Raw genomic sequence first — 57,671 nt, 5'->3', positions numbered from 1 at the left:
GTTAAGATCGGCGGGCGATTGTGAGATATCGAAGCGGTCAATCGCCTGATACCCCCGTCCGTCGCCATTGCCGGTTGCACCGAAGCATTCGTAACTCATGGTTTCAGAACCCAGGTAAAAGCCTGTTCCCATAGCCGAAGAGGTTTGGCGCCATCCGTCATAACAACCAATCAAAGCACGCCACACATCACTCTCGTTCTTATAAGAAGTACCTGTAGTAGACTCTGTTTTGGAACTTACATCCAGAAAGCTGTCCGTGCAGGAAGTTATACCCAGCGTCAAGCAAAGGGCACCTGCTACTAATATATTGTATTTTATCTTATTCATTTTTATATTGTTTTACTAAGTAAAAATCGGCTGCGACATCTTGTCGCTTAAAACTTAAGATTCACACCAAAAAGGACAGTACGTGGACGGGGGTAGTAACCCACATCAATACCCGAAGCCCAACCTTGTCCATTGTCACCCTCCGGACCGTAGCCGATTTCGGGGTCCATGCCATCATACTTGGTAAACGTAAATGCATTTTGCACCTGAGCATACACACGAGCCTGACTGAATATTTTGGTTTTAATTAATCTGGAGAAATCGTAACCAATAGTGATATTACTGATACGCAGATAGTCGGCATCCTGCACATAAAGATCCGAGAATTGCCAGTTGATATTCTGGTCTGTTACACGAGGCATCTTGTTGCTTGTTCCTTCGCCTGTCCAACGATCAAGAATGGCAGTGGTATAATTAGCATACTTATTGGTATGTCCGCGATAGGATTGTACAATCTGTTGACCTGCCGCACCATTTGCCAGAACAGAGAAATCGAAACCTTTGTAGTTGAAACCAATGTTGAACCCGAAAGTAAAGTCGGGCATACCATTGCCCAAGTTCACCTTGTCGTTATCGTCGATTACACCATCTTGATTTACGTCAACGAATTTCACATCACCGGGCTGTACATCGCTTTGGAGTACGCCGTTACCGGCAGAAATCCAATTGGTTATTTCCTTTGTATTCTGGAAGATGCCCGCTGTTTTGTATCCCCAGAAGTATCCGATAGGCTTGCCATTCTCTGCCCGATAAAACTCAGGTGTATTATCATATAGCTGGTTGGTTGATCCATGAATAATACCATCTTCCGTTGGGATGTTTCCTACCTTATTCTTATTATAAGCACCATTCAGTCCGATATTATAGCTAAAATCCTTACCAATCCAATCGTTCCAGGTCAGTGCCAGTTCAACACCGGTATTCTTCACGCTACCACCATTTATATAAGGTGCTCCCGCACCAACTGTAGCCAGGATAGGTGCTTGTACTAGCCAGTCTTTGGTTTCTTTGATGTAGAAATCGAAATTCGCACCCAAACGACCGTTGAGGAAGCGGGCATCTATACCGATGTTGGTTTGTTCGGAGGTTTCCCACGTTACATTTTCGTTGGCTAGGCGGCTTGGATATGCCCCCCAATTGCTTGCCAGCTGACTGGCTGCATCGGCATCTCCATAGCCACTACCAAACAGATAGTGTGTATTTGTACTTTTCATCGGAGCCAGATATTGATAAGGATCAATACTTTGATTACCCACCTGTCCCCAACTGATACGAAGTTTCAGGAAGTCGAGCCACGCTTGTGTCTTTTCCATAAACTTTTCGTTGGTAATCGTCCAACCGGCTGAAATGGATGGGAAGTAACCGAAACGATTGCCACTGGCAAAACGGGAAGAACCATCGGCACGCAATGTTGCATTCACCATATACGTTTCTTTCCAGTTCCAACCTAAACGGCCGAAGTAAGAAACACTCCGGCTTTCATCGTGCGGATTGCCGTTTGCACTTAAACCTTCGGTGCTGGAAGAGGCTGTACCATTATTAATGTATGCATATTCCCAGCTGTCAAAGCCTTCTTTCAATCCACCATTGCCGGCTCCCAGGTAAGTACCTTCGTAGCGGTAAGCCTCCATACCCAACAAGGCATTGAAAGCATGGTCTTTCATGGTCCAGTCGTAAGATGCTGTGTTGGTCCAGGTCATGCCCAGCCCGTGGTTCATATTCTGAGATACACTTGTACGTGTATCGTTATAGGTGTAAACACTGAAACGATAAAGCGGAGTGAAACTACGGTATTCGCTTGAGTTATAAACCGCGCCAAATACGGTGCGTAGTTTAAGGTTTTTAACCGGTTCAATCTCAGCATACAGGTTGCCTGTGAATGTAGCCGCTTTGTTTTCGTTGTTGGTGTTGGTCATCATCTGGCCGTAAGGGTTGCCGTCACCATTATACCAATCGCTGTTGGTTGTATCGTTGTATGGGGAATCGTAAACATTATTGTCGCTATAGATAGGAGCAATAGGCGATGTCCCGAAAGCGCTTCTCAACGTATTGTTATATTGATTACCCACACTGATACCGTTGTTCTTCTTATAAACGAAGCTCACTTGTTCGCCTACTTTCAGAAAGTTGTTGAATAGTTTATGTTCGGAATTGACACGGAAGTTATAGCGTTCATAGTTAGAGACATCAGAGCCACCTACGATACCTTCCTGATTTATATAGCCTAACGAGATGGCATAAGTAGAAGTAGCCGACCCACCGGTAATACCCAGCGTATAGCTCTCTGTCGTAGCGTTATCTTCGAACATGGCATCCACCCAGTCGGTGTTGTAAACATCACCGTTGGCATCATAAATAGATTTGTAACTGCCCCAGTTGTAAGCTGCATTACCACTATTCAACGCTTGTTCGTCCATGATCGTCATGTACTGTTGTGCATTGAGCATTTTTGCTTTACGGGCTACATTCTGCACTCCATAATAAGCATCGAAGCTGACTTGTGCTTTACCTTCTTTACCGCTTTTTGTGGTAATAAGCACTACCCCATTGGCAGCCTGCGCACCATAGATCGCAGCCGAAGCCGCATCTTTCAATACGTCGATACTCTCAATATCGGCAGGGTTCAATGTAGAGATATCACCACCCACACCATCAATGAGATAGAGCGGACTGGCATTTCCTACCGTTCCCAAACCACGAATGCTCACTTTCATTCCACTACCGGGCTGACCGGAAGTAGAGGCAATGCTTACCCCGGGAGTCTGTCCCTGCATAGCCTGCAAAGGGTTTGTTGTATTCAGTTTGGCTATGTTATCACCTTTCACCTGAACTGTAGCACCGGTTACCAGCTTCTTTTTCTGTACACCGTAGCCCACTACCACCACTTCATCAAGAACTTCGCTATCTTCTGCCAGGCGTACATTTAATGTAGTCTGGTTTGTAATAGCAATTTCTTGTGGTTTATATCCGATGTACGAAAAGACGATGGTCTGTCCGTTAGATGCATTTATCGAATAATTGCCATCAAAGTCGGTGATTGTTCCGATGGTGGTTCCTTTTACCAGGACACTAACACCAATCAACGGTTCACCATCCGCTGCCGAAGTTACAATACCCGATATGGATTTGTCTTGAGAGGGGTTTGCCCTTAATGCAATAGCCGGTAACAGCAAAAGCACGAGCAATGACATACTGCATAAACGATAGCTTATGCATTTTCTAGAAAGTGTCTTTCCCATTGTACGTAATTTAAAGGTTTATATATTAGTTTGTTTTGGCCTTAATAACCATAAGCAAAAGTAGAGATAATCTATAAGTCGGTTATCTAAAAATGTTATACGGAGTAGATGTATCGGTTATCATTTGCCGGGAAATGTTATCAATAGGGGTGTTAAATGTTAAGGGCGTTGATAATCCCGTTTTTTTTTACGAATATTGTACTCGTTAATCACCAATATCTATACTCATGAAACATTTCATACTGATGCTGATATGCATCTGTAAGCTTACATATTTATTCGCTACCGACAATATTAGCTTTAAACATCTGGGTATTAAAGAGGGATTATCGCACAGTCAGGTAAACCACATATTCAAAGACTCGCGTGGCTTTATATGGATCTCAACCGCTTCGGGCCTCAACAGATATGATGGCTACAACTTTAAAGTCTTTAAGCGAGATAACCAATCGTCCAGCTCATTGATAGACAATTTTGTTGATAACGTACAGGAAGATGCCGGCGGTGGACTCTGGATACATGCCAGAGCGTTAACCTACACGTACTACGACCCGCAGAAAGAAACATTTCAACCCGCAGAAGAACGACTTTCTTCTATTTACGGCATAAAACACGGACCCCATCTTATTTATATAGATAAAAAGAAAAACATCTGGTGTCATACCAATGCTGTAGGTACGTATCAATACAACGTAGCCACCCGGAAACTACTATTTTACCCGGTAGACGAAGCCAATGGACTTTCCAATCAAAACGTGCGTTGCATTACGGAAGATAGAAACGGCATTATTTATCTGTATGAAAGTGGGCTGATCGAATACCTTGACCCCAACTCCAACCAGGTATCGCATCGCAACCGGGATCTATTGAAGAATCCCGGAAAGCTGTTTCCCGAATATTCGATGTTCGTCGATGCCCAGGGCGACTATTGGGTGTATGCCAAGGATCAGGCCGGGCTATGGATATACTATACCCAAGAAAACAGATGGGAACATTGCAGTACACAATATGATTCGCATTATGTGTTATCTCATGATATTGTTTGCGACGTTAAGCAAGACAATAAGGGGCAAATATGGATAGCTACCGACCACGGAGGAGTCAATATCATTAATAAAGAGTTGCACACCATCAGTCACATTGTCAATGACCCGCTTGATTGCAGAAGCCTTCAACACAACAGCATTATTTGTTTATATTGCGATGAGAATGGCGATACGTGGGTGGGCACATATAAAAGAGGCATATCTTTTTATAGCGAGAGTATCTTTAAATTCAAATCCGACCTGCTACCGGACTTCGGACACATTAAGAACTTTACCGCCGATGTGAATGTCATTGTACAAGACAAACTGGGCAATCTGTGGTTCGGAACCAACAGCAGCGGCATTTTATGTCTGAACCGGGAAACCGGAAAACAGAAAATCTATCAACATAGTTCCAATAAGAACTCATTATCCTACAACACCATCGTATCTATGCTGGCTACCAAAGATGGAAAGATATGGGCAGGGACATTTAAAGGTGGACTGAATGTGATTGATGGAGATAACATCATCAATTACCAACACAATCCCAATAACCCGAATTCACTCTCCAACAACCACGTTTGGGCGCTGGCCGAAGGAGATAATGGGCATATATGGATAGGTACATTAGGAAAGGGACTGCAAAAGTTAGATCCACAAACCGGCGTGTTTACATCTTATGCAGAGCCGGATACCGAATTTGCAACGGACAATATCTCATCCATCTGCATCGGCAAGGACAAAAAGCTATATATGAGTACCGCTACGGGGCTTACTGTTTTTACTCCAACCACCGGAAAGTTCGAGAAATGGCAAGGGAATAAAAAGGGAACCACGTCATTTTCTAACCTGAATATAAACCAGATATACGAAGACAGCCGGGGGTTATTATGGCTGGCAACACAGGAGGGGATCAACGTTTACGACAGGAAAAAAGATGAAATCGTTACCTTCCATAATGAATCTGGCCTCAGCAACAAAGTGACCTATGCTATTGTGGAGGACAACAATAAAAACATATGGATTACTACTCCGAAAGAGATCGTCAATATTGTTGTCAATGTAGATCCTAAAAACGGTATATATACGTATACGCCTTATCATTATGACGAGCTTGACGGCTTACAGGAGCAGGAGTTTAACCTGCGCTCGATTATCAAAACCTTCCGTGGCGAAATCATAGCCGGGGGGCTTCATGGGCTTAGTTCTTTCAACCCGGAAAGCCTGAAGTACAACGACAATGTGCCCAGAGTTACATTTACCGGTCTTCAATTATTCAATGAAGATGTAAAGATCGATTCGGTATATAATGGCAACCGCATCCTGACGAAAGCCATAAATCAAACCGATAAGATTGCACTTGAATACAAGCAGAATGTATTTTCCATTTCTTTCTCTTCTATGAATTATATATTGCCTGAGAAGACAACGTATCAATATATGCTGGAGGGATTCAATACGAACTGGCTTACGGCTGATGCCAACAAGGTGACCTATACCAACCTCACTCCAGGCAAATATACACTCAAAGTAAAAGCTACAAATAGCGATGGATTCAGCAACGACGAGGCTTCCGAGCTACAGATCGTCATTCGCCCGCCATTCTGGTCTTCTCCGTGGGCGTATGTCATCTATTTCCTCATCATTATAGGTATATTGTTCATTGCCCGGTGGCAGCTTTTGCGCAGTGAGCGGAGTAAGTTCCAGTTGGTACAGATTGAACAGGAGGCCCAGCAGAAGCATGAAATTGATGATATGAAGTTGCGGTTCTTCACCAACATCAGCCATGAGTTGCGCACTCCGCTTACATTAATAATCTCTCCGCTAGAGAATGTTATAAAGTCTATCGGCGACAAAGAGCAGAAGCATAAACTGGAAATGGTGCATCGTAATGCCATCCGGCTACTGAATATGGTAAACCAACTGCTCGACTTCCGTAAGAGTGATGTCAAAGGGCATCAGCTAAACCCATCGCAAGGAGATATAGTAGAGTTTGTACATAACATCAGCAACTCGTTTATCGAGTTCTCGGAGAAAAAGAATGTGCATTTAACTTTCTTCTCCGGAATCAAAGAGTTATCTATCGTATTCGACGAAGATAAGATGGGGAAAATCATTATGAATCTGCTTTCCAATGCCTTTAAGTTTACGAATGCAGGCGGACGGGTGGATGTGTATATGAGTTTGCATCCCGCTACGGATGACCAACCGGAACAACTGGAAATTAAGATTTCCGATACGGGAATCGGCATTAAAGACGAAGATAAGGAACGGATCTTCGAACGGTTCTATCAGGTGCAGCACAGTGACAGTGGCAAGTCGGGCGGAAGCGGCGTAGGGCTTCATTTGGTCAAGGAATTTGTTACGTTACACGATGGTACAGTAAAAGTGGTCGATAATATTGGCCACGGTAGTGTTTTCATCGTTACGCTGCCGATCAGGAGCCTCACCCCGGCCCTATCCAGAGGAGAGGGCTGGGGTGAGGCTTCGGGTGAGGCTCCTCTTATCTTGATTGTAGACGACAGCGATGACTTCCGCCTTTTCATGAAAGACAGTCTGAAAGCCGATTATCAGATAAAAGAGGCCACGGATGGCGCAAAGGCCTGGGAGCTTATTCCTACGTTGCAACCGGATATTATCGTCAGCGATGTAATGATGCCCGAAATTGATGGTATTGAGCTTTGCAAGTTGGTAAAAACAGATATCCGGACCTCACACATTCCGCTTATCCTACTCACCGCCCGCTCTGCCGAAGAACAGAAGCTGGAAGGGTTGGAAAGCGGTGCCGACGATTATATCACCAAACCGTTCAACTTTGAGATCCTTTCCTTACGCATCAAGAAGCTATTGCAACTCCGGCAGAAACGGCAGGAGAACTTTAGCGGAAAGATGGAGGTAAACCCCAGCGAAATAACCATCACTTCGTTGGACGAGAAGCTGATACAAAAAGCGATTCAGTATGTAGAAGATAACATTGCCCGTTGCGAACTTTCGGTCGAGGAACTAAGCCGTGAGTTGGGAATGAGCCGCGTACATTTATATAAGAAACTGCTTTCCATCACCGGAAAGTCGCCCATTGAGTTTATACGTGTTATCCGGCTGAAAAGGGCTGCACAGCTTTTACGCCAGAGCCAGCAGAATGTTTCTGAGATTGCTTATCAGGTAGGTTTCAACAGTCCGAAATACTTTAGTAAATACTTCAAGGAGGAATTTGGGGTGCTTCCGTCGGCATATCAGGATAAAGAAAAGATATGATTTAAAAAGGCGTCTTTCCTTTTATTTAACACCAGTATTTTTGCAGGCAGACTGACAATGTATACTAAACGCTCAAAAAACGGCCTCCTGGGTATCTGTGAGGCCGCTTTTGCGTTTGCTGCAAACATCACTTTGCGTTTGCGGCAAACGCAATGTTGTCTTTGCAGCAAACGCAAGTCGGTGTTTGCAGCAAACGCAAAGTGACGTTTCGTAGGGGGATAAATGAACGGTAGGAAATCTATACACTATAAGGGGATGGAAAGGATGTAAACGGATTGGAAAGGAGTTAATTCTATACTGCGCCAAATCCACCCCCTGCCCCCGCCAGCAGGGGATACCTTGCGGAGACACTGTGTAGCGCAGCCTATCCCCCGCTGGCGGGGGCAGGGGGTGGATAGTTGAAATAACGTAAAACCCTACAGAAAGCAATAAATCCAAAGCGTATACCCGGCAAAACAAGACCATATAACAAATCACCCCCTAAAAGGAAACATTCCAGCCGAGCAACACCCAATTGTTACCCCTAACTAACAACATAAGTTCACCTCGGTCTTCCTACTTCTTCCTAATTTTGTAACAATGAAAATTAACTCTTAAATAAATAAAAGGATGAAACGCACAAGTGTATGGTTGCTGGCATTCCTACCCTTATTTTCATGCACCAATCAGGGCTATGAAAAAACACAAGACGGAATCGTAGTCAGTCTACAACAAGAACAGCCAACAGACGTAAAAAAGGTCAGGCTACAAGTCATCAACGACAAAATAGTCCATGTATCTGCCACTCCCGAGAATAACTTCTCCAAAGAACAGAGTCTCATCATTATACCAAAAACAGGCGAACAAACCCCGTTCACTGTTGAGGAAAAAGACAGTGTCTATATCTTAAAAACATCCGCCCTGCAAGTCAGCGTTCAAAGACGTACCGGAGAAGTAATCTTTGCCGATGCCAACGGCAACTCCATCCTGCGCGAAAATGAAGGCGGCGGCAAGACGTTCACCCCGATCACCGTAGAGGAAACCAAAGGCTACACCACCCGGCAAGTATTCGAGTCGCCCGACGACGAAGCCTTCTACGGATTGGGACAGCACCAGGCCGATGAATTCAATTACAAAGGAAAGAACGAAGCCCTCTTCCAATATAACACCAAAGTGTCCATACCGTTTATCGTTTCAACCAAGAACTACGGCATCCTTTGGGACAACTACTCCCTGAACCGTTTCGGCGACGACCGCGATTATGCACAACTGGGCGAGAACTTCAAGCTATTCGATGCCAACGGAAAAGAAGGCGGACTTACCGCAGTCTACACCCCGGCACCGGGAAGCGCGGAGCCTGTGACCCGTACCGAAAGCAGCATCTATTATGAAGATATCAAATCGGCAAAGAACCTGCCCGGGAAACTACCTCTTATGGGTGCCAACGTAACCTATACCGGTGAGATAGCAGCCAACGAAAGCGGTTTGTATCGCTTCCACCTGTACTATGCCGGATACGTAAAAATATACCTCGGAGGCGAGCTAATCGTTCCCGAACGCTGGCGTACAGCATGGAACCCGAACAGTTATAAATTCGCCGTCGATCTGGAAGCCGGCAAACGCATGCCCTTGCGCATTGAATGGCAACCGGACGGTGGAGAGTCTTACCTCGGCCTGCGTGCGTTAAACCCGGTAGCCGATGAAGAACAAAACAAACTCGCCATCTACAATGAAATGGGCAACGAAATCGACTACTACTTCATATATGGCGACAGTATGGACGATGTCATCAGCGGTTACCGCACACTTACCGGTAAATCTCAGATCATGCCGAAATGGGCCATGGGATTCTGGCAAAGCCGTGAGCGTTACAAAACCCAGGATGAAATACTTGACGCACTGGCAACATTCCGCCAACGCCAGATTCCTATCGACAACATTGTACTCGATTGGAGCTACTGGCCCGAAGATGCCTGGGGAAGTCATGAGTTCGATAAAGCCCGTTTCCCCGATCCGAAAGCCATGGTCGACTCCATCCATGCCATGAATGCCCAGATGATGATTTCCGTTTGGCCCAAGTTCTACGTTACCACCGAACACTACAAAGAGTTCGACGAGAGAGGCTGGATGTACCAGCAAGCCGTGAAAGACAGCATCCGCGACTGGATCGGACATGGTTACCTCAGCTCATTCTATGATGCTTACGCCGAAGGTGCACGCAAACTATTCTGGCAACAGATGAAAGACCACCTCTATCCCTTGGGCATCGATGCCTGGTGGATGGATGCCAGCGAACCCAACATCCGCGACTGTACCGACATGGAATACCGTAAAGCACTTTGCGGCCCGACCGCTCTCGGTCCTTCAACCAAATTCTTCAACGCCTATGCCTTGATGAATGCACAAGCCATATACGAAGGACTTCGCGAAGCCGACCCGGACCGCCGTATCTTCCAACTTACCCGATCAGGGTTTGCCGGACTGCAACGTTATGCTACTGCCACCTGGAGCGGCGACATCGCTACCCGTTGGGAAGATATGAAAGCGCAAATCTCTGCCGGATTGAACTTCGCCATGAGTGGCATCCCCTACTGGACCATGGACATCGGTGGTTTCTGTGTAGAAAGAAGATACGAAAAGGCACAACGTGAATTCAACCAAACCGGCAAAGAGAACGCCGACCTGAAGGAATGGCGCGAGCTGAACACCCGCTGGTATCAGTTCGGTGCATTTACTCCGCTCTTCCGTTCGCACGGGCAATATCCTTTCCGCGAGGTGTATAACATTGCTCCCGAAAATCACCCGGCATACCAGTCTATTGTATATTATACTAAGTTGCGCTACAATATGATGCCGTATATCTATTCGTTGGCAGGCCAGACATACTTCAATGATTATACCATCATGCGTCCACTGGTTATGGACTTTACGCCAGACACCGAGGTGCATAATATAGGCGATCAATATATGTTCGGCCCCTCTCTGATGGTTTGTCCAGTATACGAATACAATGCCCGTAGCCGCAATGTTTACTTCCCGGAAACCACCGGATGGTATGACTTCTATACCGGAAAATACATCCGTGGCGGACATCAGGAGGTGGTAAATGCCCCATACGACCGCATGCCGCTTTACTTCCGCGAAGGTACCATTATGCCTTACGGTCCTGATATGCAATACACGGACGAGAAACCAACGGATAACATTACCTTGTATGTATATGCCGGACAGAATGGTGCATTCACTTTATATGAAGATGAGGGCATAAACTATAATTACGAGAAAGGACAATACGCCACTATTCCATTGAATTATGACGAAGCCTCACGTACGCTGGTTATTGGCGATCGCCAGGGCGAATATCCCGGTATGCTGCAAAACCGTAAGTTTAATGTGGTGGTGGTAGATAAGAACAATCCGAAACCTTTCGATATGAATGCGAAAGGGATGGAGGTTGCTTATGATGGGAAGAAACAAGTGATTAAGTTATAGTTTGAAAGTATAAAAGACACTCCCTTTAAAAATGCTATAAATGCTCATACATAAAACATACAGTTTTCTAATAGGTATCAGTCTATTGTTTTCTCTTGCGGGGTGCTCAGATTCCGGGCATCCCCGCATAAAGGAGAACTTCAATAGCGATTGGGAATTCCATCTGGGTGAAAATCTAACTGATGTTGCTCGCCCTCCGCATGGAAACCTGGCCGGGGCGCCTCGCCCCCCCCACGACTGGTCCATCGAAGGCGAGTTCAGCAAAGCCAACCCCGCTGGCGCGGGTGGTGGCGCATTGCCTGGTGGCATCGGTTGGTATCGTAAAACCTTCACACTAAATAAGGAAGATGCAAAGAAGCGCATCTTCATTGATTTCGACGGGGTGTACATGAATTCGGAAGTCTTTATCAACGGACATTCGCTCGGTGTACGCCCTTTCGGATACATCGGTTTCCGTTACGACCTGACCCCATACATCAAAATGGATGGTACAAATACAATCGAAGTCAAGGTAGATAACTCCAAACAACCCAACTCACGTTGGTACACCGGAAGCGGTATATACCGTAATGTTTGGCTAACGAAAGTCAACCCCGTACACGTAGATCTCTGGGGAACGTATATCACCACCCCCACCGTGACCGATACACATGCTACTTTAGCCATTCAAACCACAGTGGCCAATGCCGGAGAAACAGAAGTCAATGCCGAACTTACTTCGATTCTTTTAGATGCCAAAGGGAATGAAAAAGAAAGCATCACCTCTTCATTCACCCTTCCGGCAAATTCAACCCAGGAATCAGCACAGGAGATCCAAATCCCCAACCCCATACGTTGGACACTGGAGAACCCATACCTATACACCGTTCGCACCGAAATCCGTGTAAATGATGAGTTGACAGACGTTTACGAAACCCCAACCGGTATCCGCACCTTCCGGTTTGATGCCGAAAAGGGTTTCTTCCTGAACGAAGAACACGTAAAGATCAAAGGAGTATGTATGCACCACGACCTGGGATGCCTGGGAGCAGCAGTTAATGTACGCGCAATGGAACGACAACTCGAAATCCTTCAGGAGATGGGTTGCAACGGTATCCGTTGCTCGCATAATCCACCCGCGCCCGAATTGCTCGACCTTTGCGACCGTATGGGATTCATCGTTATGGACGAATCATTCGACGTATGGCGCAAAAAGAAAACGGCCTACGACTACTCCCTTTACTTCAACGAATGGCACGAACGCGACCTTACCGATTTAATTCTGCGCGACCGTAACCACCCCTCCATCATGATGTGGACCATCGGGAACGAAGTACTGGAACAATGGACAGATGCCAATGCCGATACCCTCAGCCTACAGGAAGCCAACCTGATACTCAATGCCAACCGCGATGAGTCGGCACTCTTCTATGACGGTAACTCTCTAAGTCTGAATTCATTGCTCACTCAAAAGCTGGCACAAATCGTCCGCGATCTTGACCCCACCCGGCCTATTACTGCGGGCAATAACGAAGCCAATCCGAATAATCATTTATTCCGTTCCAATGCGCTCGATATCATCGGGTACAATTACCAGGATAAATGGTTCCTGGATGTTCCGAAGAATTTCTCGGGTAAGCCATTCATCATCACCGAATCAACCTCGGCATTGATGACCCGTGGTTATTACCGCATGCCAAGCGACTCCATGTTTATCTGGCCCGAACGTTGGGATAAACCATTCTACGATCCGAGTTTATCTTGTTCGTCATATGATAACTGCCATGTGCCTTGGGGAACCACCCATGAAGAAAGCTGGCGACTGGCCAAAGAGAATGATTTCATCAGCGGCATATATGTATGGACAGGCTTCGATTATTTGGGCGAACCCACCCCGTACGACTTCCCGGCACGGAGTTCACACTTCGGCATCGTCGATCTGGCAGGATTCCCTAAAGATGTGTATTATATGTATCAATCCGAATGGACAGACAAGCCTGTACTCCACCTGTTCCCACACTGGAACTGGACACCGGGACAGACCATTGATATGTGGGCTTACTACAACCAAGCCGACGAAGTGGAACTGTTTATCAACGGTGTTTCACAGGGAGTTAAACAGAAAACCAACGATGTATTCCATGTATTCTGGCGGGTAACTTATGAACCCGGCACCGTCAAAATCATTGCCCGCAAGGATGGCAAAGAGGTGATGCAGAAAGAGATACATACGGCAGGAGAACCGGCACAAATCAGGCTTACACCCGATCGTTCGACTATTCTGGCCGATGGAACAGACCTCAGCTTCGTTACTGTTGAGGTGTTGGATGCAGAGGGCAATCTTTGTCCGCTGGCCGATAACCTGGTTAACTTCTCGGTGAATGGCAGCGCATTCATAGCCGGAGTAGATAATGGCAGTCAGACTTCGATGGAAAGCTTTAAAGCACCATACCGCAAAGCCTTTTACGGCAAATGCCTGGTGGTGCTGCAAAACAATGGCAAAGAAGGAAAGATACAATTAACAGCTAGTTCCGATGGTTTGTCATCTTCAAGTGTTATCTTAGCTACTAATAATTAACCCATTATTCATGAAAACAAGAATTATTACCCTATTAGCACTCGTCACCTTTCTATCCGCTCCCATAAAAGCGCAAACCCCGATATACCTTGACGATAGCCAGCCTATCGAAGCAAGAGTAAAAGATGCGCTCAACCGCATGACCCTCGAAGAAAAAGTAGCATTGTGCCATGCCCAGAGCAAATTCAGTAGCGCAGGTGTTCCCCGCCTGGGCATCCCCGAGCTTTGGATGAGCGACGGTCCGCACGGTGTACGCCAGGAAATACAATGGAACTCCTGGGGCAGCGCCGGATGGGCAAACGACTCCTGTACCGCTTTCCCGGCATTAACCTGTCTGGCAGCAACCTGGGACCCTGAGATGTCTGCCATCTACGGAAAAGCGATTGGCGAAGAAGCCCGTTACCGCAAAAAAGATGTGATACTAGGCCCCGGCGTAAACATTTACCGCACACCGCTCAATGGCCGCAATTTCGAATACATGGGCGAAGACCCTTACCTGGCTTCCATTATGGTGGTTCCTTATATTCAGGAAGTACAGAAAAACGGCGTCGCAGCTTGCGTAAAACATTATGCACTGAACAATCAGGAACTATGGCGCGGACACATCAACGTGGAACTGAGCGACCGTGCACTGCATGAGATCTACCTTCCCGCCTTCAAAGCATCTGTTCTGAAAGGAGGCACATGGAGCATCATGGGAGCGTACAACAAATACAAAGATGTACATTGCTGCCACAACGACCTCCTGCTAAATAAAATCCTAAAAGAAGACTGGGCATTCGATGGTTGCGTTATCACCGACTGGGGTGGCGCACATAACACCCGCGAAGCCGCCCTCAACGGACTGGATATTGAAATGGGTTCCTACACCAATGGCCTGACCAGCGAATCGGAGTTTACATATAACGATTATTACCTGGCTCATCCTTACCTGAAAGGTTTAAAAGACGGCACATTCCCCATGAGCACGATTGACGATAAAGCCAGTCGCATCCTGCGTATGATCTTCCGCACAGTCATGGATCGTAACAGACCTTGGGGAGCATTCACTTCCGAAGCCCACTACGATGCCGCCCGTACTATTGCCGAAGAAGGTATCGTATTGCTTAAGAACGCACCGGTAACTAAAAAGGCGCCTGCACTTCTTCCTATCGACGCATCGCAATACAATAAAATCCTGGTGGTAGGCGAAAACGCGACCCGCAGCCTGACCAAAGGCGGCGGTTCTTCCGAGCTTAAAGTGAAGAAAGAAGTTTCTCCACTGGAAGCCTTGCAAGCCATGTACGGCGATAAGATTATCCACGCACAAGGGTATGAATCCGGACGCCCGATGTATTCCAATACCGATAAGATTCCGGCAGAAGTAGTTGAATCATTACGCAACGAAGCCATTGAAAAAGCCAAAGAAGCCGACCTGATCATTTATATTGGCGGACTAAACAAAAATCATCTGCAAGACTGTGAAGCTGCCGACCGCATCACCTACGGACTGCCTTTTGGACAAGACGAATTAATTAAAGATATCCTGAGCGTAAACCCTAACATGGTGATGGTACTTATGAGTGGCAACGCCGTTGAAATGCCTTGGGTGAAACAAGTCCCTGCCATTATACAAGGTTGGTATCCGGGCAGCGAAGCCGGAAATGCCATCGCCAATGTACTAAGCGGCAAAGTCAACCCCAGCGGCAAGTTACCCTTCTCTTTCCCTGTTAAACTGACGGATAATGGTGCACACGCTTTTGATGCATTAAGTTACCCGGGCGACAGCATCAAACAGGTGTATAAAGAAGATATCCTGGTTGGCTACCGTTGGCACGATACGAAAAAGATTCCTGCCCTTTATCCCTTCGGACACGGATTGAGTTATACTACCTTTGCGTATGGCAAAGCAACCCTTTCTGCCAAAACAATGGATAGTAATGGCAAAGTTGAAGTTGTTATCCCAGTTACAAATACCGGAACTCGTGAAGGTAAAGAGGTTATCCAATTGTATATTGGCGACGAGAAATGCAGTGTAATCCGCCCGGCAAAAGAATTGAAGCACTTTAGCAAAATATCTCTTAAACCTGGTGAAACAAAGGAGGTGAAGTTCACGATTAGTGTAGATGATTTGAAATTCTACGATGACAGCCGCGGGGAATGGACAGCCGAACCGGGTAAGTTTAATGTATATATCGGAGCATCATCAACGGATATACGCTCAATATTGAGTTTTGTATTGCAATAAAAGGTGTATTGTAATCTTGCATTTTTATTTGTTTCATAGTTGTAGGGCTATGGTGTATTTCCGAATAATTTTGATTGTTTTTGATTAGTTATGAGTGTAAATGATTAGCTGTAGGGGCGGTTCGCGAACCGCCCGAAAATGGTTTTCTGTATATTCTGTGCATTGGGCGGTTCGCGAACCGCCCCTACAGTAATCCATTCATTTCTGCACCGTTTTACATAAAACCAGCCACACAGTCAGCCTCTACATATATTTTCAAAAACGCGTAAAAAGTAGCACTCCTTTCGATAGAAGCCTTTATTCATCGGGGATTTAAGAATGGGACTTTATCTTTTTCCTACTAGCACTCGTCTAGCACTACTATCACGCTTGTGCCTAATGCAATTGGATACACTTCTCCTTGATGACTTTTCTGGTTTTGATTGCCTATTTCATACCGGTTTCCTCACCTACATGGGGAAGCCTGCCCGACCTAGGTGAGGAAGCGTTGAACACCTAGGTGGGGAAAGCAATGTGAAACCAGCAATTGAAATCTCTGCAAACAGAACTTCGAATTCAATAAAGCAGAACTTCAGATTCAACCAAGCAGAACTTCAAATTCAACTAAACTTCTACCCAATAGTTTGATGCTAGCAGTAACACTAGGGTGCTAGCAGTAACACTAGGGTGCTAGCAGTAACACTAGGGTAGCAGTGCTCAGCGAGTGCTAGTAGGAAAAACACAAAGTCCCATTCTTAAATCCCCGATGAATAAAGGCTTCTATCAAAATGAGTGCTACTTTTTACCCGTTTTTTCATTTCCTATAGTACAGAAGATAAATAAAGATCGAACAAATCAGGGTGTACTAAATACTGTAAGAGGTCACCTCACCTGGAAGCAACCTCTTAACTAAATAACAATCTTTTTACTTACTCTTTCCTATTTATTTCTTCTCTACGGTGAGTTTCACATTACCATTCCCTTGCGATAAATCAAGTGTAAAGACATAGGCAACGCCATCTTCGAGGGTTACTCCATCAAGAAGCCCCAGGTTACCTTCGCCTCTTCCATTGACATTATCGCCGGCGCCAACAAACACCAAGTCGCTGGTGGTGGACAAGACATCATTTTTAAACTCACCTCCCCAGCCTTTCTGGTGGAAGAACTTGAAGTTTATATAATCGGTGTAGACCGTTTGTCCGGCTACGAGGGTAAGCTGGTATTTGTTGTTTCCGACAGGAGCCATACAAAGCCCTTTACCCGTATCCCAACTCACATGGTTTTCCCAAACGGATGGCTTGCCAACACCATCACCAATCACCCAAACAGCACCCGATCCATCGGTTTGCAGCGTTGCCAACGCATCGCCATTCATGGCCTCAACAATAAAATATTTCATCGTTTTATTGGCAGTCACACGGTATTTACCTGCAAGGGGCAGGAAAGTTAGCTGATTGCCTTGCAGGGTGAAGAAGTCCGGGTCAATCCACCAGCTACTTAAGTCGCTGATACCTGCTACGGTGATTGTTTGTCCCTGAGTGAATGTTTTCTCCACTTTATACGTATCGGCACCCACCATCTCCATTACCGTTCCATCGAACGTTGCTTCAAAAGCCGGGGGAGCCTCCTCGCCTATCTTGGTTACGGTAAGAACTGCTTTTGTATTGCCTGCACTTACATCTACGGTGAAGGTATAGATGCCCATCATATCGAATGTTTTTCCGTCTACAAGTCCCAGGTTTCCTTCTCCCCGTCCGTTCACATCGTTGCCGGCACCTATGAATACCAGGTCGCTGGTGGTCGAGATGGCATCATTCTTAAATTCACCGCCCCAACCTTTTTGGTGGAAGAACTTGAAATCAATTTCATCGGCTCTCATTGATTGTCCGGCTACGACGGTTGTTTGGTATTTACCGTTTCCAAGCGGTGCCATACAAAGCGCTTTCTCCGTAACCCAACCCACTTGATTTGCCGAAACCGAAGGCTTGCCAATGCCGTTACCAATAATCCAGATTGCTCCGCTTCCATCGGTTTGCAAGGTAGCAGGTTCACCATCTTTCAACACCTCAGCATAGATGTATTCGTATTTGAAGTTGACAATGATACGGTACGATCCGGCTATAGGCAGGAATGACAGGGCGGTATTATCTTCTTCCTTCTTGAAGAAACTTGGGTCAATCCACCACGCTTCGAAGTTAGGAATACCGCTAAAGAGCAATTCTTGTCCGGCTGATAATGTCAGGTCCAGTTTATAGTTATCGTCGTCTATCATATCCATTTCTTTGCCGTTCAACATGAGTTTCACGAATGGAGATGCGGCATAAGAATAGGTATTGAAGTGGATAGAATAATTGCCGGCATTGGAGTTCGAGAACGTGATTTCGTCCGTCAATGGGCCTTGTGCAATCACACCGTTTTCGAGGCCGAATGTAAGCACATTACCGTTTTCGCCCACTTTAGGAGATTTGATGTATCCTTTTATCTTTTGTGGGAAATCATCGGCCACACTGTATTGGTATAACTCTTCGCGTTCCATCCGGTATTCGCCGTCGGCCGTAACAAAAGTCAGGTAAGGAAAATCCGGACGCGACAGGGGCACCAGATATTCTTTCTCGGTGGTGGTGAAATGAATGTTCTGCAATATCAGCTTCAACGTAGCCCTGCCACTAGGCACATTGGCGTAGTAGGGGACAAATATTTTCCCGCTGTAATCGTCGCTGGTTTTGGTACGGATCACGGTTTCGGATACCATATCCTCGTTATAGTACAACTGTGCTTTCAGCGTAGAGAGCGGTACATCCATATCCGATACATTGATAGTAAAAGGCAAACTGTCGCCATACAATGCTGCTGAAAATTCTGTTTTCGGGGTCATCGCCGGATTGCCGGGAACCACATCATCATCACTGCAAGAGTTGAATGCAAGTACTCCTGCCAGCGTGAATAGGATATATGTTAGTTTTTTCATCATACTGATTTATATTATTTTTTCCAACGATAAGACACTACCGATTTTGCCGGAACATCGAACGAGAAGTGATGCGCGCCATCGCTTACTGTAATCTTACTGCCTTCCGAATTATCGTTCAGCAATACGAATGCGTATGTACCATCTGTGTTCTCAAAAGCCGAGTACATCAATCCGTTGGCGGTATAACCGTTTGTTCCGATACGGGTAGCGCCGGGTTTCACAACAGACGATAGGTGCCCGATGATGTAGTAATGCGAGTTACGGGTAATCGTTTTATAGTTAGATTTATTGATATCTACAGCTCCATAACACGTCTGGCAACCGCCGTCCCGGTTCGGACCTTTATCGGAATCGAGCATCAGATTCCACACGATAACGCCTTTACACCAGTTGTTCACGGTTCCCAGAGCCACCTCGCGCATATCTTCCATCAGGCGGGTAGTGAGGTTTCTGCCGTTGTTCCATTCGCCGATAGAAGTCTCGGTAAATACTAGTTCTTTGTCAGGAGCCTGGTTATGCACATTGAGCAATTCGCTACGGTCGCCACCATAATTGTGGTATGCAGCGCCGGCAACATAGGCAGCGGCTTCTGCATCCTGATAGATATTTACCGGATAATTCTGCTGATCGGCCATATTATCGTAGTTGTAGTTGTGGTCGAAGGCGTAGATCTTCACATCCAGTCCGGTAGCCTTCATTTTAGGTCCCAACCCTTTCTTAATAAAGTCGGCTTCCTGTTTCCAACCCATAAATAAGGAAGCGGAGTTACCGCGGTTCAACGGTTCGTTCTGTGGAGTAACCGAGTAAATCTTGATTCCTTCGGCAGCCATAGCCTGTACCCACTTCACAAAGCAAGTACCGTAATCTTCATAATATTTAGGATTCAGATACCCGTCTGTCCATGAATTATAAGGTTGCAGATCGGTGAGGTTATTGACTTTCATCCAAAGAGGGCAAGTCCAGGGAGAACCCATAATCTTGATATCCGGATTAATAGCCAAGATTTCTTTCAATACAGGGATGATGTAGTCTTTCTCTTCGCTTTGCAAAGCAAAATTGTCCAGCCCTTGCGTATCACAACAGGTATATTCGCTCAGCGAGAAGTCCGAACAACCGATGGATATACGGATATAACTATATCCCATACCTTCTTCGTTGGAGAAAGTTTCTTTCAGGAATTTCGTGCGGTCTTCCTGCGTCATTTTAAGCAGGTTGTAGCACGTAGAGCCTGTTACCGCTGCTCCAAAGCCATCCATCGTTTGATAACGGGTGGTAGGGTCGAGTTCTATTGACCGGGGAGAAAGATTGTCTTTCTCACTGAAGTTCACTGCCTTTTGTGCAAAATCCAGTAAACGGCTACCCGTTGTTACATAGATTTTCACATCACCAACTGGTGCCGGAGGGGTAACCGGATTGTCGTTATTGTCACTATCGCAAGCTGTACAGGAGATTGTACAACAGAAAAGGAGCAAAAATATATTCTTTAGTTTCATTGTTTTATTGTTTAAAGATTAATAACCCGGATTCTGTACCAGATTGCTATTCATATCCAGTATGTTTTGAGGTATCGGCATTCGGTACGAATACTCAGTGAAAAGCGCTTTCTGCGGAAGGCGTCCGCTATCTTTAGCGTACACAGCATTCATCACTTCTTCTACTTTGCCCAACCGGCAGAGGTCGAACCAACGTTGTCCTTCAAAAGCCAGCTCCATTCTTCTTTCTTTCAATAGAGCATCTATCATACTGTCTTTAGAACTTGTTGCATTGGCAGGAAGCGCTCCTAACCCTACACGCCCACGCACTGTATTAATAATAGCTGCCGCTCCCGGCAAGTCGCCCGTCATAATCAACGCTTCGGCTTTCAGTAACAGGATATCGGCATAACGCAGCTTGATGATACTATTTACCGATGAGCGGAGTTTATACATAAACGGATAATCATCTGCCGGATAATAATTGCTCCAGGTACAGGCGTAATATACGATAGATTGATTCTTACGTATGTTGTCGCCTTCACTGTCATACAACCGGATCAGGTCGCGTGAAGGAGTAACCCACTTTGCCCAGGAAAAACTCTCATCCCAGTTATCCAGTTTACGGCCGAACATCCAGGTAGCCCAGTTGCCGCTACCGGTGAAATATTGCACTTCGAGTATTCCCTCCACCGTATTACGTGCCAGACAGTCTTTTGTATCTGCATTATAACCGAATAACAGTTCGTAATCTGCTGCCAGAGCAAAACCGTCTTTCTGTAAGGCATCTGCATATTCAATCACCTTTTTATAGTCCTGCAATGGTTTTTCGGCATAGACTTTAGCCAACAATGCGCGGGCCACCGACTTTGATAGTTTGGTCTTATCGCCCGGGTTATTATCCGGTGCATCCGCAATCGCTTCCGTCAAGTCCTGAATGATCTGAGTGTAAGCTTCCTCTACTGTATTTTGTTCCGGGAAGTAAGCCGGAAATACTTCTTCGATATTCTCAGCGGTAATATCACCCGCCAATGTTGTTACTACCGGAAAATCGCCCCACATACGTGCCATATCAAAGAATACCATAGCCCGAAGAATCTTGGCTTCTGCTTTCCACTGTTTCCGCTCGGTCGAGGTCAATGCAGAATCCGTTACGTCATCTATACCGACAATCAGTTTATTCGCAGCAGCTACTATTTTCATCAGGTTGTTCCAGTCGCGTTCCAATGTGGAAGCACTTGCATTCAGGCTATTATCTTCAAACGGAATCACCTCGGCACCGGTGGTTCCGGCATAGGCATTATCCGAATGAGATTCGGCCAGCAAAAGCACATCGTTATACCAATATTCCTGCGCACCTTTCAGTGTGGTGTAAAGAGAGTTATATTGAGACAACACTTCGGCACGGTCTTTAAAGACAGCTCCACCGTCTTCTTCCGTAGTTCCTCCTACGGTTAGTTCCGAATACTCGCCCGTGGGTTCATAATCAAGCGAACAAGCTCCTGCCATGAACAGCAGGGATAGACACCATATTATTTTTTTCATGTATTTCTGTTTCATAAGGCTTGCTTATTAGAATTCAATATTTACTCCGAAAATGAATGACTTACTATGAGGGTATGTGCCCCAGTCAATACCTTGTACGGCACCGTTATTCCCCCATTGGTTTACTTCGGGGTCCATACCCGAGTAGTCGGTCCAGGTAATCAGGTTGGTCGCCGTGAAGTATGGCTGACAGCGGCTTATGCCCCATTTACGTAGCAGTTTACTCCGAACATTATAAGAAAGAGTAACGTCCTTCACACGCAGGTAACTTCCGTCTTCAACAAAGTAAGTGGAGTTCTTCATATCAAACTTAGCTTTCGGCACGCTGGTAATCTGTCCGGGTATTCTCCAACGATCGAGCACAGCGGTTGACTGATTCTTGCCATCGTACATCCCTTCGGTTTCCATACGCGAGGCGTTATAGATATCGTTTCCGTAAGAACCTTGCAGGAATACATTCAGCGTGAAATTCTTCCAGGAGAAGGTATTGGTCAATCCGAAAGTGAAGTCGGGATTGGGGTCGCCGATATACGTACGGTCTGCCGGAGAGATTACATTATCATCGGTTAAATCACGGTACATCAGTTCGCCCGTTTCGGGGTCTACTCCGTCGCTGATATAACCATAGAATCCACCCAACGGGCGACCAGGTTCATTTCTTACCACATAGTCATTGACATATTCGCTGGTTTTCGCTGTATAATAAATCTTAGTCAACGAAAGTTTAGTCAGCTTGTTCTTGTTAAAAGAGATATTAAAATCAGTATCCCATTGAAAAGCGCCTGTGAAGTTCTTGGAGTTCAAGGTAAATTCAAGCCCTTTGTTGGTCATCTCGCCTTCGTTACGTTTGATATTGCTGGCTGCCTGTCCTTCGGGAAGGGTCACAGTCATTAACATATCGGTGGTTTTCTTATAATAATAATCGGCAGAGAAAGTCAGTCGGCTATTAAGTACAGTCAGGTCAAAACCGATGTTGGTTTGCGTGGTTGTTTCCCAGGTGAGGTCTTTATTACGAAGACTTGAAAGATTGGTGATGGAAGGCACAGCATTGGCATCTCCATTATCGCCAAACCACTGCTGGCGTTGGATGGAGTTCATTTGCAGATAGGCATAATCGCCAAGTCCCGACTGGTTACCGGTTTGTCCCCAACCTCCACGGATTTTCAAGTCATCAATCCATTTGATATCGCTCATAAAGCTTTCGGAAGACATGCGCCATGCAGCCGAAACAGATGGGAAATATCCCCAACGATGATCCGGGTCTAGCTTTGATGAACCATCGGCACGCATATTAGCCGTGATCAGGTATTTGCTGTCGTAGTTATAAGCCACACGACCTACATAAGAATAGATTGACCACTCGGAAGAGGTTGTCCAGGTGTCTGTCCACGAAATCTTATTTGCTGCATTCAGCGTTGGGATAGAAGCATTGGCATAATGCGAACCTACGATATGGCTACGCGACCAGATTGATTTGGTCCACGAAGAACCAAGCATAACATCGAGGTTATGTTTCTTAAATGCCTTGGTGTAGTTCACGATATTATCGAAAACCAATACGGTACTTCTTGAACGGTCGTCGGTACCTTGTCCTTTTTGATCACGTCCATAGCTGGTGGTTTCGGGATCAAGGAAAGTGGTTTCAATATTATCGTAACGATCTAATGTCATGGAGCCTCGGTAAATCAGTTCGGGCAATAACGTTACTTCGGCTTTTCCGGTAGCAAGTAACCGGGCGCTATTGTATTTATTGTGCTTGGAGCGTGCCATGTTTTCGAGCGGACTCGTAATGTTTACCCCATAGAAAGAGTTATTGTAGGTTCCATCTTCATTGTAAACCGAAGCGTATTTCGGAGTATTGATCACAGAGAGGATAACCCCTGCCCTGTTTGAGCCTGTACCCGATATAATTCCATTCGTTGTATTATCCGAGTAAGCTACATTTCCACTGATCTTTAACCATGAACGTACCTGATTCTCTACGTTAGCACGGAAGTTGTATCTTTTAAAGAAAGCGGTTTTGATCACACCATCTTCTCCGGTATATCCTCCCGACAGATAGTATCTAAGTTTATCCGTGCCACTGGCTACAGAAACCTGATAGTTCTGTGTTACACCTGTACGGTAAGTTTCGTCAAACCAATCGGTCTGGTCGGTCAGGTCGTCGGGTAAATTTACCAGGCCCACCTCATCCATCAAATCTTTGTATTGAGCAGTATTCAATGACTTGATTTTATTAGATACTTTCGTAACCCCCGCATGGACATTCAAGGTTACTTTGGCCTGCCCTACCGCACCCTGTTTGGTGGTAATCATCACTACCCCGTTGGCTGCACGCGATCCGTAAATAGCCGCGGACGAAGCATCTTTCAACACCTGCATACTTTCAATATCATTGGCCGACAGGAATTTAATATCGGTCATCGGAACACCATCCACTACATACAGCGGATCATTACTTCCGTTCAGGGAAGTTGTACCACGCACACGTATAGAAAGTGTTGCACCGGGTTCACCACTTGTAGCCACTACAGATACCCCGGCAGCTTTACCCTGCATGGCCTGCGCAGCCGAGAGGATAGGTCTTTGATCAAGATCCTTAGTAGATACGGAAGAAATAGATGTGGTTACATCTTTACGTTTAACTGATCCATAACCGATAACAACAACCTCGTCAAGCAGTTCATTGTCTTCTGTCAGGGTTACGTTAAGGTTTGCTGTTGCTTTTACCTCCATAGGCTTATACCCGATATAGGTAATGAGCAAGGTGGCACCGCGGTTAACCGAAAGAGTAAAGTTACCATCGAAATCAGAAATCGTTCCATTGGTTGTTCCTTTCTCCAGAATACTGGCACCAATGATGGGTTCTTTTGCCGAATCCACGATTTGTCCCTGAACGGTCATTGTTTGCGCGAATGCACTGCAAGAGATAAGCAATGCCAACAAAGCAAAGAGAATCTTGCGACTCCCGGGAAGGTTTTCTCGCCTGTTCATTTTCATTTTATATTAGAATTTTAAAATTAACATTAACCTCATGCCAACCGGCCGAAGTCTTCGAAGCAAATGTAGGGGGATGAAACAGGGCATCCTAACCTGGGGGTAGAAATGGTGGACGAAGTGAAAGGACACGATCAATCATCCAACTGATTATCAACGCAATAACAAATCAGCCGGAGCTAGAAAAAGTGGATTCTATATGAGGAGTTTATGGAGTGAAAGAGCCTATTTTCTTCACTAAATCTTCAAAATCTTCACGCGAACCTTTGGCCTTGTTCTTTACTTTGGCCCGATAGTTATAAATAGTGTTCACAGAATAGCGTAGTAACTCGGCAATCTTCGAACTATCTTCAATGCCCAGGCGTATCAGGGCAAAGATGCGTAGCTCGGTATTCAGCAGTTCTCCTTTTTTGAGGAGAATCTTTTCTTCATCAATCAGAAGGGCATTGAATTCATCCACAAAACTTGGATAAAGGCGCAGGAAAGTGCTATCGAAGTTAGCATAGAAATCTGCCAGCTCGTTATCCATGATTTGTGTTGACTTAGTCGTCTTTAGTAGTTCCGGCACTTTTCCAGCCATAATCTGTTTGCTTACCATTCGCCGGTAAGCATCCAGTTTATCGAGATAGGTAGAGCAAAGGCCAAGGAAGTAGCCAATATATTCTTCTTTAATATGATTCGACTCGGAAAGTTCAAAGTTTACGCCTTGCAACTGGTGGTTCATGGTGTTCAATTCATTATTCAACTCATGAAGTTGCTGGTTTGCATTTTGCAGATGATCGCGTGCCGTTTTAAGTTTCTTCATCTGCCGGTAGATATAAAGCAGGGCAAACAAGAGAAGTATGGAGAGTACGCTAATCATAATCAGGTTGTTCTTCAACTCCCGGTTTTGTTGTTCGTTCTTAGCCTGAAAAGTTTTGTTGATTACCGTTTGGATGCTTGCGATTTGCAAACTCCTTAACCGGGCGTTGTAAAAGTTAGCATCGTCAAGAGCCTGCCTGATGTAACTATATGAGCGGTCAATATCTCCTATATCATAGAGATAATCGGCCAGCATACATAAAGAAGCGTTGTCTTTTACGGCAGAGAGCAAATCGGATATGGCAGAGAGCGCCAACCATTCCTGGTATTTCTGCATATCATTCAATTCGCGGTACATCAGTGCACGCCAGAAAGCAACAACGGCGTATTCGGGAGTACCAAACGTAGTTCTAGAAAGCCGTTTATCGTTTATCTCTACCGTTTTCTGAAACTCTTTACCATCCAAATAAATATTTTCGGAAGCTACAAGGTAAGCCTCAGACTCCGGATTAAATACAGACAACATGGAATCCCTGTATGCACGTGCCAGCGAACGGTATTCTTGTTCATTCCAACGGTCATGCGTGTTCTGCGAAAGTTCATTGTAAAGATGTTCGTAGCAGGAGTAATAATCGGCTATCAGTTCAGTATTAAGAGTAACCTTATCAACCGACTCCAACCATTTGCGGGATTCGCTGAACATACCCGAAGAGGACAACAAATAAGAAAGCTTTAATGAAGTTTCATTGGTCCATTGCCGGTTTCCGGTTTCAATGGATAATGCTATGTTTTTATTCAGATAGTGAATGGCGGAATCGCAGATGAATGCCTTATACTCTTCATATAACACGGTGTTTAAGGTATACTGTTGTGTAAAGTCATGCTTATTCTGCATGAGTTTACCTTTCAGGTTTCCGATACGCTCCTCGCGTACCTTGACATATTGAGTTTGTTCCTCAATCGTGCGATCGAGCACACTGAAAAGCGAGTCGAGCTTATGGGTGGCAAAAGAAGGTAAGCTAACTAAGGCTAGCAGAAGGATAAATATATATCTCATAGTATCAGGGCTTCAATAAGTTGAAAAACAACTTTGATAAAACAAAGATAAATAAATATTCTACACTTTCCTACTTAAGCGACAGATACAAAAGAAAGGGCTTCCTAAAAAGTCTTTTAGATCACGTCATTGCGAGTTGCCACTATATTAAAATATAGAACTATTTGATAATGACAATATCCACCCCCTGCCCCCGCCAGCGGGGGATACGATGCCGCAGGTATCCCCCGCTGGCGGGGGCAGGGGGTGGATATTGTCATTGGTAACATAGTGAAGCAATCCAGGCTATATGCCTTAACTGGATTGCTTCGGGCAAGCCCTCGCAATGACGGAGCCGGTACAGTTGACCTTTTTAGACAGCCCCATCTTTATTCTTTATCCAAGATATGTTTAGAACAACTTGGCTGGATATTCGCCGGCATCAACCAATGCCTGGATCTTATCTACAACACCTTGACGGTCGTCGGCGTAGGTTACACCAAACCATTTAGAGGTGGTATCCAATACTTTAACGCGTGCAGTTCCGGCGTTGATCAGGTCATTTACAACCAATGGAATGAAGTACTCGCTCTTTGGATTATTAATGTTTTCATTCAGGAACTTAACAAAAGCTTCTTCCGAGTATTGGAAGTAGTCGGGAGTGAAGCCCCACATATTCATAGATACCGGGGTGTTATCAGCGATAGTAACCATCTCGCCGTTTTCGTCTTTGAACGAAACTTTACCGTCGATACGCTCGATAGCTGTACGTTCAACAACAGTAGTCAGGTAACCGTCAGCATCGGTAGCGCATACGCCACGGGCCACAGAACCACTTTCGCTCAACGTGTTGCCTACACGGTATCCTACCATGCAGTAGTCGTTTTTCTTTCCGGTCATTTCGGTCAGTTCCTTGCCAAGTACGGCGAAGCTATCGCGACCATAGAAGTCATCGGCATTGATTACTGCGAATGGTTCGTTGATCACATCTTTGCCCATAAGTACAGCGTGGTTCGTTCCCCAAGGTTTTACACGGTCGGCAGGCACAGTAAATCCGGCTGGCAAATTGTCGATAGCCTGGAATACTACTTCTACCGGAATATGATTCTCGTACTTGCTGATGATCTTTTCACGGAAGTCTTGTTCGAAATCTTTGCGGATAACGAAAACGACTTTACCAAATCCTCCACGAATAGCGTCGAAGATAGAGTAGTCCATGATAGTTTCGCCATTTGGGCCGAGTCCGTCTAATTGTTTCAGTCCTCCATAACGGCTACCCATACCGGCTGCAAGTACAAATAAGGTTGGTTTCATAATTTTGTATTTAAAGATTAGTGATGAATTAATTAGTTTGCGCCACAAAAGTACAAAATTATTTAGATTTACGATTAGACTATTTACGATTTACGATTGAGATTACTACATTAAGGGTATAGTATATCCAAATCACTTAGAAGCTACGATTAAACAAGTGAAGTAATCTCAATTGTAAATCGTAAATAATTAAATCGTAAATCAGAATGGGTATCCAATAGCCAGGTGCAAGCCTAAACCATCTTTAAATGTCGGAATATTGTAGAATCCTTTCTTACCGGTTTCGTATGGCATGTGAAGTCCAATCCCACAATCGACACGGACAACAAGGAACGATAAGTCATAGCGCAAACCGGCTCCTGTACCCACCGCAATATTATCAGGAAAATCTTTCAATGAGAACTTCCCACCGGGACGCTTCTCGTCATCTCTGAATAGCCAGATATTGCCCGCATCCACAAATATGGCTCCATGTAAATCATTAATAATGCGGAAACGGTATTCAATATTTGCTTCTATCTTCAGGTCGCCGGTTTGGTCCAGATAACCATATTTCTCATCATCAGATTTATATGTACCCGGCCCTATGCTCCGGACTGTAAATGCACGGATGCTGTTTGCCCCACCAATAAAGAATTGTTCGCTATAAGGAGCAACCTTATTTCCGCCATAAGCATAAATCGCCCCGCCTAACAAACGGGTTGCAATAGATTGGTTCCGGTCTATATTCCATGTATAGCGCGCTTCGGCTGTTAATTTCATAAACTGCGATAGTTTAGAGCCTAACAAGGTCTTTTCTTCGCTAAATCCTTTACCGGCAAGAGCATAGATTCCCGATGTGATATTTCCTGCCGAAGTTAAAGACGTTTGCAACCAGAAACGGTTTATCCTTCTGCGGACAGCCTGGTCATCATAGGTATATGTATAATTCATAGCCGGAATAAACTGATTCTGCATCGCCTTATCCAAAGCGGGTCTTTCTTCCAGTATCTGTCTAAACTCGGCTGTTGTACTTTGCAGAGTATTAAACGTCAGCCGGAACGGAGTAACCGAGTGACTGCTTACCCGGGTAGGCTGGAACGTATAGGTAGCATCGCCACCAAAAGCCAGCATTTTAAAATAGTGCGCCCGGTTTAGCTGGTCAATGTTCAGGCTGAATTTAGTTGTTGCAGGGAAATCATAATCTTTCTTATTCAACCAGGGGAATACAATCCGTGGGAATGTCAATGAGGTATTCAGCCCCAGTTCATAAGAGTTTATCTTGGCTCCGGTTCCACCGGCCGATTTGGTCTGCCATTCGTAAGAGCCTTTCAAACGGATAGAGAAAGTCTCCCCACCATGAAACACGTTTCGTTTGGTTATGCTATAAGCCGCTCCCGGGCCGGCATAATCATTGCTTTTAAATGCCATATTCAATTCCAGTTCGCTATCGTAAGGCAGGTCGAAGGTCGATTTTACCACAACGTCCAGTGTATCATTGGTAGCCACCGTGTCGCGGGGGATGAATTGCATTTCGGTATAGCGGAATATGCCCAGTTCTGAAAAACGTTCCTGCGTACGGGTGCTTCGCATTTGTGCATATAACTGCCCTCTATCCAGGCGGAAACGTTGTTTCGCCACTTTAGGGCGCAACTTTAGTTTATTGTGGAAATGTATGGTTATATCGTCATAACGAATGGAGTCATTGGGCATCTCGCCTACAGATCCATATAAATACAAATCGCGGTTGCCAATATAATATTGTCTTTTGGCTTGCTCGGGTACACCTGTTTTAGGAAGAATCTGCAAGTCGACCAATCCGCTTACCCGGGTAGTATCCGCACGATATCCGATATAGTCGGGACGGAAGTAATAATAGCCACGGTTACGGAGTAGTGTACTGAGGCGTTGCCGTTCTTCATCCAGTTTAACCACATTAAACTGATCGCCTTTATGCAGCAAGGTTCTTCGTTGTGCCCGCTGGAATAATTGCTCCACATCGGGAGTGAAACGGGTGAACATGATTGTATCCAGAAAATAAGGGTTCTGCATATCCATATGGAACCGGATCTTTGCCTTCTTTTCATTTTTCTTGTTTGTAATCACCTCATAGCCAGCCTTACCATTAAAATAGCCATAGTCATGCAACAGATTGGTTGCTACTTTGGCACGCAGTTCCGGATTTACGTTACTGATTAATACAGGTTGGGAACCAAATGTTTTGAATATCCATTTGCCTAAACCGGAATTTGAATTGACATATGCATTATATATCCACAATCCAAACGGAAAGACCTGAAAACGTGAGCTACCGAATATGGCTCCATTAGGGGCTTTGGCCAGCGCACCTTCTATCTCGTCCATAGCTGCGTTGTATGTTTCGCCATGACCTTCATTCTCGACCTTTAGTTTCTCCTGACCGGTATATAGTTGCTGGCCATCGATTATGTATTTGGTTGTTGAACAAGATGCAAATAACATAATCATCAAACCACAAGCTATGGTATATATTTGCTTATATCCTTTCATTTTTTCTTCTTCTTAAAGATGAATAGTTCACCCAGTTTATTTACTTTCTTCCTCAGTATGATACCTCCTCCGGTTTCCGTGATATCACTTTCGAGGATGTTTTCGTATTCTTTGTTATGGAATAACCGCACATAGCGGGTTCCGGAAGTATCTAAACGGTATTCCAGGGATACATTATCAATGAATACATCTTCTTCATCTGTTGTTTGTCCGCTTGATACGGTACCACCAATTACCACTTGTACGCGGTCATTGAAGAAGCGCTTGGAGTAACTAAAGTTATAATCGGTGCGTTTACCATCTGCACCGTCATAACTATCCATGCCAAATGTAATATCTGCGTGTTTGAGTCCCTTACCCACCAGATTAGCGATCTGACTCTGCACCAAACCACTAAAATCACCGCCGCTTGAACCACTGGTTAACTGATACATGCCTGTAGCCATCAAGGTTATCGCCTGTTTGCTTCGTTCGGCAGCATCCATAGCAGCCAGCTGGCGTTGTACTTCTGCATCGTCCGGGGCTTCCAGATTAAATAGCAGTTCCAGATCGTTCAACTTATTCTTCACCTCAATGGAGATATCAAAGTTGACCATACGCGAGCCGTTACTGCCTTCATTGGGCACGGATACACGCATCCGTTCGGTAGCTTTGAAGTTGAGGTTGGGGTCCATCACGTCGCCCCCCCATTCTACATAACTGCCATTGTTAACTGCAAATTCTTTTAGAGGAATAACGGGCAAGGCATACTTTACGGTACCACCAAATAAGGTGTAGCGACCGGAAAGTAACATTTCGCCCTGCGGTGTGTATTGGAAAGCCAGATCGCCCCCACCCTGCAATGCTATACGGCTGCTACGGTCGGGACTCAGGTCTACATTCACCTTGGCTGTCTGGTCAATATGGATGTTCATAATGATATCCATTCCACCTAAAGCCAGCTGCGGTTGTTCTTCGGCCTCAACAACGATTGTATCGGAGAATGATGTAAACTCAACCAAATCGCCCAACCGGTCCTGAACGCTTAACGGGGAGTCGACCATTACGTAGGTTACATCGGTATTGTTCAAGAGGTTGACATTACCACGCATAACTAAATTGCTAACAGGGCCTTTGATGGTAGAGTTAAGGTCGAGGAATACTCTTCCGTACAGCATGCTATCATTTTTCCGCTTCGCATTGAGTAGCTGATAGTTCTTTGCATCCAACGCTAAGCTGACCATAGGTTTGGAGAGATCGGCCACATCGACATATCCATTGATCGTAAACGGGTTATCGCTGGTGGTATAGATCGCAAACTTATCGAACGTTAAGCGGCTATTCTGAATTTGCATGGGCCGGTTGTCGAAGCGGAAATCGAAGCCATACTGCCAGGAGGTAACGGTAACGCTATCCAGCATCAGTTCGCCATCTACAGCGGGTTTATCGGGGGTTCCGGTGATGGCCATGCTGCCATCCAGATCGCCCATGAGTTCTACGAGTTGATCGGGGATAAAGGCATTGGTTATGTAGAGTGGGAAATGTTCCAGGGAGGTGGTTACATCAATAACATCGCCAACCGTGTTATAGGTGCCGTCGGCTGTCAATACCTCGGTTCCTTCGCTAGTCATGTAGGCATTCAGGAAGTGCTTGCCTTTATTATCGGGTAGCCAGGTTACACCCAGCCCGAGATTCCCTACGCGGTTGGTTTCATAGTGTAGTTTACTGATAATTCCTTCGGCGGAAACCTGCATGCTTTCGGCCGACTGTTTGTAGTTGGCTTCCAGAAAGACCAATCCGGAGATATCGGGCAGGTAAGGAAGGATTTTACTGACCTCGGCCAGTTCGACGGCCCGGATTTCAATGTCGAGGTTCTGTAGGTAGGTGCTGTCGGCTTCTTCGAGGGATTTCACCCGTAGCCCCATGCCGATGGAGTCGAGCATCTCGACATCGGCAAGTACCCTGAAGTTATCTCTGACGAATACGGTGTTATGGCCGTTGAAGTTGAACTTGCGGAAAGCGACTGTGGGTTCTTCGGGAATCAGTTTGAACAGCATGCCATCTTCTTCGGGGCGGATATTCACGCCAAGCAACACGCCTGTTTCTCCTTGCCCATCGTTAAATTTCAGGGTCAGTTCGGCATCTTCGCTACGGACTTCGCCCGTTAATGAGGTGTTGAATACGAAGTGGGGGTTCTTCGGACCATTGATTACACCACTGCGCAGGGCCATGAGGGAGGTGTCTTGTTTGATGGAGAAGTACACCGTATCTAGTTGCAGCGTATCTATTTTCAGCGCATGGATAGCAGCACGACCGTTGATTCCAATCCGCGGGGTAGCTACAAAGCCTACGTTCAGGTTGGTGTATTTTATATTCTGGAACGAGGCCAGGTATTGGTATAGTGGGTTATCGGTACCGGAAGTCAGTACGAGTCCCGCCGATGGCAGGGCACGGCGCAGTTCGGCGTGGTCGAGGCGTTTGGCTTCGATTTGCTTGTTTAGTATATCTACGAACCCGGTAGATTCTTTAAGCAGGGTTTCGAGCGGTCCGCGGGAGCGGAGACGGAACTTAAGGTCGCCCGAGTTCAGTGCGATGTTCACCGTATCTTTTCCCAGATTTGCATTCAGATCAAGAGCCAATGGCTTCTTTAAGGTATCGGGTATAAATCCTAATTCGTGCAGGTTCAGGTGAGCGACGTTGATATGTGCTTTGGCCTGTGTATAGGGTTTATTGAGGGCATATTCGGCCTGACCATCCATCGCCAGCAGCGGGTTGTTGCTTACTATATGTGCGGAGGCAATGGCGTTTTTCAGTGCGCCGTCCAGATGGATGTTGGTGATATTATAAGAGGCATATTCCAGCTTATCTACCCTGGCGGCCACGGTGGCAGAGGTGCGATAGGATGTAAAATCGGTTCCCTGACCTTTCAGATTGGCGGTTGCGGCAAGGGTATAGATGGAGTCTTTGGGCAGGAAGTGGTTTACGGCCAATGAGTCGATCTTGAGGTTGGCGGTATATGCTTCGGTATTCAGGTTGTATCCGGCATCGAGGTGAAGGGTTCCGGCACTCTCGCGTGCTCGCAAGGTGGCGTTGTACTGGGGACCGCGCATTCCGGCTTTGAGTGCCATTACGATGTTGGGGGGTATAACGATGGAACCGTCGTTGGGCAGTCCTGCCAGTGCGGTCAGGAAGTTGAGGTTCTGGGTGCGGAGTTGTAATTCCACATTGCCGGTGCGGTTTATGCTGTCCAATACCTGTTCCACTGTACCGCCGCCCGTCAGGGTAAAAGCGCTGGGAAGGTTCATGGAGAGCCGGGAGATGTCGATCCGGTTCATATTTCCTTTGGCACTGAGTTGCATGGTCAGGGGGTGTGCAGGATAGCTTTTCTTGAAGGCATCGGGCAGAGCGGCGGCAAAAAGGAGTACGTCTTGCTTGCCTATCCGGCCATCCATTCCGGCTATGACGCGGTCGTCTTCGAGGCTTGTCATATCCCAATAGGCTTGCGCATGGAGGTTTAGTTCGGAATGGGGGGTGAGTAGTTTGAGTCCGGGTACACGTATTTGCAGAGAGTCCATGTGCAGGCTGCCCGTCAGTGATTCTATGCTCAGGCCGGAACGTTCGTTCATGCTGAACTCGCGGATTACGGCATGCATATTCATCGCCCGATAGGAGACGGAATCTATTCCTACACGGATATCGCGCAGCGCCATGTGCGAGGGGTCGAAGCCTTTGGCGGGCGGTAGCGTTCCGGTGTCATAGTTTACGGAGGTGCCGCTGATGAGGAGTTGTTCCAGTCCGTAGAATTGCTTCCCGAGGTCGGCCTCGACGTTGTTGATAGCTGCTTCGCCTATATGGGCAGCTACGCGCATGGTGTCGGCCGGCATCTGCATACTGAAGGATACGTTCTGGAGTTTCGCCTTCAATAAAGATGCTTTCCAGTTGAGGGTGCTCTGGGTGGTGTCTTTAGGAGACTCGGTGGTATCGTTGAGTAGCAGGTGCAGATGGGTGTCGCGCAACTCGACGTTGTTGATCAGGGCTATCTCATTGGAGAGGTCTACCCCGTGGCTTTGCAGGGAGAAACGTCCCAATACGCCCGATAGTTGCATGCCTTCGATGAGGTTGGCTGTATTTACTTTGGCGCCGCGCAGTGTTACATCATCTAGTTCGGCCCGTCCTTGGAAAAGGGGCAGCAGTTGTACGCTGGCGCTCAGGCTCTCGAGGGTAAGGATGGTATCGGGGGCTTGAACGACTTCAACTCCGCTTACGGCGAGCTTCAACGGGAAACGCAGGTTGATGCGTTGTACATTGATCTGCATACCGGTTGCTTGGGATGCATAGGCGGTAGCCTCCTTACGAATATAGTTCTGTATAGGAGGGATATAAAGCAAAATTATTGTTAATAACACAAGAATTATAGGCGCAAGTAGCACCGTTAACCCTATTCTCTTAAGCCATTTCTTTGTCATGAGCAATTTTTAGAAATAAAATCGGTACAAAGTAAACAATTAAAGAGGGAAAAAGGTTGCAGATTTCTATAATATATACAAAGAGACGTAAATTGTTGATGGTTCATGCCGTTTGCGAGGTCACCGGTTTTGAAGGAAGGGAGGATTTGGGTTCAAGATTAACTAAAAACGGTGTGGAAATGATTTAATTCTATGCTGCCTTCAACGTCCACCCCCTACCCCCGCCAGCGGGGGATACCTTGCGGAGACACTGTGTAGCGCAGCCTATCCCCCGCTGGCGGGGGCAGGGGGGTGGATGGTTGAAATAACGTAAAACCCTACAGAAATGATCGAAATAATAAATACATCTTAAAACAACAACAAATATATGAAGAAGCCTCGGCTTCTTTCTTTATACCCTCTAAAAGAGGGTATTTCTTTATTATTTATTTAAATAAATCCATTATCATCTTCATCACCATCATCATTTACATTATCATTGTCATTATCATTATCGGGTTGTTTCGGTTGTTTTTCAACCCAATCGGTTGTTTTGGGCCACAAGCGTCACTGCCAAATACTACTACCATTTGCTTCGAATGCTAGTAGTATTTACTCCAGATGCCAGTAGCATTCAGCACAGATGCTACTACCATTTAACCCGAATGCTAGTAGCATTTGACAGTAGCACCTTGCCGCCACCTGACTGCCCATTATAATTCTGTCTGAACCTGACGGACTACCTCATAGACCAGTCGAAGCACCCTTTCCGTTTCGCCTTTTATCTCCGAAGAGAACGCTTCACCCCGCTGCTCTTCAAGCCAGGACAACAGAGGAATAATCTCAGTGGCTTGAAGCAGCGTAAATATCGGGAGAAGTTTATGAGCCATTCCAGCTATTTGCTCCACATCCTCAGCGTTCAGAGCCTCACGCAACGTTTCGGCATTCTTCGTCGTTTCAGCAATAAAACTTTCTATGATAGACCGGGCAGCACTCTCATCGCCTTCGGAGAAAGCCGTCAGTGCAGCAAGATTTAATGTCTGCGTCGCCGTTTCATCCGCCATATCCTGTGGCGAAGAACTCTCTGCTTCGGCTGTGCCACCGCCAATCGCCGCCAGCAGTGCGGAGATAGAGAACGGTTTATTTAAACAACCCGCGAAACCATGATTCAGGAAATCCTCTTCCCTCATTTCGCTGCGTGCAGTCACCGCTATAATGGGGATGGTACGCGCCTGCGGAATATTGGATGCCCGCAGTAAACTCAATAAATCAAAACCGTTAATGGCAGGCATCTGCACATCGGTAAGCAGAACGTCGAACTGTTCGCGCCGCAGATACTCCGTCAATTCCTCCAACTGCTCGCAACATACCGCCGCAATTCCCGCCCTCTCCAACATGGCAGAAGTCAGGTTTAGCTGTATCTTATCGTCGTCGATAAGTAGCACCCGCGCGGGTTTGACAGACGCTTCTTCTTGTTCGGTTTGCTCGGGTTTGCTTGCACGCTTCCCCTTTCCACCCACCGGGAAGAGAGGCAGAGAAACGATGAAAGAACTTCCCTCTCCTTCCGTACTTTCCACTTCAATCGTGCCTTCCAGCAGATTCACAAGCTTGGCAACGATAGACAGCCCCAGTCCAAAACCTTCCTCGCCCTGCGCTCCCGGCAAACGGGTGAACTCCTGGAATATCCGCTCTTTATCTGCCGGAGCCATACCTTTCCCGGTATCGGATATGATGATTTGCAGGCGCGATTGTTCGTACCCCACCTTCAGGGTTACACTCCCCGTCACCGTAAACTTCACCGCATTGGACAGCAGGTTATTCACAATCTGCCGTATGCGCAACGGATCGCTGATAAAACGGGCATTCAGCTCCGGAGCCATTTCATAACGCAAGGAGAGGTTCTTTGCATCGGTTAAAGGCTGGAAACTGGTGTGAATCTCATCAAACAGTTGCGCCGGATTGAAAGTCACCCGGTTGATTTCAACCTTATTCAGGTCGAGGCGATGGAAGTCGAGCAGATCATTCACCAACTTCAACAGATGGGAAGAAGAACCCTTCATGTTGTCCAGATAGAACTTCTGACGGTTGTCGACAGAGAGCTGCGACATCAGGTCAATGTAGCCGATAATAGAACCCAGCGGGGCTTTAAAGTCGTGGGTAATGGTCAACATCAGGTTCTCACGCGCCTGCAACAGCTCTTCGGCAAGGCGGTTTGCCTCTTCCAGCTTCCTACGATAGCGGTTGCTACGGGTGATATCCCGCCAGATCAGAATGAGGAAGAATGCGGCTAGCAGCACAGCGCCAATCGCTATCCCCCCAATGATGCGGGTGGAGCGTTGACGTATGCTTTGTTGGTTCTCGGCCTCTCTGCGGGCCAGCGAAACAGCTTCCTCCTCATACCCCTTGATCAGGCTATCAATACGGGCGGTCAGTACCTTGTTTTGCTTGCGGATACGGTATGTATTGCGCTGTATGGTTGTCCGGTTTATTTCCCGTTTTTGTTCGGTAGCCGTCCGTATTCTCTGGTGCAGGGAGTCAACAGGGTTGATCTCATGTAAAAGGGTATCTGTGGTTAGTTCCTGGGTGGTATTGACCACAACGGCCGTGTCTTTGGAAGGAGAAAACACCTCGCCTATCCTTTTGAGAAAGCCTTTCTTGCGGACAGGGGCAACAACGGAATCTGTCTTGATTACTACCCTATGTTGTACACGCTGCTGTGTAATAACAGAATCCTGCTTGGATATGATCTCCTCCAACTCATCTACCGAAAGAAGTTTATCGTTCACCTCGTTCAATGAACGAAGAATATCGAGCGTATTCTCATCTTTCTCTTTCAGGAGCACGTGCAAGCTGTCTGCCTTCAATATCTGCTCGGTATCCAGAACCGACAGGTTTTCAACCTCCCGGTGAATAAGCCAAAGGGCTACGAACAAGACGCCCAAAAGCAGAAGATAACCAATGGCAATTTTAATTTGGGTAAAACGGGAAGGAGTAGACATGGCTTATTGTTATTTTTGAAACGCAGATTAACGCAGATAATCCTCGTTTCAAACCTTCTTTAACTTTTGCCTAAAACGAAGATACAGCATAATTCCGGCACTGGTCAATCCAAACGGGAAGGCCATCCAGACTCCAAAGACACCCCAGCCCAGTACAAATCCGAAGATATAACCCGCCGGGAGGGAAATAATAAAATAAGCTATAAAAGCTATAATAATCATCGGTTTCACGTCCGATATCCCGCGTAACGCATTGGCAAAAGTGATCTGCAAACCATCGCCAAACTGATACAATAAGAAAGGAAACATCAGCGTAACAACCATTGCACTTACCTCCTCACTATCGGTAAACCAACTGCCTAAATAATTCCTTAACGAGAACAGGAGCACGCAGAAGATAACCGCCATCGACATAATAATATGAAATCCCGCATACGCTGACCGGCGCACATTCACCCAATCATTCTGCCCGCGGAAATTGCTTACCCTGACAGCGATAGCCGCTCCCATGCCGTAATACATAAGGAAAGCAAACGTCGAAATGGTAATCATCACCTGATGCGAAGCCAAAGCAATCGTCCCCAACCAACCAATCATAACAGCACTCAGGCTGAATGAGGCACTTTCCATTCCCATCTGCAAGCCAATAGGCCAGCCCAAACCATTTAATTCCCTGAAAGTCGCCTTTGAGAAACCCAGACGCTTAAACCCAATCTGGAAAGGAATGAAACGGCGGCTATAGAAGAAGATCAATGCAAATACAATGACCATCACAATGCGCGAGAACAGGGTACTTACTCCCGCTCCAAGCAACCCCATCTCCGGAAAGCCGAACTTTCCGTAAATCAGAAGATAGTTACCTATTATATTGAGCAGGTTACCCCCCAGCAGAATCCACATGGCCGTTTTTGTATCTGTTATCCCATCCGTAAACTGCTTAAAGCCATTGAATATCATAACAAATATCAGCGATGCGATCAATACCAGGAAGTAAGGCTTAATCAGAGGAATCAGCTCCTCGGGTTGCCCCAGATGCTCCACATTCCAATACACAATAAGCATGATAAAAGTAATAAGCACCCCAACCAGAACGTTAGCCCACAAACTACACTTCAATGCCTGCCCGGCTTCTTCAAAACGTTTTCGCCCAAACAATCCGCCGACTATGGGGGTCAGCCCGTACGAGAAGCCCGTACAGAAAATGATAATCAGGTTAATGACATTGTTCACAAAAGAAGCAGCTCCAAGGCTCTCGGTATTGTAATGTCCCACCATCAACGTATCCGCAAACCCAAGAATAATCACCCCCAATTGCCCAATAACAATGGGGAGTCCTAAGTAAATCAATGCTTTGTAATGCTGCTTATAATCTCTAAACATTATTTTTCAATTTATAAAGCGAAGAGTTGGGTTCTTAATAAACCGCAGAGTTACCCAGAGTTGCGCAGAGGCATAAGTTAACGTTTAAAACTCTGCGTTAATCTGCGTAACTCTGCGGTTAAATCTTACTCTTATAATAAAGTATACTACAATTCTCCTTCCGGAAAGCTGTTTGCGCCACCTCTTTTAATTGCCCGGCAGTAACAGCCCGGTATTTCTCAACTTCCAGTTCCAGATCTTCTGCCCGTCCCAACAACTCATACCAAGCCAGGTTTGTTGCCACAGCCATATAATTGATATTGCCGAATATGTAGGTCGACTCAAATTTATTTTTTACCTTTTCCAGTTCAGATGCATCAATACACTCGTCCTGAAGCAGCTTTAACTCTTCCCATACAGCCGCTTCGGCTTGTTCCAACGACACACCGGGAGCAGGTTTACCAATCACATGGAATAACCCCGGGTCAATACTACCCGATATATGCGCATCGATACTAGAGAATATGCGCCTTTCCTTGATCAAGCGCTGCGTCAACCGGCTCGATTGTCCATTGCTCAGGATATCGGAAAGGATATCGAACGCAAAATAATCCGGATCGTAGCGGTCGCACATATGAAACACCATAAACAGCGAATCCAATGGTACAGGGCGTTCTACCGTCAACCGGCGTTCCTCCGTTTGTACCGGTTCTGCCGGAATCTGTTTGGCCGGCACATCGCGGTGGGGTATCGGGCCAAACCACTTCTCTGCCAATGCCACGGTTTCCTCAAAAGAAATATTACCCGTTACGGCCAGCACCGCATTGTTCGGAGCATAAAACCGGAAAAAGAAGTCTTTTACTTCTTCCAGTGTCGCATTCGCAATATGAGATAGTTCCTTCCCGATGGTAGGCCACTGGTAAGGATGCACCCGATAGGCCAATCCTCTTAGTAAATGCCCCACATCACCGTAAGGCTGATTCAGGTTGCGCTGCTTGAACTCCTCTATCACTACTCCTCGCTGCACCTCCAGACTTTTGGCGCTAAAGTCAAGACTCAACATCCGGTCGGACTCCAGCCAGAAGCCGATTTCGACATTCTGCCTGGGGATAGTCAGGTAGTAGTTCGTGATATCGTTGTTTGTCCACGCATTGTTCTCACCGCCGGCCAGTTGCAAGGGTTCGTCATAGTCGGGAATATTCACAGAACCACCGAACATCAGATGCTCGAAAAGGTGGGCAAACCCGGTATGATCGGGATGCTCGTCGCGGGCCCCTACATTATAAACAATGTTAAGGGCCACCATCTGGGTGCTGTCATCCCGCAAATGAACAATCCGCAGGCCATTAGCCAACGTATGTTTCCGGATATTCATTAGAGGATGGTAACCTTTTTAATCCGTACATCATCTTCCGGACGGTCGGCACGGTCGGTCTTCACCTGTTGGATAGCATCTACCACGTCCATGCCTTCAACCACTTCGCCGAATACGGTGTAGCCGTTGTCCAGATGCGGAGTTCCGCCAACTGTAGTGTAAGCCTCGATTTGTTCTTTTGTAAATTGGAAGTCGGGTTGCTTGGCTGCTTCGGCCTCAGCTTCGGCAAGCAACTTATCTTGCAGGTTGTACAAACCTTCTTCGTCATTCTCCTTACGCATCTTGTAGATTTCCTTCATGTGTTTCTGCGCCAATCCGTTGAAGATGGTATTCAGTTTATTCTGATTCTGGCTTTGTTCCATAGCAACCAACGTAGAGTCATTGTACACCTTTCCTGTAACAATATAGAACTGGCAACCCGAGGATGCTTTCTCCGGATTAACCTCATCACCCTGACGAGCGGCAGACAGAACGCCTCTTTTATGGAAATATTGCGGATATACAAACTCGGCAGGTACGGTGTAGCCCACATCGCCCGAACCCAGCATCTTACCTTTAGGTGCATTCTTTGAATCAGGGTCGCCGGCCTGGATCATAAAATCTTTAATCACACGGTGAAACAGCGTACCGTCATATGTTCCGTTCTTAGCCAGTTTTATGAAATTATCTCTGTGCAGAGGGGTTTCGTCATACAGTTTCACAGTGATATCGCCCATCGTTGTTTCAATCTTCAACATGGTTCCTTTCTGATTTTCCATTGTTACGTTTTCTTTCTTTTTTCCCGATTGGCAAGAGGTAGCTCCGGCAATCAGTATGGTTAATAGTAAAATTATATTCTTTTTCATATTAGGGTGAGTTGATTATTCACCACAAAAGTACGATTTTAAATAAAACCTCTTACCTTTGCATGTGCAAAAGATTCAAAAAGCTACATGATGAAATCCATTCTCATCGTTGAAGACGATATTACATACGGCTTAATGTTGAAAACCTGGCTACAGAAAAAGGGATTCAATGTTTCTACGGAAAGTAACATCGCCCGTGCCAAAAAGCATATTGAAGCACAAGCGGCGGACCTGATTCTTTCCGACCTTCGCCTACCCGATAATGACGGTATCAATCTGCTGGAATGGACCATTCAAAAGGGAGTGAATATTCCGCTTATCATCATGACCAGCTATGCGGATATACAATCGGCTGTGCATGCCATCAAAATGGGGGCGAAGGATTACATTGCCAAACCTATCAATCCCGATGAACTTCTGAAAAAGATAGGGGAAGCGCTGCAAAGTCCAACAGCAGCACCACCCGCATCTACACCCCAAAGCGCACCAAAACCCGCTAATAGCAACGCCTTTCTGGAAGGCGAAAGTGATGCCGCCAAGCAATTATATAATTATGTAAGTCTGGTTGCGCCTACCAATATGGCGGTGCTTATTAATGGAGCAAGCGGAACAGGAAAGGAATATGTAGCGCACCGCATTCACCAACTCAGCAACCGGAAAGACCGTCCTTTTATTCCGATTGACTGCGGGTCAATTCCTAAAGAACTTGCCGCATCCGAGTTCTTCGGACATGTGAAGGGAGCATTCACAGGAGCATTAACGGATAAAACCGGAGCATTCGTTGCTGCCAATGGCGGTACGATATTCCTTGACGAAATAGGGAATCTGGGGTATGAGGTTCAGGTACAACTTTTACGTGCGTTGCAAGAGCGCAAGGTACGGCCGGTTGGCTCTAACAAAGAGATTGATGTAGATATCCGGTTGATCTCGGCAACCAACGAGAATCTGGATCATGGCATTGAAAAGGGTTCGTTCCGGGAAGATCTTTTCCACCGGATCAATGAATTCACGCTACATATGCCTAAGCTGAAAGACCGCCGGGAAGATATCCTGCTCTTTGCCAATTTCTTTCTGGATCAGGCAAATAAGGAACTGAGCAAACAAATCGCAGGTTTCGACAGCAAGGCTGCCAGTGCTATACAGGAATACCACTGGCCGGGCAATCTACGGCAGATGAAGAACATCATCCGCCGGGCAACGTTACTTGCAACAAGCGAATTCATTACTCTAATGGAACTGGGAAACGAACTCTCTGAACCAACTACATCAAATACCAGTAACATAGCGCTGCGCAACGAAGATATCGAGAAAGAACATATCCTCGAAGCTCTACGCCAAACCGGAAATAATAAAAGTAAAGCGGCCAAACTATTGAACATTGACCGCAAAACGCTATATAATAAGCTGAAACTCTACGATCTGGACAAGTGAGGCGATTGGTAGCACGCATTCCCCACAAACCTGTGGAATAATTCCACACCCCATTCCACAGTTTCCACACTTTTCTACACCCCCCACAAGTGTGAAATCACGCTAAACCACTCGATTACAACCGATTACCCATTCCCTCTTTTCTTTGGCACACCATTTGGATAATTATTAGTGTAGCAATTTGAATATTTATCATAGAAACAGTAATAATATTTTTTAAACACTCAAAAGACCAATGATTATGAAAAAGTTAATGTTATTAGTTGCAGTATTTATGCTAGGTAGCACAGGTATTACATTCGCTCAGGAACCAGTTAAGACAGAAAAACCGGCTACTGAACAAACAGAAAACAAAGAAGAAGCTAAAGAAGAGGCAAAACAAGAAGCTCCGGCTAAAGAAGAAACAAAAGCAGAAAAACCTGCAACAGAAGAAAAAGCAGCTGAGGCTCCAGCTCAGTCTGCCGAGTAATAGTAAGCACACACTATTAAGTAAAAAGCCGCCCCTCCTTGTCTATTCTGGGGGCGGCTTTTTCGTATATAACCATTCGTTGCTGAAAGATAACAAATACCCCCCTTATACAAAACATTTTAGTCCATTACCGAATGCATAAACTTGTTACTTTTGTGGCAGTATAAAAACGATTGACCACATTAAATGTAATAAGATGAAGAAACTTGTATTCTGTTTATTAATGCTTATCGGCACTCTTTCTGCCGTCTCTGCCCAATCCGGGTATACCAACCCTATTCTGAAAGGGTTCAATCCCGACCCTAGCATCTGCCGCGTGGGAAATGATTATTATATGGTGACCTCTTCCTTCGAATATTTCCCGGGATTGCCTATTTACCATAGCCAGGACCTGGTCAACTGGCAACAAATTGGGCATTGCCTTACCCGCGACTCACAACTCCCTTTGCATAAAGTCAATGCTTCGGGCGGACTGTTTGCACCTTCTTTGCGATATCACGACGGTTTGTTTTATGTAATCTGTACCAATGTCAGTCATGGGGGTAACTTCTACTGCACTGCTACCGATCCTGCCGGGCCATGGGGTGAACCTATCTATGTAGGCATCAACAGCATAGACCCCGATATCTTTTGGGATGAAGACGGACGGACTTACTTCGTTACCCAGGGCGACGAGGCCATCCGTGTAACAGAGTTCGACATCAAAACCGGTACAGTCCTGTCCGAAGAACGTAAAGTTTGGGGAGGCATTGGGCAACGTTTCCCTGAAGCGCCACACATTTACCGAAAGGATGGCTATTATTATTTAATGATTGGCGAAGGCGGAACGGAATATGCCCACAGTGTAACCATTGCCCGTAGCCGCCATATTTACGGACCTTATGAATCTTGTCCACTGAACCCGATCCTGACCCATTGCAACCGCATCGGACAAGGGAATCCGATACAAGGTGTTGGGCATGCCGACCTGATACAAGCTACAGACGGCTCCTGGTGGGCAGTCTTCCTCGGTTTCCGTGTTACCCAAGTGTATTCTTATTACCACATCCTGGGAAGAGAAACCTTCCTTGCACCGGTAGATTGGCCTACGAACGGCTGGCCGCAAATCAACGGAAATGGTACGGTAAACTTAACGATGAATGTACCGACTCTACCCTTGAAGCCTTTTGCTCCTGCACCCACCCGCATTGAGTTCGACGAAGATAAGCTTGGCTTTGAATGGCAATACCTGCGTAACCCTGTCCGTGAAAACTATTCGCTGAAAGAGAAGAAAGGACACTTGATGATTAAAGCATCTCCTTATACATTGGACGAGGCCGAATCTGTCTCTTTTGTTTCCCGCCGCCAGACGGAGCACGACTTTATAGCCGCCACTACCATGACCTTCCAACCCAAGGCAGATACCGATGAGGCGGGACTGACTCTTATCCAGAACAATACCCACCACTACGATTTGCGATTAATAAAGAAAGGCAACGGGCATGTTATCCAATTGCGTGTACGTGCCGGGAGTATAGACTATATTGCTTTCGAACAACCCATCAGCAAATCGGAAGTGGAACTCAAAATTGAAGGTGCCCCGCTGTATTATACGTTCTATTATAAAGAAGCGGGAAGTAATAGCTACAAGAAACTGGGCGGTATGGATACCCGCTACCTGTCTACCGAAGTAGCCGGAGGATTCACCGGGGTAATGATTGGTATGTATGCTTCATCTGGTGGAAAGAAAACCGGAACAAAGGCTTACTTCGATTGGTTTGAATATAAGGAAGGAAAGTAAATAGTATAACTATATATTAACAAACGAAGTTTTCTTAAACTTCTTCCCCCTTACCCCCTCCAAAGGGGGATAAGCTGCGCAATAAAGCGTTGCCGCAAGGTATCCCCCTTTGGAGGGGGTAAGGGGGAGGAGGTTTAAGAAAGCTCTATTTACTTATATGTTGTTAGTCAAACTTAAACCCATTCCACAAACTATCATTCGGAACCGGAGCAGTTAAGTCCAACTCCTCTTTCGACACCGGATGAGTGAACCGGACATTCCGTGCGTGCAGGCAAATACTACCATCCGGGTTGGAGCGTGGGAATCCGTACTTCAAATCTCCTTTAATCGGACACCCCATCTTTGCCAACTGACAGCGTATCTGATGATGCCTTCCCGTTTTCAGATCTACCTCCAACAGATAGTAATTATCCGATCGTCCTATGACCCGATAGTCTAGAATGGCTTTCTTTGAATTAGGCACTTCCCTGTCATACGCATAGCTTTTATTCTGCTTTTCGTTGCGTACCAGATAGTGCACCAACTCGCCTTCTATTTCTTTGGGCGCGTTCTTTACTATAGCCCAGTATGTTTTCTTCACCGTCCCGAGCCTAAACATCTCATTCAATCGGGGAAGCGCTTTACTGGTCTTCGCAAAAACAACAAGACCACTCACGGGTCTGTCCAGGCGGTGGGTAACACCAATGAAGACATTTCCGGGTTTCTGATACTTCTCTTTCAGATACTGTTTTACGGTTTCCGAAAGCGGGGCATCGCCCGTTTTGTCTCCCTGCACAATTTCAGAGCTGGCCTTATTGACTACGATAATATGATTATCTTCGTATACGACGGTCATCTTACATGTTCATACCACCGCAAACGGGAATCACCTGTCCGGTAACATAAGAAGACAAATCAGATGCCAGGAAAGTAGCTACGTTAGCCACATCCTCGGGCGTACCACCACGGCGTAATGGAATTGATTTTGCCCATTCCGCTTTTACTTCGTCAGTCAGCTGATCGGTCATTTCGGTAATGATAAATCCGGGAGCGATAGCGTTGGCACGAACACCACGTGAGCCTAGTTCTTTAGCGATAGACTTAGCCAAGCCAATCATACCAGCCTTCGAAGCCGAGTAGTTACATTGTCCGGCATTGCCCGATACACCTACCACAGAAGACATATTGATGATGCTTCCTGCTTTCTGGCGCATCATGATCGGTGTACAAGCGTGGATAAAGTTGAATGCCGATTTCAGGTTTACATTGATCACCATATCCCATTGTTGTTCGCTCATACGCATCATCAGACCATCGCGAGTGATACCGGCATTATTCACCAGGATATCAATCCGGCCAAAATCTTTATGTATTTCGGCTACTACACGGGCAGTATCTTCAAAGTTGGCTGCATTCGAGGCATATCCTTTTGCTTTCACACCAAAAGCTGCGATTTCTTTCTCTGTGTTCTGTCCGTTTTCGTCAATAGCCAGGTCGGTAAATGCGATATTAGCACCTTCCTGAGCAAATTTCAAGGCGATAGCCTTACCAATACCACGTGCAGCACCGGTAATCAGGGCTGTCTTTCCATCTAATAATCCCATAAATTTACTTATTTGTTGATTTCAGTTTTACGAAGTGCGCCAAGTACAAGGTTGGCGACATATTTTTTCCGGGTTTCCATATCCAGGTTGGCTCCAATGCGCCCCCGGATATAAGGCACCTCAATACCTTTCAAACAATAATGCATGATCTCGGCTGTCATAGCCACATCGTCCAGATGATATTCTCCGGCTTCCTGACCTTCTTCCAACACTTGATGAAACAATTGGATTTCTTTTGCATCAAATTTCTTACGCACCTTTTCCACTCGCCAGATGTCGCGGAAGAAGTTAGCACGAAGCGTACCGTTACGATACACCACTTCTTTCACCGCGTCTAGGCGGGTATAGATGAGTTGAAGGATTTTTTCTTCGGGAGAAATATTACGTGTCAGCACACGACTCATTGTTTCGGAAAGCATATCCAACTCGGATTCAACCACCGCCATATAGATATCTTCCTTACTTTTAAAGTAAGTATAAAGTGTCCGCCTTCCTTTTTTGGAAGCTACTGCTATGTCATTCATGGTAGTGTTCTCCACTCCCATCTTAGCAAATAGCTGACGGGCAACGTCTACTAACTTAGCTTTAGTTTTGGATACGGCCATAAAAGTTGCACAGTTCTGAATAATATGAGCAAAAGTAATGCTTTTATATAAACAACACAAGAAAAGAAAGATTTAATTAACATTTCTGATTAACACATTTTCAATATGCAAAAGCCGGTAAACCCGCCTTATTACCTGCCTTGTGAACAACTCTACCCGATAGGTTGTTTACTATATGAGTCTCCGGTGAACGGAGCAGGACAACTATTTTTTTGTATTATTTAAATCCTGAACAATTATGAGCGCACAACGTGATAGGCTGGAACTTGAAATATCAGAAGCTAAAGAAAGATTAAAAAACATGCCTAATGATACTCCCGAAGAGATCAGAAAGCAAATGAAGGAAGAATTAGTGCAATTGGAGTTCGATTTGAACAACTTTGTAGACGAGGACGATAATAACGATTAGCAACAAACGTTAAATATGCATCTTTTTTCGTTGTATATCCGACTATAGGTTAGCCACTTACCCCATTAACACTAATAATATGACATAAAAAAGGTTCAGGAATATTTGCTTTTCAAATATAAAGCAGTACCTTTGCACTCACAATATCGCGGAGTGGAGCAGTTGGTAGCTCGTTGGGCTCATAACCCAAAGGTCATCAGTTCGAGTCTGGTCTCCGCAACTAAAAGGCATCTAAATCAACAGATGCTTTTTTTGTTTATTATTCATTATTATACAGAAAAATCAACTGTATTAAATTCAAATTTCTATATTTGTATTGATCAGTAATTATTCTTATGCCAAAGTTCGGAAACAAAAGAAGTATAGCGACTTATTCAGCCTCTGAACGAAGAGCTTTACAAGCTAAAGCTGCCGCTAATGCCACAGCATCGAAAGCTGCGGCCGAGAACTTTTTAAAGAAGGCAGGTATTCTAACTCAAAAAGGAGAAGTATCTGCTTACTACAGCAATAAATCTAAATGAGTAAACAAACACTCTATTCTAAACGCCCTAATTTAATTTTAGGTTTCCATGGATGCGAAGAAACAACTGCAAAAAGAATTGTCTGTGCAGAAGACTACCTAAAGCCAAGTATAAACGATTATGACTGGCTAGGAAATGGGATGTATTTCTGGGAGAACAATTATGAACGAGCATTAGAATGGGCTAAACGAAGTTCTAAAATAGAAAAGCCTGCCGTATTAGGAGCGGTAATTGATTTAGGTTTTTGCATGGACCTTATGGATTCCGAATTCTTAAAAGAACTAAAGAAGGCGTATGATACTCTGAAGAAAACAATGGAACTCGCCGGACAACCAATGCCCACCAACGAGGGAAGAACCCCTGATAAACTATTAAGAAAATTAGACTGCGCTGTTATTCAAACCGTTCATGCAATGAATGAGCTATCAGGAGAGAATGTTTCTTACGACTCTGTTAGAGGTGTTTTCTGGGAAGGAAGCGAATTGTATCCAAATGCATTCTTCAAAGAAAAAAATCATATTCAGATTTGTGTGCGCAATCCAAACTGCATAAAAGGATATTTTTTACCTCGCGTTATTGACAAGAACTTCATTGTTCCATAGTTATGTAAAATGATTATTTATTTCTTTGATTCAATACATTATTTATCGCTTTGCAATCTTAACGCTTTTAACCCACTCTTTTTTCCCGCAACATAAGCTACATACGCCCTATCAGTTTGATGCAAATCTGTAACATATAAAGGATGATTCAAGCAAAATAAATCTGCTTGAAAAGTATCCCCTTCTCGCAGTTTGCTATTGCTTTGGCTTATATTTCTTATTATGCAAACTTAAAAACGCACCATACACACTGATTTCCAGAAGATTATATTTACCACAATCTAACATCAGTATGTAAAAGCATTTACTGCAGTGCGTAAACGCCTTTACCTCAGCATGTAAAGGCATTTACGTCGGCATGTAAAGACATTTATCTCCGTATGTAAACAGATTCTCCTCAGTACATGAATAAGCGATTAAACAAAGCAATTAAAAAGTAGTCAAGGTACTGTCTATTTATTTGCCTACTTAGCCCCAGTAGTACTCCTCTACATAGCCATCGAAGTATTCATTTTGATGCACACCCAGTTCTTTGGCCAGTGCAATGACCTGCTGTTGTTCGGCCGGTAGCAACAAAGTTTCTCCCTTTCGTTTCTGATAGTATCTTCTAATACTCCAAAGGTTTATTAACCGTCGGCGGAACACGCCCGACACACGAACCGGCAAGGACCCCGTAGTACATGTAAACCCTTTGGCATAGCGTATCTTCTCATTCGAGAGATAGTATTTGCACTTTTTCGTCATCGACATGATCATTTTCGGATTTAATAAAAGTAGCGAAGTCGTACTTGCGGGAAGGTTTTCATAAGCAATCTGTCGAAGGCAGGTAGTAGCATGAGAACAATCGCCAGAAACACACAGGCTTAAGCCATGGGGGACGTTTAAATTATTGTAAGTTTCTTTTTTCATAGTATTAAGTAAGTTTCTTTTTTCATAGTATTAAGTAAGTTTCTTTTTTCATAGTATTAAAATAGAATCAATCCTTTATTTCGTTCGATCGCAAATCGGACAACTTTGTTTGCTGCAAAGATAAGCTGAAAAAGGAAAAAAATGAGCCATAATCGCATATTTTCATTATATTTGCAGATAGTCGGAAGGATTCCCCCAACTGAAAGTCCACATTCCCCCAGATATGGCATTTCATTTCCGGACGGCCTTTAGTGAATCATTTTAATACTTAACACACCATGTCTTTTATTGTCATTCTACTCAGTTTGGCACTGCTCATAGTGCTTATTTCCTATTTCAAGGTCAACGCCTTTCTGGCATTCCTGTTCGTATCCATTCTGGCCGGATTAGGCTTGGGGATACCATTGGGAAATCTTCCCGCTTCGATTACACAAGGTATCGGAAGCATCATGGGAAGCCTTACCCTTATCATTGTTCTGGGAGCGATGCTTGGCAAGCTCGTCGCCGAAAGTGGAGCCGCACGCAAAATTGCCGATGTGATGGTGGGTGCATTCGGAACAAAAAACATTCAATGGGGATTGATGATCACGGGGTTTATCGTAGGCATTCCCCTGTTCTACGGTATTGGTTTCGTGCTGCTCGTTCCACTGATTTTCTCCGTTGCCTATCAGTATAAATTGCCGGCTGTGTACATTGGCCTGCCCATGCTGGCTGCACTGTCGGTTACACACGGATTTCTCCCGCCGCACCCATCGCCCGTTGCACTATCGGCATTGTTTGGAGGCGAACTCGGAATTATTCTGATTTATGGATTAGTCATCGCTATTCCCGCCATCATCATTGCAGGTCCAGTATTCTGCCGCTCGCTGAAAGGAATAAAAACCGGAAACGTCACCCTGTTTCAACAAAAAGAAACGGACGATAGCAAACCGCTACCCGGCAAGTTCAACAGTATTCTTACCGCAACGCTACCCGTATTCTTGTTAATATTGGTTACAGTCATCCCCTATTGTTTTCCGGGAATGAACGAAACAGTGGCCAGAATCGTTTCCTTCATAGGCGACCCGTCTATTGTTATGCTGATCGCCGTTGTTTCGGCAACCTATACGCTGGGGCTAAAGCTGGGCAGAAGCATCAAAGAAGTAATGGGTATATACGAAGATGCGGTTAAAGACATCGCCATGATCCTATTGATCATCGCCGGGTCGGGCATCTTTAAACAAGTTATGGAAGATAGCGGAGTAAGCGGAGAACTGGCCACTTCGCTGATGCAACTACCCGTACACCCGCTTATCCTGGGCTGGCTCATTGCCGCTATTATACGCGGTTGCGTGGGTTCTGCCACGGTTGCCGGACTTACGGCGGCAGGAGTGCTGATTCCGTTGGTTACCCAATCGGGCGTCAACCCTAACCTCATGGTATTGGCGGTAGGTGCCGGAAGCCTGATGTTCTCGCACGTCAACGATGCCGGATTCTGGATGTACAAAGAGTATTTTAATTTAAGTATGAAAGATACGCTCCGCTCCTGGTCGGTCATGGAAGCCATTGTCTCCGTCGTGGGACTGGGAGGAGTGTTGATTTTAAGTTTTATCATCTAAATATAAAAAGTTATGTTTAACGCAGACGAAAATTTCGAAAAGCTGGGACTAAATCTCCCGCCCGCTCCATCGCCCCTTGGAGTCTACAAACCTTGCCTCATTGATGGGAAATACCTCTATCTGTCCGGTCATGGTCCGGTACAAGACGATAAATCCCTCATCATCGGCCGTATTGGAAAAGACATCACGCAGGAAGAAGGCAAACTTGCAGCCCGTCAGGTGGGGCTGACCATGCTATCCACCATCAAGGCCAACCTGGGCAGCTTGAATAAAGTAAAACGAGTAATCAAAGTTCTGGGCATGGTAAACTGTACGCCCGAGTTTGAACGCCATCCATATATCATCAACGGTTGCAGTGAACTATTTGCCGCCGTATGGGGCGAGGAAAACGGTGTAGGCACCCGCAGCGCTGTGGGCTTCGGTTCATTACCCGATAATATTCCTGTGGAGATAGAAGCGATATTTGAGATTTACGATTAGACGATTTACAATTTACGATTGAAATTACTTTCTTCGCAGTAATTTTAAACGATACATTTAGTTATCTCAATCGTAAATCGCAAACTGCCTAATCGTAAATAAACTAACTTCAATCGTAAATTATTAAATCGTAAATCATCCTCATGCTTGCCTGGTATCAAATAAAGAATGTAGAACGCATCGACTCGCCTGCGCTACTGGTCTACCCGGACCGGGTGCAGGAAAATATCAACCTCGTTATTGATATGGTTGAAGGCAATGTCGAACGCTTGCGTCCGCATGTAAAAACGAATAAAATAACCGAAATATGCCGGATGATGCTATTATCGGGCATCACCAAGTTTAAGTGCGCAACCATTGCCGAAGCAGAAATGCTTGCCATAGCCGGTGCACCCGATATCCTATTGGCCTATCAACCTGTAGGACCTACGATACCCCGTTTATTCAATCTGCAAAAGGCATACCCAAACACCCGGTTCTCTTGCCTGGTCGACAATGAGATCCCCGCCCGCGAACTTGCTTCCGCTTGCCGGGAACGAGGAACAACGCTACATATATACATAGATCTCAACGTAGGTATGAACCGTACCGGCATCCTACCGGCAGACGCCAGGGCACTTGCCGAAAAATTACTGGAACTCGAACCACTCCATCTGGATGGGATTCATGCCTATGACGGACATATACACGCCCGGGATTTTGAAATAAGACAAGAAGAAGCCTTACTGTCTTATTCCACCAGCAGACAACTGCAAGAAGAGCTAGAATCACTCACCGACGAACCGCTAACACTCATCATAGGAGGTACCCCCGCCTTTCCTATCCATGCGGGCCATACGGACTGTGAGTGCAGTCCCGGGACATTCATATTCTGGGATTGGGGGTATAGCCAAATGATAGAAGAACTGCCCTGCAAATTTGCAGCCTTGGTTCTCACCCGCGTAATCTCCATCATCGACCAACACCACATCTGTGTTGACCTCGGATACAAAGCCGTTGCCGCAGAAAGTCCACTCCCTCGCGTGCACTTTCTGAACGCACCATCGGCATTGCCCGTAGCCCACAGCGAAGAGCATCTGGTACTCGAAGTGACCGACAGTGGAGAATACCCTATCGGAACGCCGCTATATGGCGTACCCGTACACATCTGCCCCACAGTGGCGCTACACGATAGAGCGCATATCATACACGAAAACCAACTCCGGGAAACCTGGGAGGTAATCGCCAGAAAACGCTTTATCAATTACTAAAACAAGAAATGAACAGTTACACATTAAAACTTAACACACCATGAACAAACCCTTAATTGTCGACGCACATCTCGACCTGAGCATGAACGCTCTGGAATGGAACCGGGATTTGCGCGAACCCATTGAAGAAATCAACCGCCGGGAAGAAGGCATGACCGATAAGCCCGACCGGGGGAAAGCCACCATTTCATTTGCCGAACTACGCAAAGGTAATGTCGGACTGGTAGTAGCCACACAAATCGGCCGCTACGTTGCTCCCGATAACCCACTGCCCGGCTGGCACTCGCCCGAACAGGCGTGGGCACAGACCCAAGGACAACGCGCCTGGTATGAAGCCATGGAAGAAGAAGGACAAATGATCCTGATCAAAGACAAAGCCGGACTAGAGAAACACCTGGCATTATGGTCGGACGGACAGCCAAACGACGACAAACCTATCGGCTACGCTTTCAGTATCGAAGGTGCAGATTCATTTATAACTCCGGCGTATGTAGAGAGAGCATACGAATATGGATTAAGAGCAGTTGGCCCGGCGCACTATGGTCCCGGAAGATATGCCAACGGAACAGACTCATCCGGCCGACTCAATAGCATGGGACAAGAACTACTCGGGCGCATGGATGCCCTGAACATGATACTCGATGTAACCCACCTGTGCGACGATGCTTTCTGGCATGCACTCGAAATCTACAAGGGAAACATCTGGGCAAGCCACAACAACTGCCGCAAATTCGTGAATCATAACCGCCAGTTCAGTGACGATATGATCCTTGCACTTGCCGAACGCGATGCCGTAATCGGAGTAGCACTGGATGCCTGGATGATGGTTCCTAACTGGGTTAGAGGTGTATCAACCCCAAAAGGCATGAACTGCAATATGGAAATCATGGCAAACAACATTGATTATATTTGCCAGCTGACTGGCAACGCTAACCATGCGGCTATCGGCAGTGATCTGGATGGCGCCTTCGGCCGTGAACAATGTCCTTACGACCTGGAAACGATAGCCGATCTGCAGAAAATCGTCGGAATATTGAAGAACAGGGGATATAGTGATGAAGATATCGAGAAAGTTACCAATGGAAACTGGATTCGCTTTATGAAGAGAGCGCTTTAAGCTTGTTTTTCAATAAACGAAGGCACTCCCCATCTCACACACTATCCGGGGGAGTGCCTTTTTCAAGCTATATATTGGGATCAATTAATTATTATCCATTATAATCTCAGCCTTATTTCTCAACTTCAGTTCAAGTCTGGCCTTCTCATCTTTTGGCTCCCATAAGATTCGGCCGAAATTTCCATCAGGTACATAATAATGATGTTCACCACGCCCAATGATATGCAACGTTGCAATTTCCGAATTATCAAATTTATTCCAACCGATCTTTTCTAAGCGCAATGTATTGATAGTTGTTTTATTACATTCAAATCCATCAACACTAACTGATAAAGAATCTATTATGCAAGAGTCAAGTTTTGTTGAATATGAAACTATATCCAACTCTTTCAATTCCATTTGATGGATTGAAAGTCCCATTCCCCAATCAACAATAACCCGTTTCAGCCCTTTTCCACTTTCTACCTGAAGATGTAGGTTTTCCAAAGATATTCTTTCTATAAACGAATTTTCTCTTTTCAGACTATCGGGATGCGCAGTCACTTCAACCTCCAAAACACCATTCTTCTTGCTCAGTTTTACATAGTCCGATATAGGATAAAAGATTGTTGTCTTATTCTCCACAGATGAAGGATTAATATCTACCATACCTGAAGCGATAATATTATTATTACCACTATGCCTCGCTGGTACAAGTACCTTCAGTGTATGTATATCCTCAAAATCCATATTGGTGTATTCGCTTGAAAAATCAACTTTGCCAATGGTTTCGTCATAATTAACGAAGGTTGATCTTAAATAAATCAAGCTGGCAATACTCAGCACAAGACTGCCCAAGAATATACCAATCATTATATATGTTGTGCGTTTCATAATTCATTATTCTTTTTATTGTTCTTAATATATTCCTTATACATCTTCCCAATCTCATCTACCGGGATGCTCAGTGTATAAAGCTGCTTGAAGAAGTATTCAACTTCTTCTTTCAGAAAAGTTTCGCGTCGCAAGGATAAAATCAATTTAGCAGCACCTGCCGAAACAAAGTATCCAATACCTCGTTTATTGAATATGATATTCTGCGACTGAAGATACTCAAAAGAACGCATCGTCGTATTGGCATTTACTTCTACAATAGCTGCATATTCTCTGACCGAAGGAATGCGTTCCTCTTCCTTATAATGGCCTAATAGAATTTCATCACAAATCCTATCAGCTATCTGTAGATAAATTGCTTTACTTTCCTTAAAGTTCATAGTCTGTCTATAATCGGTTAATAATTTCTGACTCTTTAAAACGGAAGTAAGCCAACCCCCAGTTCAAGAGAATAAAGAAAATCCCTACGATATACATCAAAGTAGTAATAAACTCCTCTGGGTCAAAATCCGGATTGGGCATATTACGTGATGATGTGTTCTTGAATAACATTTCAGAAATGCCGCCAATAATCAAAGCATAAGCAGTCATAAGGGTAAAACCAGCCACAAAGGTTTTTATGAACGAATTCTTTGGCCATATCGAACTACCTAGTACAAAACAAGACTGGACAAAGAAATAACCCACAATAAATAATCCCTTCGCCCTACAAGTTGTATGGGGAAACAAAGCATACTCACCATCCGTAGCAAACAAATATCCAAAATCAGCAGCCACAACATTCTTCTCCGGATAACTCAAAGAATAAAGCAGAACGCGGGTATAATCGGCCAACTTAAATGCAATTATAAATACCACAACATATACTAAAGTAGATATTAACCAACGCGAGAAGAACTTCTCAAATGATGTTGCAGGCGTCATTAGTACGGAAAGCCGGCTCGTTTTACTCTTCATTCTCTCCATAGTAAAGGAGGCGGCAAGGCAGCCGCAGATTAACCCCATCCACAGAAAAGTATAAAGCGAAACCTCCACCTGCTCGTCATAAGAGTACTGGGACTTATAATGATAATATCCTGACCATACAAAAATAACAACCATAACTCCAAACATCATCCCTACACGAAGCAAATTTGTTTTCCAACTCTCCACCATATCTTTACGACAGAGATCCATAAAGCGAGATAAACTAAATAAATTATCTTTCAACATAATCATTTCACATTAAGGTTAAACAATCCGGCTATCTCACTCGGTTTGGAAAGTGTTGCATTAAACAATAACTCCAGATTAATTTCCGACTCCTCACCCGTCTCATTCTTCATTATCAAGAAGTTACCCTGAACAGAAGGAGACGTAAACAAAGCCTCCTCTGATAAGGTACGGCTATCGCTTTCTGTAAAGAACAACTTTTCGCTGATACACGCAGTAGACTCATTCAATAACACCCTGCTATCTTCAATGATTACCACATGATCCAGAATCTTATCAATATCACGCACCTGATGCGTTGAGATAATTATTGTTTTATCGTCATTCATACCAGAAGCTATAAACTTTCTGAACTGACTCTTACCTGGAATATCCAACCCATTTGTCGGCTCATCCATTATCAACAGAGAAGTATTGGTAGCCAATGCGAAACTCATAAATACCTTCTTTTTCTGCCCCATAGATAAAGCACCCAGGTTTACATCCATCTCCATTTCAAAGTAATGCAGGTACTTGACCATATCCTCTCTACAAAAGTTTGGATAGAAAGGACTATTCAGTTCTACATAACTAACCAATGAAATGGGAGGTAATTCGAATTCCTCAGGAACAAGGAACATATCCCGCAGAGTTACAGGCAAACGACGTCTAACGTTAATGCCCTGATACAAAACACCGCCTGTTTTAGGAGTCAACAGACCTGTCATTAAATAAAGTAATGTTGATTTCCCTGCACCGTTTTTTCCAAGTAAGCCGTAGATTTTACCTCTGTCAAGAGATAAAGAGAAATCATTAAGAACGGCCTTTTTCGATTTACGATAAGTAAATGAAAGATTCTCTACTGTAATCATATAATTTAGATGTATTATAGCGTATTAGTTTAATAGTACACTGCAAATGTAGCGAATCTTTTTATATATGCAATAGATATTGAAAGAAAATTAGTATAAACACAAAAGCGGCAACGTGCCGCTGCGAAGTTCTATGCAGATAGGTAGTATAGGTATACAAAAAAGCCTCGTTATCTTTCCTTATCGGATCAATAACGAGGCTTCACTAAAACGGCAACTACCTACTCTCCCACTGTTACGCAGTACCATCGG

The 57,671-nt window shown here is 45.3% G+C and carries 36 protein-coding genes and 1 tRNA gene (1 of these 37 running past the window's edge); 15 read left to right on the top strand and 22 right to left on the bottom strand.

All coding sequences use genetic code 11. The annotated features are described in order from the left end of the window. On the bottom strand, nt 1-327 hold the 5' end (the start) of the coding sequence (locus D0T87_RS17365) for a RagB/SusD family nutrient uptake outer membrane protein (RefSeq protein ID WP_203558722.1). 1,347 nt of this gene lie to the left of the window's left edge; only the first 327 of its 1,674 coding nucleotides appear in the window; it begins with the start codon at nt 325-327; the stop codon falls past the left edge of the window. A 47-nt stretch (nt 328-374) separates the two neighbouring features. Continuing rightward, nucleotides 375-3,566 carry a TonB-dependent receptor gene (locus D0T87_RS17360; RefSeq protein ID WP_163176392.1) on the bottom strand — a complete coding sequence of 1,064 codons (3,192 nt, stop codon included), beginning with the start codon at nt 3,564-3,566 and terminating at the stop codon, nt 375-377. Nucleotides 3,567-3,793: 227 nt separating this feature from the next. Here D0T87_RS17360 and D0T87_RS17355 point away from each other — a divergent pair, with 227 nt between their 5' ends. The 4 genes from D0T87_RS17355 (at nt 3,794) to D0T87_RS17340 (ending at nt 16,104) form a co-directional block, all read left to right on the top strand. After that, on the top strand, nt 3,794-7,849 hold the full coding sequence (locus D0T87_RS17355; RefSeq protein ID WP_163176391.1) for a hybrid sensor histidine kinase/response regulator transcription factor: 4,056 nt from the start codon (nt 3,794-3,796) through the stop codon (nt 7,847-7,849). A gap of 609 nt (nt 7,850-8,458) precedes the next feature. Then, entirely contained in the window at nt 8,459-11,320 is a 2,862-nt protein-coding gene (locus tag D0T87_RS17350) for a TIM-barrel domain-containing protein (protein ID WP_163176390.1), read from the top strand. A gap of 40 nt (nt 11,321-11,360) precedes the next feature. Next, nucleotides 11,361-13,877 (top strand): glycoside hydrolase family 2 TIM barrel-domain containing protein, encoded by a 2,517-nt coding sequence (locus tag D0T87_RS17345; protein WP_163176389.1) that lies wholly within the window; start codon nt 11,361-11,363, stop codon nt 13,875-13,877. Between the two features lie 10 nt (nt 13,878-13,887). Continuing rightward, complete coding sequence (locus D0T87_RS17340) at nt 13,888-16,104, top strand: glycoside hydrolase family 3 C-terminal domain-containing protein (protein ID WP_163176388.1); 2,217 nt, start codon at nt 13,888-13,890, stop codon at nt 16,102-16,104. 922 nt (nt 16,105-17,026) lie between these two features. Here the strand turns inward: D0T87_RS17340 and D0T87_RS17335 are convergent. The 12 genes from D0T87_RS17335 to D0T87_RS17280 form a co-directional block, all read right to left on the bottom strand. Beyond that, entirely contained in the window at nt 17,027-19,051 is a 2,025-nt protein-coding gene (locus D0T87_RS17335) for a DUF5125 domain-containing protein (protein ID WP_163176424.1), read from the bottom strand. Nucleotides 19,052-19,065: 14 nt separating this feature from the next. Next, the gene (locus D0T87_RS17330; protein ID WP_163176387.1) at nt 19,066-20,547 is read right to left on the bottom strand and encodes a glycoside hydrolase family 30 beta sandwich domain-containing protein; all 1,482 of its coding nucleotides are present in this window, start codon (nt 20,545-20,547) and stop codon (nt 19,066-19,068) included. Between the two features lie 18 nt (nt 20,548-20,565). Then, on the bottom strand, nt 20,566-22,086 hold the full coding sequence (locus D0T87_RS17325; RefSeq protein WP_163176386.1) for a RagB/SusD family nutrient uptake outer membrane protein: 1,521 nt from the start codon (nt 22,084-22,086) through the stop codon (nt 20,566-20,568). 12 nt (nt 22,087-22,098) lie between these two features. Next, a complete protein-coding gene (locus D0T87_RS17320) occupies nt 22,099-25,071 on the bottom strand; it encodes a TonB-dependent receptor (RefSeq protein WP_163176385.1) in 2,973 nt (990 codons plus the stop codon). Nucleotides 25,072-25,276: 205 nt separating this feature from the next. Then, nucleotides 25,277-26,926 (bottom strand): DUF6377 domain-containing protein, encoded by a 1,650-nt coding sequence (locus D0T87_RS17315; protein WP_163176384.1) that lies wholly within the window; start codon nt 26,924-26,926, stop codon nt 25,277-25,279. A gap of 390 nt (nt 26,927-27,316) precedes the next feature. Continuing rightward, complete coding sequence (locus D0T87_RS17310) at nt 27,317-28,219, bottom strand: nucleotidyltransferase (RefSeq protein WP_163176383.1); 903 nt, start codon at nt 28,217-28,219, stop codon at nt 27,317-27,319. 201 nt (nt 28,220-28,420) lie between these two features. Next, a complete protein-coding gene (locus D0T87_RS17305) occupies nt 28,421-30,727 on the bottom strand; it encodes a BamA/TamA family outer membrane protein (protein ID WP_163176382.1) in 2,307 nt (768 codons plus the stop codon). Further along, nucleotides 30,724-35,172: a translocation/assembly module TamB domain-containing protein gene (locus tag D0T87_RS17300; protein WP_163176381.1), complete on the bottom strand. Its 4,449-nt coding sequence runs from the start codon at nt 35,170-35,172 to the stop codon at nt 30,724-30,726. Before D0T87_RS17300 ends, D0T87_RS17305 begins: the two co-directional genes overlap by 4 nt. Nucleotides 35,173-35,864: 692 nt before the next feature. Then, nucleotides 35,865-38,150, bottom strand: a complete 2,286-nt coding sequence (locus D0T87_RS17295) for an ATP-binding protein (protein ID WP_163176380.1) — start codon at nt 38,148-38,150, stop codon at nt 35,865-35,867. 48 nt (nt 38,151-38,198) lie between these two features. Next, on the bottom strand, nt 38,199-39,530 hold the full coding sequence (locus D0T87_RS17290) for an MATE family efflux transporter (RefSeq protein WP_163176379.1): 1,332 nt from the start codon (nt 39,528-39,530) through the stop codon (nt 38,199-38,201). A 118-nt stretch (nt 39,531-39,648) separates the two neighbouring features. After that, on the bottom strand, nt 39,649-40,884 hold the full coding sequence (locus D0T87_RS17285; RefSeq protein ID WP_163176378.1) for a pitrilysin family protein: 1,236 nt from the start codon (nt 40,882-40,884) through the stop codon (nt 39,649-39,651). Further along, a complete protein-coding gene (locus D0T87_RS17280) occupies nt 40,884-41,729 on the bottom strand; it encodes a peptidylprolyl isomerase (protein ID WP_163176377.1) in 846 nt (281 codons plus the stop codon). Before D0T87_RS17280 ends, D0T87_RS17285 begins: the two co-directional genes overlap by 1 nt. A 90-nt stretch (nt 41,730-41,819) precedes the next feature. Between D0T87_RS17280 and D0T87_RS17275 the strand changes: the two genes are divergently transcribed. The 3 genes from D0T87_RS17275 to D0T87_RS17265 all read left to right on the top strand — a co-directional run bounded on the left by D0T87_RS17275 (nt 41,820) and on the right by D0T87_RS17265 (nt 45,409). After that, nucleotides 41,820-43,160, top strand: a complete 1,341-nt coding sequence (locus D0T87_RS17275; protein WP_163176423.1) for a sigma-54 dependent transcriptional regulator — start codon at nt 41,820-41,822, stop codon at nt 43,158-43,160. A gap of 241 nt (nt 43,161-43,401) precedes the next feature. After that, nucleotides 43,402-43,629, top strand: coding sequence for a hypothetical protein (locus D0T87_RS17270; RefSeq protein WP_163176376.1), 228 nt, complete (start codon nt 43,402-43,404; stop codon nt 43,627-43,629). A 196-nt stretch (nt 43,630-43,825) separates the two neighbouring features. Next, entirely contained in the window at nt 43,826-45,409 is a 1,584-nt protein-coding gene (locus D0T87_RS17265) for a glycoside hydrolase family 43 protein (protein ID WP_163176375.1), read from the top strand. A gap of 163 nt (nt 45,410-45,572) precedes the next feature. On the opposite strand, the gene D0T87_RS17260 is transcribed toward D0T87_RS17265, so the two are convergent. Genes D0T87_RS17260 through D0T87_RS17250 form a run of 3 tightly spaced genes read right to left on the bottom strand, consistent with a single transcriptional unit; the run spans nt 45,573 to nt 47,597 of the window. After that, nucleotides 45,573-46,244 (bottom strand): RluA family pseudouridine synthase, encoded by a 672-nt coding sequence (locus tag D0T87_RS17260; protein WP_163176374.1) that lies wholly within the window; start codon nt 46,242-46,244, stop codon nt 45,573-45,575. 1 nt (nt 46,245) lies between these two features. Further along, nucleotides 46,246-46,992, bottom strand: a complete 747-nt coding sequence (gene fabG, locus D0T87_RS17255) for a 3-oxoacyl-[acyl-carrier-protein] reductase (protein ID WP_163176373.1) — start codon at nt 46,990-46,992, stop codon at nt 46,246-46,248. A gap of 8 nt (nt 46,993-47,000) precedes the next feature. After that, on the bottom strand, nt 47,001-47,597 hold the full coding sequence (locus D0T87_RS17250) for a TetR/AcrR family transcriptional regulator (protein WP_163176372.1): 597 nt from the start codon (nt 47,595-47,597) through the stop codon (nt 47,001-47,003). A 238-nt stretch (nt 47,598-47,835) separates the two neighbouring features. Here D0T87_RS17250 and D0T87_RS24280 point away from each other — a divergent pair, with 238 nt between their 5' ends. The 4 genes from D0T87_RS24280 to D0T87_RS17240 all read left to right on the top strand — a co-directional run bounded on the left by D0T87_RS24280 (nt 47,836) and on the right by D0T87_RS17240 (nt 49,129). Continuing rightward, nucleotides 47,836-48,006, top strand: coding sequence for a hypothetical protein (locus D0T87_RS24280; RefSeq protein WP_203558721.1), 171 nt, complete (start codon nt 47,836-47,838; stop codon nt 48,004-48,006). Between the two features lie 147 nt (nt 48,007-48,153). Beyond that, a tRNA-Met gene (locus D0T87_RS17245) sits at nt 48,154-48,226 on the top strand. A gap of 115 nt (nt 48,227-48,341) precedes the next feature. Then, complete coding sequence (locus D0T87_RS24275; RefSeq protein ID WP_203558720.1) at nt 48,342-48,527, top strand: hypothetical protein; 186 nt, start codon at nt 48,342-48,344, stop codon at nt 48,525-48,527. After that, nucleotides 48,524-49,129, top strand: coding sequence for a hypothetical protein (locus D0T87_RS17240; protein WP_163176371.1), 606 nt, complete (start codon nt 48,524-48,526; stop codon nt 49,127-49,129). The genes D0T87_RS24275 and D0T87_RS17240 overlap by 4 nt, the downstream gene beginning before the upstream one ends. 468 nt (nt 49,130-49,597) lie before the next feature. Here D0T87_RS17240 and D0T87_RS17235 read toward each other — a convergent pair whose 3' ends face one another. Further along, the gene (locus D0T87_RS17235) at nt 49,598-50,038 is read right to left on the bottom strand and encodes a DUF6078 family protein (RefSeq protein WP_163176370.1); all 441 of its coding nucleotides are present in this window, start codon (nt 50,036-50,038) and stop codon (nt 49,598-49,600) included. Between the two features lie 278 nt (nt 50,039-50,316). Between D0T87_RS17235 and D0T87_RS17230 the strand changes: the two genes are divergently transcribed. The 4 genes from D0T87_RS17230 (at nt 50,317) to D0T87_RS17215 (ending at nt 54,483) form a co-directional block, all read left to right on the top strand. Continuing rightward, nucleotides 50,317-51,636 (top strand): gluconate:H+ symporter, encoded by a 1,320-nt coding sequence (locus tag D0T87_RS17230; RefSeq protein ID WP_163176369.1) that lies wholly within the window; start codon nt 50,317-50,319, stop codon nt 51,634-51,636. Between the two features lie 12 nt (nt 51,637-51,648). Then, on the top strand, nt 51,649-52,116 hold the full coding sequence (locus tag D0T87_RS17225; protein WP_163176368.1) for a RidA family protein: 468 nt from the start codon (nt 51,649-51,651) through the stop codon (nt 52,114-52,116). Nucleotides 52,117-52,259: 143 nt separating this feature from the next. After that, on the top strand, nt 52,260-53,366 hold the full coding sequence (locus tag D0T87_RS17220; protein ID WP_163176367.1) for a D-TA family PLP-dependent enzyme: 1,107 nt from the start codon (nt 52,260-52,262) through the stop codon (nt 53,364-53,366). Between the two features lie 40 nt (nt 53,367-53,406). Next, on the top strand, nt 53,407-54,483 hold the full coding sequence (locus D0T87_RS17215) for a dipeptidase (protein ID WP_163176366.1): 1,077 nt from the start codon (nt 53,407-53,409) through the stop codon (nt 54,481-54,483). Between the two features lie 84 nt (nt 54,484-54,567). On the opposite strand, the gene D0T87_RS17210 is transcribed toward D0T87_RS17215, so the two are convergent. From D0T87_RS17210 to D0T87_RS17195, 4 genes are read right to left on the bottom strand one after another with little or no spacing between them, the layout of a single operon-like run. Beyond that, nucleotides 54,568-55,356, bottom strand: a complete 789-nt coding sequence (locus tag D0T87_RS17210) for a hypothetical protein (protein WP_163176365.1) — start codon at nt 55,354-55,356, stop codon at nt 54,568-54,570. Beyond that, nucleotides 55,353-55,736: a GntR family transcriptional regulator gene (locus D0T87_RS17205; RefSeq protein WP_163176364.1), complete on the bottom strand. Its 384-nt coding sequence runs from the start codon at nt 55,734-55,736 to the stop codon at nt 55,353-55,355. Before D0T87_RS17205 ends, D0T87_RS17210 begins: the two co-directional genes overlap by 4 nt. Nucleotides 55,737-55,743: 7 nt before the next feature. After that, nucleotides 55,744-56,568 (bottom strand): hypothetical protein, encoded by an 825-nt coding sequence (locus tag D0T87_RS17200; protein WP_163176363.1) that lies wholly within the window; start codon nt 56,566-56,568, stop codon nt 55,744-55,746. Between the two features lie 2 nt (nt 56,569-56,570). Next, complete coding sequence (locus D0T87_RS17195) at nt 56,571-57,419, bottom strand: ATP-binding cassette domain-containing protein (protein ID WP_163176362.1); 849 nt, start codon at nt 57,417-57,419, stop codon at nt 56,571-56,573. Between the last annotated feature and the right edge of the window lie 252 nt (nt 57,420-57,671).

Origin of the sequence: Bacteroides sp. 51, assembly GCF_010500965.1 — a bacterium.
In the GTDB taxonomy this organism is placed as follows: domain Bacteria; phylum Bacteroidota; class Bacteroidia; order Bacteroidales; family Bacteroidaceae; genus Bacteroides.
The sequence above is the reverse complement of the archived record's forward strand: the minus strand, read 5'-3'. Positions and strand labels throughout refer to the sequence as shown.

Excerpts from the sequence above, each read along its gene's own strand:
- D0T87_RS17360 (WP_163176392.1), bottom strand. The coding sequence starts at position 3,566 with ATGGGAAAGACACTTTCTAGAAAATGCATAAGCTATCGTTTATGCAGT.
- D0T87_RS17355 (WP_163176391.1), top strand. The coding sequence starts at position 3,794 with ATGAAACATTTCATACTGATGCTGATATGCATCTGTAAGCTTACATAT.
- D0T87_RS17350 (WP_163176390.1), top strand. The coding sequence starts at position 8,459 with ATGAAACGCACAAGTGTATGGTTGCTGGCATTCCTACCCTTATTTTCA.
- D0T87_RS17345 (WP_163176389.1), top strand. The coding sequence starts at position 11,361 with ATGCTCATACATAAAACATACAGTTTTCTAATAGGTATCAGTCTATTG.
- D0T87_RS17340 (WP_163176388.1), top strand. The coding sequence starts at position 13,888 with ATGAAAACAAGAATTATTACCCTATTAGCACTCGTCACCTTTCTATCC.
- D0T87_RS17335 (WP_163176424.1), bottom strand. The coding sequence starts at position 19,051 with ATGAAAAAACTAACATATATCCTATTCACGCTGGCAGGAGTACTTGCA.
- D0T87_RS17330 (WP_163176387.1), bottom strand. The coding sequence starts at position 20,547 with ATGAAACTAAAGAATATATTTTTGCTCCTTTTCTGTTGTACAATCTCC.
- D0T87_RS17325 (WP_163176386.1), bottom strand. The coding sequence starts at position 22,086 with ATGAAACAGAAATACATGAAAAAAATAATATGGTGTCTATCCCTGCTG.
- D0T87_RS17320 (WP_163176385.1), bottom strand. The coding sequence starts at position 25,071 with ATGAAAATGAACAGGCGAGAAAACCTTCCCGGGAGTCGCAAGATTCTC.
- D0T87_RS17315 (WP_163176384.1), bottom strand. The coding sequence starts at position 26,926 with ATGAGATATATATTTATCCTTCTGCTAGCCTTAGTTAGCTTACCTTCT.
- D0T87_RS17310 (WP_163176383.1), bottom strand. The coding sequence starts at position 28,219 with ATGAAACCAACCTTATTTGTACTTGCAGCCGGTATGGGTAGCCGTTAT.
- D0T87_RS17305 (WP_163176382.1), bottom strand. The coding sequence starts at position 30,727 with ATGAAAGGATATAAGCAAATATATACCATAGCTTGTGGTTTGATGATT.
- D0T87_RS17300 (WP_163176381.1), bottom strand. The coding sequence starts at position 35,172 with ATGACAAAGAAATGGCTTAAGAGAATAGGGTTAACGGTGCTACTTGCG.
- D0T87_RS17295 (WP_163176380.1), bottom strand. The coding sequence starts at position 38,150 with ATGTCTACTCCTTCCCGTTTTACCCAAATTAAAATTGCCATTGGTTAT.
- D0T87_RS17290 (WP_163176379.1), bottom strand. The coding sequence starts at position 39,530 with ATGTTTAGAGATTATAAGCAGCATTACAAAGCATTGATTTACTTAGGA.
- D0T87_RS17285 (WP_163176378.1), bottom strand. The coding sequence starts at position 40,884 with ATGAATATCCGGAAACATACGTTGGCTAATGGCCTGCGGATTGTTCAT.
- D0T87_RS17280 (WP_163176377.1), bottom strand. The coding sequence starts at position 41,729 with ATGAAAAAGAATATAATTTTACTATTAACCATACTGATTGCCGGAGCT.
- D0T87_RS17275 (WP_163176423.1), top strand. The coding sequence starts at position 41,820 with ATGAAATCCATTCTCATCGTTGAAGACGATATTACATACGGCTTAATG.
- D0T87_RS17270 (WP_163176376.1), top strand. The coding sequence starts at position 43,402 with ATGAAAAAGTTAATGTTATTAGTTGCAGTATTTATGCTAGGTAGCACA.
- D0T87_RS17265 (WP_163176375.1), top strand. The coding sequence starts at position 43,826 with ATGAAGAAACTTGTATTCTGTTTATTAATGCTTATCGGCACTCTTTCT.
- D0T87_RS17260 (WP_163176374.1), bottom strand. The coding sequence starts at position 46,244 with ATGACCGTCGTATACGAAGATAATCATATTATCGTAGTCAATAAGGCC.
- fabG (WP_163176373.1), bottom strand. The coding sequence starts at position 46,992 with ATGGGATTATTAGATGGAAAGACAGCCCTGATTACCGGTGCTGCACGT.
- D0T87_RS17250 (WP_163176372.1), bottom strand. The coding sequence starts at position 47,597 with ATGGCCGTATCCAAAACTAAAGCTAAGTTAGTAGACGTTGCCCGTCAG.
- D0T87_RS24280 (WP_203558721.1), top strand. The coding sequence starts at position 47,836 with ATGAGCGCACAACGTGATAGGCTGGAACTTGAAATATCAGAAGCTAAA.
- D0T87_RS24275 (WP_203558720.1), top strand. The coding sequence starts at position 48,342 with ATGCCAAAGTTCGGAAACAAAAGAAGTATAGCGACTTATTCAGCCTCT.
- D0T87_RS17240 (WP_163176371.1), top strand. The coding sequence starts at position 48,524 with ATGAGTAAACAAACACTCTATTCTAAACGCCCTAATTTAATTTTAGGT.
- D0T87_RS17235 (WP_163176370.1), bottom strand. The coding sequence starts at position 50,038 with ATGAAAAAAGAAACTTACAATAATTTAAACGTCCCCCATGGCTTAAGC.
- D0T87_RS17230 (WP_163176369.1), top strand. The coding sequence starts at position 50,317 with ATGTCTTTTATTGTCATTCTACTCAGTTTGGCACTGCTCATAGTGCTT.
- D0T87_RS17225 (WP_163176368.1), top strand. The coding sequence starts at position 51,649 with ATGTTTAACGCAGACGAAAATTTCGAAAAGCTGGGACTAAATCTCCCG.
- D0T87_RS17220 (WP_163176367.1), top strand. The coding sequence starts at position 52,260 with ATGCTTGCCTGGTATCAAATAAAGAATGTAGAACGCATCGACTCGCCT.
- D0T87_RS17215 (WP_163176366.1), top strand. The coding sequence starts at position 53,407 with ATGAACAAACCCTTAATTGTCGACGCACATCTCGACCTGAGCATGAAC.
- D0T87_RS17210 (WP_163176365.1), bottom strand. The coding sequence starts at position 55,356 with ATGAAACGCACAACATATATAATGATTGGTATATTCTTGGGCAGTCTT.
- D0T87_RS17205 (WP_163176364.1), bottom strand. The coding sequence starts at position 55,736 with ATGAACTTTAAGGAAAGTAAAGCAATTTATCTACAGATAGCTGATAGG.
- D0T87_RS17200 (WP_163176363.1), bottom strand. The coding sequence starts at position 56,568 with ATGTTGAAAGATAATTTATTTAGTTTATCTCGCTTTATGGATCTCTGT.
- D0T87_RS17195 (WP_163176362.1), bottom strand. The coding sequence starts at position 57,419 with ATGATTACAGTAGAGAATCTTTCATTTACTTATCGTAAATCGAAAAAG.